49 protein-coding genes and 2 tRNA genes (1 of these 51 running past the window's edge) are annotated in these 57,671 nt (G+C 69.7%); 21 read left to right on the top strand and 30 right to left on the bottom strand.

The window, feature by feature from the left end; all coding sequences use genetic code 11:
* On the bottom strand, window positions 1–174 hold the 5' portion of the coding sequence (locus tag SGA01_RS25480; protein WP_141298784.1) for a carboxymuconolactone decarboxylase family protein. Its footprint begins 282 nt before the window's first position; 174 of the gene's 456 nt are visible here — the first part of the coding sequence; the start codon lies at window positions 172–174; its stop codon lies beyond the left edge, outside the window.
* Window positions 175–424: 250 nt separating this feature from the next.
* On the opposite strand from SGA01_RS25480, the gene SGA01_RS25475 reads away from it, so the two are divergent.
* Window positions 425–2,947, top strand: a complete 2,523-nt coding sequence (locus SGA01_RS25475) for an XRE family transcriptional regulator (RefSeq protein WP_141298782.1) — start codon at window positions 425–427, stop codon at window positions 2,945–2,947.
* 81 nt (window positions 2,948–3,028) lie between these two features.
* On the opposite strand, the gene SGA01_RS25470 is transcribed toward SGA01_RS25475, so the two are convergent.
* Window positions 3,029–3,101, bottom strand: a tRNA-Ala gene (locus SGA01_RS25470).
* A gap of 129 nt (window positions 3,102–3,230) precedes the next feature.
* Here SGA01_RS25470 and SGA01_RS25465 point away from each other — a divergent pair.
* Window positions 3,231–3,779, top strand: a complete 549-nt coding sequence (locus SGA01_RS25465; protein ID WP_141298780.1) for a helix-turn-helix domain-containing protein — start codon at window positions 3,231–3,233, stop codon at window positions 3,777–3,779.
* Between the two features lie 63 nt (window positions 3,780–3,842).
* Entirely contained in the window at window positions 3,843–5,198 is a 1,356-nt protein-coding gene (locus SGA01_RS25460) for a serine/threonine-protein kinase (protein WP_141298861.1), read from the top strand.
* 88 nt (window positions 5,199–5,286) lie between these two features.
* On the opposite strand, the gene SGA01_RS25455 is transcribed toward SGA01_RS25460, so the two are convergent.
* From SGA01_RS25455 to dnaA, 11 genes are all read right to left on the bottom strand, one after another.
* Window positions 5,287–6,588 carry a hypothetical protein gene (locus SGA01_RS25455; protein WP_174867481.1) on the bottom strand — a complete coding sequence of 434 codons (1,302 nt, stop codon included), beginning with the start codon at window positions 6,586–6,588 and terminating at the stop codon, window positions 5,287–5,289.
* A 104-nt stretch (window positions 6,589–6,692) separates the two neighbouring features.
* Window positions 6,693–6,827, bottom strand: a complete 135-nt coding sequence (locus SGA01_RS25450; protein WP_003958712.1) for a DLW-39 family protein — start codon at window positions 6,825–6,827, stop codon at window positions 6,693–6,695.
* 169 nt (window positions 6,828–6,996) lie between these two features.
* A tRNA-Ile gene (locus SGA01_RS25445) sits at window positions 6,997–7,070 on the bottom strand.
* Window positions 7,071–7,168: 98 nt separating this feature from the next.
* On the bottom strand, window positions 7,169–7,753 hold the full coding sequence (locus SGA01_RS25440; protein WP_055642463.1) for a DUF3566 domain-containing protein: 585 nt from the start codon (window positions 7,751–7,753) through the stop codon (window positions 7,169–7,171).
* Window positions 7,754–7,859: 106 nt separating this feature from the next.
* A complete protein-coding gene (gene gyrA, locus SGA01_RS25435) occupies window positions 7,860–10,499 on the bottom strand; it encodes a DNA gyrase subunit A (protein ID WP_055642462.1) in 2,640 nt (879 codons plus the stop codon).
* A 41-nt stretch (window positions 10,500–10,540) separates the two neighbouring features.
* Window positions 10,541–12,571, bottom strand: a complete 2,031-nt coding sequence (gene gyrB / locus SGA01_RS25430) for a DNA topoisomerase (ATP-hydrolyzing) subunit B (RefSeq protein WP_141298778.1) — start codon at window positions 12,569–12,571, stop codon at window positions 10,541–10,543.
* A gap of 408 nt (window positions 12,572–12,979) precedes the next feature.
* On the bottom strand, window positions 12,980–13,549 hold the full coding sequence (locus SGA01_RS25425) for a DciA family protein (protein ID WP_141298775.1): 570 nt from the start codon (window positions 13,547–13,549) through the stop codon (window positions 12,980–12,982).
* Window positions 13,546–14,667 carry a DNA replication/repair protein RecF gene (gene recF / locus SGA01_RS25420; RefSeq protein ID WP_055642459.1) on the bottom strand — a complete coding sequence of 374 codons (1,122 nt, stop codon included), beginning with the start codon at window positions 14,665–14,667 and terminating at the stop codon, window positions 13,546–13,548. Before recF ends, SGA01_RS25425 begins: the two co-directional genes overlap by 4 nt.
* Window positions 14,668–14,726: 59 nt before the next feature.
* Window positions 14,727–15,605 carry a phosphogluconate dehydrogenase (NAD(+)-dependent, decarboxylating) gene (gene gnd, locus SGA01_RS25415; protein ID WP_141298773.1) on the bottom strand — a complete coding sequence of 293 codons (879 nt, stop codon included), beginning with the start codon at window positions 15,603–15,605 and terminating at the stop codon, window positions 14,727–14,729.
* A gap of 144 nt (window positions 15,606–15,749) precedes the next feature.
* A complete protein-coding gene (gene dnaN, locus SGA01_RS25410; protein WP_015034855.1) occupies window positions 15,750–16,880 on the bottom strand; it encodes a DNA polymerase III subunit beta in 1,131 nt (376 codons plus the stop codon).
* Between the two features lie 910 nt (window positions 16,881–17,790).
* On the bottom strand, window positions 17,791–19,548 hold the full coding sequence (dnaA, locus tag SGA01_RS25400; protein ID WP_079037506.1) for a chromosomal replication initiator protein DnaA: 1,758 nt from the start codon (window positions 19,546–19,548) through the stop codon (window positions 17,791–17,793).
* A 341-nt stretch (window positions 19,549–19,889) separates the two neighbouring features.
* Here dnaA and rpmH point away from each other — a divergent pair, with 341 nt between their 5' ends.
* The 9 genes from rpmH to SGA01_RS25355 all read left to right on the top strand — a co-directional run bounded on the left by rpmH (window position 19,890) and on the right by SGA01_RS25355 (window position 26,622).
* Window positions 19,890–20,027 carry a 50S ribosomal protein L34 gene (gene rpmH, locus SGA01_RS25395; RefSeq protein ID WP_003967884.1) on the top strand — a complete coding sequence of 46 codons (138 nt, stop codon included), beginning with the start codon at window positions 19,890–19,892 and terminating at the stop codon, window positions 20,025–20,027.
* A 21-nt stretch (window positions 20,028–20,048) separates the two neighbouring features.
* Window positions 20,049–20,420: a ribonuclease P protein component gene (gene rnpA / locus SGA01_RS25390; RefSeq protein ID WP_079037505.1), complete on the top strand. Its 372-nt coding sequence runs from the start codon at window positions 20,049–20,051 to the stop codon at window positions 20,418–20,420.
* A complete protein-coding gene (yidD, locus tag SGA01_RS25385; RefSeq protein ID WP_057950483.1) occupies window positions 20,417–20,743 on the top strand; it encodes a membrane protein insertion efficiency factor YidD in 327 nt (108 codons plus the stop codon). The genes rnpA and yidD overlap by 4 nt, the downstream gene beginning before the upstream one ends.
* 3 nt (window positions 20,744–20,746) lie before the next feature.
* A complete protein-coding gene (gene yidC, locus SGA01_RS25380; RefSeq protein ID WP_141298771.1) occupies window positions 20,747–22,078 on the top strand; it encodes a membrane protein insertase YidC in 1,332 nt (443 codons plus the stop codon).
* 14 nt (window positions 22,079–22,092) lie between these two features.
* Window positions 22,093–22,602, top strand: coding sequence for a Jag family protein (locus SGA01_RS25375; RefSeq protein WP_141298769.1), 510 nt, complete (start codon window positions 22,093–22,095; stop codon window positions 22,600–22,602).
* A 117-nt stretch (window positions 22,603–22,719) separates the two neighbouring features.
* Window positions 22,720–23,436 carry a 16S rRNA (guanine(527)-N(7))-methyltransferase RsmG gene (gene rsmG / locus SGA01_RS25370; protein ID WP_055642453.1) on the top strand — a complete coding sequence of 239 codons (717 nt, stop codon included), beginning with the start codon at window positions 22,720–22,722 and terminating at the stop codon, window positions 23,434–23,436.
* 236 nt (window positions 23,437–23,672) lie between these two features.
* The gene (locus SGA01_RS25365; protein WP_079037504.1) at window positions 23,673–24,749 is read left to right on the top strand and encodes a ParA family protein; all 1,077 of its coding nucleotides are present in this window, start codon (window positions 23,673–23,675) and stop codon (window positions 24,747–24,749) included.
* Window positions 24,746–25,843, top strand: a complete 1,098-nt coding sequence (locus SGA01_RS25360; RefSeq protein ID WP_141298767.1) for a ParB/RepB/Spo0J family partition protein — start codon at window positions 24,746–24,748, stop codon at window positions 25,841–25,843. The genes SGA01_RS25365 and SGA01_RS25360 overlap by 4 nt, the downstream gene beginning before the upstream one ends.
* Before the next feature lie 161 nt (window positions 25,844–26,004).
* Entirely contained in the window at window positions 26,005–26,622 is a 618-nt protein-coding gene (locus tag SGA01_RS25355; RefSeq protein WP_141298765.1) for a GNAT family N-acetyltransferase, read from the top strand.
* An 82-nt stretch (window positions 26,623–26,704) separates the two neighbouring features.
* On the opposite strand, the gene trxA is transcribed toward SGA01_RS25355, so the two are convergent.
* The 7 genes from trxA to SGA01_RS25320 form a co-directional block, all read right to left on the bottom strand.
* Entirely contained in the window at window positions 26,705–27,037 is a 333-nt protein-coding gene (gene trxA / locus SGA01_RS25350) for a thioredoxin (RefSeq protein ID WP_141298763.1), read from the bottom strand.
* Window positions 27,038–27,085: 48 nt separating this feature from the next.
* Window positions 27,086–28,051 carry a thioredoxin-disulfide reductase gene (gene trxB, locus SGA01_RS25345; RefSeq protein WP_055642448.1) on the bottom strand — a complete coding sequence of 322 codons (966 nt, stop codon included), beginning with the start codon at window positions 28,049–28,051 and terminating at the stop codon, window positions 27,086–27,088.
* Between the two features lie 139 nt (window positions 28,052–28,190).
* Window positions 28,191–29,129, bottom strand: a complete 939-nt coding sequence (locus tag SGA01_RS25340) for an RsmA family anti-sigma factor (RefSeq protein WP_141298761.1) — start codon at window positions 29,127–29,129, stop codon at window positions 28,191–28,193.
* On the bottom strand, window positions 29,126–29,830 hold the full coding sequence (gene sigM, locus SGA01_RS25335; RefSeq protein ID WP_174867479.1) for an RNA polymerase sigma factor SigM: 705 nt from the start codon (window positions 29,828–29,830) through the stop codon (window positions 29,126–29,128). Before sigM ends, SGA01_RS25340 begins: the two co-directional genes overlap by 4 nt.
* Before the next feature lie 25 nt (window positions 29,831–29,855).
* Window positions 29,856–31,547 (bottom strand): protein kinase family protein, encoded by a 1,692-nt coding sequence (locus tag SGA01_RS25330; protein WP_141298759.1) that lies wholly within the window; start codon window positions 31,545–31,547, stop codon window positions 29,856–29,858.
* Window positions 31,548–31,663: 116 nt separating this feature from the next.
* A complete protein-coding gene (murJ, locus tag SGA01_RS25325) occupies window positions 31,664–33,895 on the bottom strand; it encodes a murein biosynthesis integral membrane protein MurJ (protein WP_141298757.1) in 2,232 nt (743 codons plus the stop codon).
* A gap of 45 nt (window positions 33,896–33,940) precedes the next feature.
* Window positions 33,941–36,280 (bottom strand): DUF6049 family protein, encoded by a 2,340-nt coding sequence (locus tag SGA01_RS25320; protein WP_174867477.1) that lies wholly within the window; start codon window positions 36,278–36,280, stop codon window positions 33,941–33,943.
* Between the two features lie 190 nt (window positions 36,281–36,470).
* On the opposite strand from SGA01_RS25320, the gene SGA01_RS25315 reads away from it, so the two are divergent.
* On the top strand, window positions 36,471–37,913 hold the full coding sequence (locus SGA01_RS25315; RefSeq protein WP_055642444.1) for a CCA tRNA nucleotidyltransferase: 1,443 nt from the start codon (window positions 36,471–36,473) through the stop codon (window positions 37,911–37,913).
* A gap of 119 nt (window positions 37,914–38,032) precedes the next feature.
* Here the strand turns inward: SGA01_RS25315 and SGA01_RS25310 are convergent, their stop codons facing one another.
* The 3 genes from SGA01_RS25310 to SGA01_RS25300 form a co-directional block, all read right to left on the bottom strand.
* Window positions 38,033–39,292, bottom strand: a complete 1,260-nt coding sequence (locus tag SGA01_RS25310; RefSeq protein ID WP_141298755.1) for an MFS transporter — start codon at window positions 39,290–39,292, stop codon at window positions 38,033–38,035.
* An 80-nt stretch (window positions 39,293–39,372) separates the two neighbouring features.
* Window positions 39,373–40,455, bottom strand: a complete 1,083-nt coding sequence (locus SGA01_RS25305; RefSeq protein ID WP_141298753.1) for an inositol-3-phosphate synthase — start codon at window positions 40,453–40,455, stop codon at window positions 39,373–39,375.
* Window positions 40,456–40,505: 50 nt separating this feature from the next.
* Window positions 40,506–41,186, bottom strand: coding sequence for a PadR family transcriptional regulator (locus tag SGA01_RS25300; protein ID WP_024760413.1), 681 nt, complete (start codon window positions 41,184–41,186; stop codon window positions 40,506–40,508).
* Between the two features lie 370 nt (window positions 41,187–41,556).
* Here SGA01_RS25300 and SGA01_RS25295 point away from each other — a divergent pair, with 370 nt between their 5' ends.
* Together SGA01_RS25295 and SGA01_RS25290 are read left to right on the top strand one after the other, a co-directional pair.
* The gene (locus SGA01_RS25295; RefSeq protein ID WP_141298751.1) at window positions 41,557–44,364 is read left to right on the top strand and encodes a transglycosylase domain-containing protein; all 2,808 of its coding nucleotides are present in this window, start codon (window positions 41,557–41,559) and stop codon (window positions 44,362–44,364) included.
* A 121-nt stretch (window positions 44,365–44,485) separates the two neighbouring features.
* Window positions 44,486–46,012 (top strand): glycosyltransferase family 87 protein, encoded by a 1,527-nt coding sequence (locus SGA01_RS25290; protein WP_141298749.1) that lies wholly within the window; start codon window positions 44,486–44,488, stop codon window positions 46,010–46,012.
* Between the two features lie 15 nt (window positions 46,013–46,027).
* Here SGA01_RS25290 and SGA01_RS25285 read toward each other — a convergent pair whose 3' ends face one another.
* From SGA01_RS25285 to SGA01_RS25275, 3 genes are all read right to left on the bottom strand, one after another.
* Window positions 46,028–47,059 carry an alanine racemase gene (locus SGA01_RS25285; protein ID WP_141298747.1) on the bottom strand — a complete coding sequence of 344 codons (1,032 nt, stop codon included), beginning with the start codon at window positions 47,057–47,059 and terminating at the stop codon, window positions 46,028–46,030.
* Between the two features lie 82 nt (window positions 47,060–47,141).
* A complete protein-coding gene (locus SGA01_RS25280) occupies window positions 47,142–48,260 on the bottom strand; it encodes a lipid II:glycine glycyltransferase FemX (protein ID WP_055642437.1) in 1,119 nt (372 codons plus the stop codon).
* 142 nt (window positions 48,261–48,402) lie between these two features.
* A complete protein-coding gene (locus tag SGA01_RS25275) occupies window positions 48,403–48,720 on the bottom strand; it encodes a hypothetical protein (RefSeq protein WP_141298746.1) in 318 nt (105 codons plus the stop codon).
* Between the two features lie 283 nt (window positions 48,721–49,003).
* Between SGA01_RS25275 and rpsF the strand changes: the two genes are divergently transcribed.
* The 4 genes from rpsF (at window position 49,004) to rplI (ending at window position 50,718) form a co-directional block, all read left to right on the top strand.
* Window positions 49,004–49,294, top strand: coding sequence for a 30S ribosomal protein S6 (gene rpsF, locus SGA01_RS25270; RefSeq protein WP_005482942.1), 291 nt, complete (start codon window positions 49,004–49,006; stop codon window positions 49,292–49,294).
* A gap of 73 nt (window positions 49,295–49,367) precedes the next feature.
* Entirely contained in the window at window positions 49,368–49,958 is a 591-nt protein-coding gene (locus SGA01_RS25265; RefSeq protein ID WP_055642435.1) for a single-stranded DNA-binding protein, read from the top strand.
* A gap of 58 nt (window positions 49,959–50,016) precedes the next feature.
* Complete coding sequence (gene rpsR, locus SGA01_RS25260; RefSeq protein WP_005315025.1) at window positions 50,017–50,253, top strand: 30S ribosomal protein S18; 237 nt, start codon at window positions 50,017–50,019, stop codon at window positions 50,251–50,253.
* A gap of 18 nt (window positions 50,254–50,271) precedes the next feature.
* Window positions 50,272–50,718: a 50S ribosomal protein L9 gene (rplI, locus tag SGA01_RS25255; RefSeq protein WP_141298744.1), complete on the top strand. Its 447-nt coding sequence runs from the start codon at window positions 50,272–50,274 to the stop codon at window positions 50,716–50,718.
* A gap of 85 nt (window positions 50,719–50,803) precedes the next feature.
* On the opposite strand, the gene SGA01_RS25250 is transcribed toward rplI, so the two are convergent.
* Window positions 50,804–52,141: an MATE family efflux transporter gene (locus tag SGA01_RS25250; RefSeq protein ID WP_141298742.1), complete on the bottom strand. Its 1,338-nt coding sequence runs from the start codon at window positions 52,139–52,141 to the stop codon at window positions 50,804–50,806.
* Window positions 52,142–52,564: 423 nt separating this feature from the next.
* Here SGA01_RS25250 and dnaB point away from each other — a divergent pair, with 423 nt between their 5' ends.
* Window positions 52,565–54,046 (top strand): replicative DNA helicase, encoded by a 1,482-nt coding sequence (gene dnaB, locus SGA01_RS25240; protein WP_079037502.1) that lies wholly within the window; start codon window positions 52,565–52,567, stop codon window positions 54,044–54,046.
* An 8-nt stretch (window positions 54,047–54,054) separates the two neighbouring features.
* Here dnaB and SGA01_RS25235 read toward each other — a convergent pair whose 3' ends face one another.
* Entirely contained in the window at window positions 54,055–54,975 is a 921-nt protein-coding gene (locus SGA01_RS25235) for an NAD-dependent epimerase/dehydratase family protein (RefSeq protein WP_141298740.1), read from the bottom strand.
* 86 nt (window positions 54,976–55,061) lie between these two features.
* On the opposite strand from SGA01_RS25235, the gene SGA01_RS25230 reads away from it, so the two are divergent.
* Window positions 55,062–56,444: a serine hydrolase domain-containing protein gene (locus SGA01_RS25230; protein ID WP_141298738.1), complete on the top strand. Its 1,383-nt coding sequence runs from the start codon at window positions 55,062–55,064 to the stop codon at window positions 56,442–56,444.
* Window positions 56,445–56,542: 98 nt separating this feature from the next.
* Here SGA01_RS25230 and SGA01_RS25225 read toward each other — a convergent pair whose 3' ends face one another.
* Together SGA01_RS25225 and SGA01_RS25220 are read right to left on the bottom strand one after the other, a co-directional pair.
* Window positions 56,543–56,995 (bottom strand): GNAT family N-acetyltransferase, encoded by a 453-nt coding sequence (locus tag SGA01_RS25225; protein ID WP_141298736.1) that lies wholly within the window; start codon window positions 56,993–56,995, stop codon window positions 56,543–56,545.
* A 76-nt stretch (window positions 56,996–57,071) separates the two neighbouring features.
* A complete protein-coding gene (locus tag SGA01_RS25220) occupies window positions 57,072–57,530 on the bottom strand; it encodes a MarR family winged helix-turn-helix transcriptional regulator (protein WP_141298734.1) in 459 nt (152 codons plus the stop codon).
* Window positions 57,531–57,671: the final 141 nt, after the last annotated feature.

Raw genomic sequence — 57,671 nt, 5'->3', positions numbered from 1 at the left:
CCTGGCGCCGCCGTCGACACAGGCGGCGCAGCCGTTGATCTGGCTGACCCGCAGGTGGACTAGCTCCAGCGTCTGTCCGTCCACGCCACCGGAGCGCACGGCGGCGAGGAGCTCCTGGACGGGCCGCATCGCGGCGGGCAGCACGGCGACGGGGTTCTGCATACGGGACCGCATCTCGCTCCGCACCTCTTCACCTCTTCCGGGTCGGTGCCCCGTTCCCTCGGGGCGTGACTCCATGACAGCCCGTTCCGCTCGCCGCGGCCATCGCGGTGGGACACCGTGGGACAGGTGAAGCAGCCTTGACCTGCGGCGAGTTGGCTCGGAAGACTTCGCCCCGAACGGGACGGCGACACAGCACCACCGCAACACGGGACGAGCGCAGCAACACGGCACCACCGCAGCAGGACGCGAAGACGGGGGACCCATGGACGTACGACCGGCCGACTCGCAGGGCAGAGGCACGGGAGGAGCCGCAGGGGCACCCCGGGAAGGATCCGACCTGCAGGAGGAGCTGGCCGCCCGGCTGCGCCTGCTCCACGAGCTGTCCGGGCTCGGCGTCCGGGCCCTCGCCCGGGACACCGGCCTCAGCTCCTCGTCGCTCTCGCGCTACCTCAACGGCGTGACCGTGCCGCCCTGGCCCGCGGTGGTCGCCCTGTGCCGCCTGGTGAAGCGGGACCCCCGCCCCCTGCGGCCCCTGTGGGAGCGGACCTCGAACCCGCTGCCCGCGCCTCCGAAGAGCAGCCGGCAGATCCGGCCGCTGCCCCGCAACGACCTCCCCCGCGACGTGCCCGACTTCACCGGCCGCGAGGAGCGGCTCGCCGCCGTGTTCGCCGCCGTCGAGAGCCACCGGGCGGTGTCCGTCGACGGAATGGCGGGCGTGGGCAAGTCCTGTCTCGCGGTGCACGCGGCGCACCGGCTCGCCGCCGACTTCCCGGACGCCCAGCTCTACGTGGACCTGCACGGCTTCACCGAGGGCCGGCCGCCGCTCGACCCCGACTCGGCACTGCGGATGCTGCTCGCCGCGCTCGACGTCCCGTCCGAGAAGGTCCCGCGCGAGGGCGTCGAGGAGCTGGCCGCCTGCTGGCGGTCGGAGCTGGCGCGCCGCCGGGTCGTCGTGGTCCTCGACAACGCCGCCGACGCCGAGCAGGTCCGCCCGCTGCTGCCCGGCGCCGGTCCCTCCGTCGCCCTGATCACGAGCCGCAACCGCCTCCTCGGCCTGGACGAGGTGCCGCCGGTCTCGCTCGACGTGCTGAGCCCGGAGGAGAGCGCGGAGCTGCTCGCCCGGGCCAGCGGCGACCCGGGCGGGCCCGACAGCAGGCTCGCGCGCGATCCGGAGTCCGCCGCCGAGGTGCTGCGGCTCTGCGGCCGGCTGCCGCTGGCCCTGCGGCTGGCCGCGGCCCGGCTGCGGCACCGGCCGGGCTGGACCGTGGGGATCCTCGTCGAGCGGATGGCCGAGGGGGCGAGCGAGGGCGAGAGCGAGGTCGACGCCGAGTTCGGTGCGGCGTTCGCCATGTCGGTACGGCAGCTCGACCGCGCCCGGGCCCGGCTGTTCCGGCAGCTCGGCCTGCTGCCGGGGGAGTCCTTCGACGCGTACGTGGTGGCGGCGCTCGCGGACCTTCCGCTGCGCGAGGCGCGGGCGTCCCTGGAGGACCTGCTGGACGCTCACCTCGTCCAGGAGCCGACGCCGGGCCGCTACCGGCTGCACGACCTGGTGCACCAGCACGCGCGCCGGGCCGTGGCGGAGCAGGACGCGGCGCCCGAGCGGGAGCGCGCCCTCCACCGCGTACTCGACTACTACGTCCACGCGACGGCGGCGGCCGACGCCGCGATGCCGTATCTGGCGCCCGGCCGCCCGGCCTCCGCCGGCGTGGCCCCGGCCGCGCTGCCACGGTTCGCGGACAAGAACGCGGCCTTCACCTGGCTCGTGACGGAGTACGGGAACCTCCTGGCCGCCTTCGAGACGGCCGCCGCCGTCGGCGCCGACACGCACGTGTGCGAGCTGCCGCGCTTCCTCCGGGCGTACTTCGCCCGCCGCTGCGGCACGTCCCACCTCAACTACCTCTTCGAGCGGTCGCTGGCCGCCGCCGAGCGCCTGGGGGATCCGCTGCAGCTGGCCGAGGCGCACAGCGACCTGGGCTTCGCGCGGTACAACGCGGGCCGGATGGCGGAGGCCACCGCCTCGTACGAGGCGGCGGGACGTGAGGCCGCCCGTGCGGGGGACACCCGGGCGGAGGCCGAACTGGCCCTGCGCCGCGGCTATCTGAGCTGGGACGCGGGCCACGTCGAGGAGCCGCTCGACCTGTTCCGGCTGGCGGGGAAGCTGTACGAGCAGGCCGGCAGCCCGACGGGCGCGGCCCACGCGGCCGCGTCGGAGGCCTGGGCGATGCTCCAGCTGGGCCGGCGGGAGGAGGCGGCGCGACGGGCCCGGGATGTGCTGGGCATCCCCCACACCGAGCCCACGTGGCCGCCCGCGCTGACCGCCCGGATCACCCTCGGCATGGCCGTCGCGCCCGAGCGGCCCGAGGAGGCGGTGGAGCACCTGGGGCGGGCGCTGGCGGTGGCCCGTGACGACGGGCACCTCCACAACCAGGCGTGGTGCCTGAACTGCCGGGGGGTCGCGCTACGGCAGATGGGCCGGTACGAGGAGGCCCTGGCCAGTCACCGGGAGGCGTTCGCGCTGCTCGACGAGGTCTTCGAGGAGCACTGGAAGATCCACTTCCTGGACGGTTACGCCGAGACCTGTCGGCTCGCGGGCCTCCCGGACGAGGCCCTGCGGCTGCACCGGCAGGCCCTGGAGCTGGCTCCGAGGCTGGGCAACCGGCACGCGGAGGCGCTGGCCCACGAAGGGATCGCGGTCGTGCTCGACGAGACGGACCCGGCCGGCGCCGCCGAGCACCGGACGGCGGCCGAGGCGGTCCTGCGGGAGCTCTCCCCCGAGGCGTACTGACCCTCCCAGGGCCTCTCCGTGAAACGGCACGAAAAAGCACCCCCTGGATCGCGTTTCCGCAGATCAAGGGGGTGCATCACGTGGAGCCTAGGGGAGTCGAACCCCTGACATCTGCCATGCAAAGACAGCGCTCTACCAACTGAGCTAAGGCCCCGGAACGAGAACAGCGTACCGGGTCTCCCCCCATGTCCGGCAAAAGGATAGGGACTCCCGGTCAACGACCACTCTCCGTAAGATGCTGATCGAGGTTCGCAGTGGCGAACCTAAGGGATGGGGAGAAGTAATGGACGCAGCGCAGCAGGAAGCCACGGCAAGAGCCAGAGAGCTTCAGCGCAGTTGGTACGGGGAGCCGTTGGGGGCGCTCTTCCGTCGGCTGATCGACGATCTCGGGCTCAATCAGGCCAGGCTCGCGGCCGTGCTCGGGCTCTCCGCGCCCATGCTGTCCCAGTTGATGAGCGGCCAGCGGGCCAAGATCGGCAACCCGGCCGTCGTCCAGCGCGTCCAGGCCCTCCAGGAGCTCGCCGTCCAGGTCGCCGACGGCAGCGTCAGCGCCGCCGAGGCCACCGACCGGATGGACGAGGTCAAGAAGTCCCAGGGCGGCTCCGTCCTCACCAGCACGGCCCAGCCCACCACCGGCTCCGGCGCGCCGACCGTGCGCCGCGTGGTCCGCGAGATCCAGTCCCTGCTGCGGTCCGTGGCGGCCGCGGGCGACATCATCGACGCGGCGGACTCCCTCGCCCCGGCGCACCCGGAACTGGCAGAGTTCCTCCGGGTGTACGGCGCGGGGCGCACCGCGGACGCGGTCGCGCACTACGAGTCGCACCAGAACTGACGCGGGACCGGCGCTCGGCCGGTACCGCGGGGACACGACACGACGGGGAGCGTGCGCAGCGCGATGGGTGAGGTCTTCGCTGGTCGGTACGAGCTGATCGACCCGATCGGACGGGGCGGGGCGGGCGCGGTGTGGCGTGCCTGGGACCACCGGCGCCGCCGCTACGTGGCGGCCAAGGTGCTCCAGCAGAGCGACGCCCACACGCTGCTCCGCTTCGTCCGTGAGCAGGCGATGCGGATCGACCATCCGCACGTCCTCGCCCCGGCCAGCTGGGCCGCCGACGACGACAAGGTCCTCTTCACCATGGACCTGGTCGCCGGCGGCTCGCTGGCGCACGTCGTCGGGGACTACGGCCCGCTGCCGCCCCGCTTCGTGTGCACCCTGCTCGACCAGCTGCTCTCGGGTCTGGCCACGGTGCACGCGGAGGGGGTCGTGCACCGGGACATCAAGCCCGCCAACATCCTTCTGGACGTCACCGGAACCGGGCGGCCGCACCTGCGGCTGTCCGATTTCGGCATCTCCATGCGCAAGGGCGAGCCCCGGCTCACCGAGACCAACTACGTGATCGGCACGCCCGGTTACTTCGCTCCCGAGCAACTCCTCGGCGCGGAGCCCGACTTCACGGCCGACCTGTTCGCCGTCGGCCTGGTCGCGCTCTATCTGCTCCAGGGACGCAGCCCGGACTCCCAGGCCCTCGTCACGCACTTCCTCACGTACGGCACACCGAGCGCCCCCGAAGGCATTCCGGAGCCGCTGTGGCAGGTGCTCGCCGGGCTGCTCCAGCCCGATCCGCAGGCCCGCTTCCGGTCGGCCACGGGCGCGCGCAAGGCCCTCGACGCCGCCGCCGAGATGCTGCCCGAGCCGCGTCCCGACGAGCCGCCTGTCGAGATCTTCGACCAGATCGGCCCCCTGCCGTCCGGCTTCGGCCCCCAGGGCCCGACAGGCCCCGCCGGCCCCGGTGGACCGGCCGCCCCCGGCGCCGTCCCCGGCCCGCTCGGCGCGCCCACCGTCACCGACGCCGCACCGACGCCCGCCACGCCCGTACCGCCCCAACAGCACCCGGCACAGCCCCCGTACCAGCCCCAGCACCAGCAGCCCGTGCCTGCGGCGGCCCACGGCCCGGTGCCGAACCCCTCCGAGACGGGCAGCTTCCACCTGCCCCCGCCGGTCACGCACCCGACCCCCTCCTTCGACCAGGCCCCCACGGCCGCGGGGCCGTACGGACAGGCCCCTACTCATCCATACACCGCTCGACCCGTTCAGGTTCCCGATCAGCACACGGCACCGGTGTACGCCCCCGGGACCGCGCCCCTGACCCCCGTACGCCGACCGGGACCGCCCCCGAAGGTGACGGTCCCGGTCCTGCTGCTCGCCCTGATCTGCCTCGCGGTCGGCTTCTGGGCCCTCGCCCAGACCTGAGCCCGAGGGGCCCGCTGAGCCCGAGGGGCCCGCTGACCCCAAGGGCCCACCTGACCCCAAGGGGCCCAGGCGCGACACCGAATCGCCCCTAAGCCGCCCGCCGCCGCGCCATGAGCGTCCACGCGCCGAGCCCGAGCAGCAGCGCGGTCCCGGTGCCGATCCCGGCCACCGCGAGGAGCCGCATGGAGTCGTTCCCCTCCGCCGCCCGCGCGCCGCTCGCGCCGTTCGCCGCCGCCTCCTTGTCGCCGGCGGTCACCGCGAACGGCCCGGGGTCGCCGTCGTACCCGGGCCCGGGCTTCGCGTTCCCCGTGACGTTCACCCGCAGCGTCAGCGGCACCGGCTTGTCCTCGAACTCCTTGGCGATCTCGGGGCTGAGCGTGGCCGACAGGTAGTACCAGCCGGCGAACCGCATGCCGTTCGCCGCGTCGTTGTACGAGGTGCGGTTCTCGTGCGCCACCGGCCGCTGCGGGTCGAGCGCGAGCGTCGTCTGCTTCCCGTCGTAGCTCCCGGTGCTCTCGTCGACGTGACCGAGCGCCGGATTGTCGAGGGAGAGGACCAGCGCGTTGCCGACGTACTCGTCCCCTGCGGTGCTGCTGCCGAGCTCGGCGGTGGCGAAGAGCTGCTGCCCCCAGTCGACGGGCACCCGGTAGAAGAGCGTCTGTCCGGGCCGGATGTCGGACCGCCACTCGCCCTGCGTCAGCGAGACGGCGTCGTGGAAGCCGGCGCCGCCCTGCCGCTTCTGCGGGCCGCCCGCCGGCGGCGGGGGCGTGGCGGAGGACCAGGCCTCGGGAAGCTCGGTCGGACCGGCCTTCTTCAGGGCCGGCTCGGACAGGTGCCGGATCTCCAGCTCCCAGTCGTCCGAGGCCGAGGTCGGCTTCGAGGTGCGCTCGACGAGCACGTAGAAGGCACCCGCCTTCTGACAGGTGGAGCTCTCCTTGTCGACGATGCGGCGGGCGTACCCGGCGAGCGGGCGCGCGTACTCGGCCGAGGAGAACGACACCTGCTGGTAGCCGCAGTCGGTGCCGGAGCCGTCCTGCATGCTCACCTTGAAACCGTCGCCGTACTCGACCTTGCCCCCGGGCTTCGGCACGGCGACGACGGAGACGTAGCTGTTGAGCTTGTCGTCGAGGTCGACGCGGTAGTAGACCTTGCCGTCCTTCTTCAGCGTGTCCCGGTAGGTCTGCCCGACCTTCAGCTGCGCCGCGTCCGAGCTCGAAGCGGCGCCCTTGACGCGCGGGGCCGTACCGTCGAAGGCGTACGGCGGGAGGGCGCCCCCGTCGGCAGCCCGTGCCTGGCCCGGCAGCGCCGCCACCGCGCCCACAGTGGCGACCGCCACGATCAGAGCCGCTGCCCCCCGGCCCATGCGTCCGATGCCGGCCTGCGTCTTCACGCGCTTCTCCCCTTTACTCAAGCAAGCAATTTGTTCGCTCAGGCAAAGCAAAGCCCCGGCCCGCTCACGCGCGGCCGGGGCTTCACCCACAGACGAATTTCGTCTCAGACACCCGAACCTGCGGGCACGGAGTCGGTCGCCTCCGTCCACAGATCCTGCTCGGCGCGATCCGCCTGGATCTGGCGGTACACGAGGAGCCCGCCGATGGCGGCCAGTGCGACCAGGAGAAGCTTCTTCACCGCGCGACCTCGTCTTTCGTTGACGTAGGAGACTTCTGACGCCCACTCTACACATCGACCGATACCGATCGGTGACCTGTACGAGTTTCAAACCCCCGACGCGCCCCCGTCTTGCCCGGACAAACGAAATCGACCCGGACGGAGGAACCGTCCGGGTCGATCTTCACTGTGGGGCTAACAGGATTTGAACCTGTGGCCTCATCCTTATCAGGGATGCGCTCTAACCAACTGAGCTATAGCCCCGCCGCGCTTTGCGGTGTGTGTCCCGCGCGCTGACTCCTGAAGATTAGCGCACGTGGGGGCCAGTCCCAAAATCGGTTCCGGCCCGGCCCCCGTTCGCCCTACTCGTCCTCGGCGAGCGTGAGCTCCACGCCGCCGACGAAGCCGGCCGACAGGTTGTAGATGAACGCGCCCAGCGTCGCCAGAGCGGTCATCAGGACCACGTCGATGACGGCGATCACCGAGGTGAACATCAGCACCCGCGGCAGCGACAGGAACGACTGCAGGTCGAAGCCGTTGGACTCGTTCGAGCCCGTGGCCTCGCTGATCGTGCCGCCGACCGTCGAGAAGACGCCCATGGCGTCCATGACCATCCACAGCACCGCCGCCGCGACGACCGTGCAGATGCCCAGCGCGATGGAGAGCAGGAAGCTCACCTTCATCACCGACCACGGGTCGGCCTTGGCCACCCGCAGCCGCGCCTTGCGCGTACGGGGCGTGGTGCGTGCCCCCGTACGCGGCCGGCGCACGGCTCCGGCGCCCGTCTGGCCGCCCAGCGTCCCGCCCGCCTGGGCGCCCGGCGCCGGAGCGCCGTACGCCTGCGGCGGGTGGTACGGGCCGCCCGGCTGCTGCGCACCCGCGCGCTCGCCGGGCAGCGGCCCGCTGTAGGTCTCGTACGAGGGCTGCTGCCCCCGGGTATCCGTCACCGCAACCCCCTGGGAGTCCGTGGCGGAGCCACGGGCGCCGTTCGCTCCAGCACCAGCAGAAGCTCCGGCGGCCGCCGATCCGGCGCCCGTGGCTCCACTCACGCTCTTACTCCTCGTGCTCCCCGGCCGAGGGCTCCGTGCCCTCGACTGCCTCGGCCTCGACCACTGCGGTCTCGACCACCGCGGCCTCGGTCGCCTCGATGGCGCCCTCGGCATCGTCCACGCCGTCCACGTCGTCGACGTCGTCGTCGTCGCTGCCGGCCTCGGCGTTCCGTGCGATGCCGACGACGGCATCGCGCTTGCCCAGGTTGATCAGCTGGACGCCCATGGTGTCACGGCCGGTCTCCCTGACTTCGTTGACTCGCGTACGAATCACACCGCCGGACAGCGTGATGGCGAGGATCTCGTCGGTCCCCTCGACCACCAGCGCGCCCACGAGCGAGCCGCGGTCCTCCACGATCTTGGCGGCCTTGATGCCGAGGCCGCCACGGCCCTGGACGCGGTACTCGTCGACGGGGGTGCGCTTCGCGTACCCGCCGTCGGTCGCGGTGAAGACGAACGTACCGGGCCGGACGACATTCATCGAGAGCAGTTCGTCGTCCGCTCGGAAACTCATGCCCTTGACGCCCGAGGTGGCACGTCCCATCGGGCGGAGAGCGTCGTCCGTGGCCGTGAAGCGGATCGACTGCGCCTTCTTGCTGACGAGGAGCAGATCGTCCTCGGACGAGACCAGCTCGGCCCCGATCAGCTCGTCGTCGCTGCCGTCCTCGCGCTCGCGCAGGTTGATGGCGATGACACCGCCCGAGCGGGGCGAGTCGTAGTCCTTCAGCGCGGTCTTCTTCACCAGGCCGGCCTTGGTGGCGAGCACCAGGTAGGGCGCGGCGTCGTAGTCGCGGATCGCCAGGATCTGCGCGATCTGCTCGTCCGGCTGGAAGGCGAGCAGGTTGGCCACGTGCTGGCCGCGCGCGTCCCGGCCGGCGTCCGGCAGCTCGTACGCCTTGGCCCGGTAGACCCGGCCCTTGTTGGTGAAGAAGAGCAGCCAGTGGTGGGTGGTGGAGACGAAGAAGTGGTCGACGATGTCGTCCTGCTTCAGCTTCGTCCCGCGCACGCCCTTGCCGCCGCGCTTCTGCGAGCGGTAGTCCTCGGTCTTCGTCCGCTTCACGTAGCCGCCGCGGGAGATCGTGACGACGATGTCCTCCTCGGCGATCAGGTCCTCGATGGACATGTCACCGTCGAAGGGCACGAGCTTGGACCGGCGGTCGTCGCCGAACCGCTCGACGAGCGCCGCGAGTTCCTCGCTGACGATCGACCGCTGGCGCTCCGGCGAGGCCAGGATCGCGTTGTACTCGTTGATCTTGGCCTGGAGTTCGTCGTGCTCGGCGACGATCTTCTGGCGCTCCAGGGCGGCGAGCCGGCGGAGCTGCATCTCCAGGATCGCGTTGGCCTGGATCTCGTCGATCTGGAGCAGGTCCATCAGGCCCGCGCGCGCGACCTCGACCGTGTCGCTGCGGCGGATCAGCGCGATGACCTCGTCGATCGCGTCGAGCGCCTTGAGCAGACCGCGCAGGATGTGGGCGCGCTCCTCGGCCTTCCGCAGCCGGAACTTCGTCCGGCGGACGATGACCTCGATCTGGTGCGTCACCCAGTGGCGGATGAACGCGTCGAGCGAGAGGGTGCGGGGCACGCCGTCGACGAGCGCCAGCATGTTCGCGCCGAAGTTCGTCTGCAGGTCGGTGTGCTTGTAGAGGTTGTTCAGCACGACCTTGGCGACGGCATCGCGCTTGAGCACGATGACGAGGCGCTGACCGGTGCGGGACGAGGTCTCGTCGCGGACGTCGGCGATGCCGCCGACCTTGCCGTCCTTCACGAGGTCGGCGATCTTCTGCGCGAGGTTGTCCGGGTTGGTCTGGTACGGAAGCTCCGTGACCACCAGGCACTGGCGGTTCTGGATCTCCTCGACCTCGACGACCGCGCGCATCGTGATCGAGCCACGGCCGGTGCGGTACGCCTCCTCGATGCCCTTGCGGCCGACGACGAGCGCGCCGGTCGGGAAGTCCGGGCCCTTGATCCGCTCGATCAGCGCGTCGAGGAGCTCCTCGTGCGTGGCCTCGGGGTGCTCCAGCGCCCACTGGGCGCCGGCCGCGACCTCGCGCAGGTTGTGCGGCGGGATGTTGGTGGCCATACCGACGGCGATACCGGCCGAGCCGTTGACCAGCAGGTTCGGGAACCGGGCCGGGAGGACCGTCGGCTCCTGGTTGCGGCCGTCGTAGTTGTCCTGGAAGTCGACGGTCTCCTCGTCGATGTCCCGGAGCATCTCCATGGCCAGCGGCATCATCTTGCACTCGGTGTACCGCATGGCGGCGGCCGGGTCGTTGCCCGGGGAACCGAAGTTGCCGTTGGAGTCGACGAGCGGCATCCGCATCGACCAGTGCTGGGCGAGACGGACGAGCGCGTCGTAGATCGAGGAGTCGCCGTGGGGGTGGTACGTACCCATGACGTCACCGACGACGCGGGCGCACTTGTAGAAGCCCTTCTCGGGCCGGTAGCCGCCGTCGTACATCGCGTACAGCACGCGCCGGTGGACGGGCTTGAGGCCGTCCCGTACGTCGGGCAGCGCGCGGGACACGATGACGGACATCGCGTAGTCGAGGTACGAGCGCTGCATCTCGGTCTCGAGCCCGACGGGCTCGATCCGCAGCACAGGCTCCTGCTCTTCGGTGGTGCCGGGAGTGATTTCGTCGGCCATTGCTGGTCGTCAGTCCTTTCGTACGGTCAGCTGAGGCCGACTCAGATGTCGAGGAAGCGAACGTCCTTGGCGTTGCGCTGGATGAACGAGCGCCGTGCCTCGACGTCTTCACCCATCAGCACCGAGAACAGGTCGTCGGCCTGCGCCGCGTCGTCCAGGGTGACCTGGCCGAGCACGCGGTGCTCGACGTCCATGGTCGTGACGCGCAGCTCCTCGGCGTTCATCTCGCCGAGGCCCTTGAAGCGCTGGATCGAGTCTTCCTTGATCCGCTTGCCGTTCTGCTTGCCGAGCGCGACGAGGGCGTCCCGCTCGCGGTCCGAGTACGCGTACTCGAAGTCGTCCCGGCCCCACTTGATCTTGTAGAGCGGCGGGCGCGAGAGGTAGACGTGACCGGCCTCGACCAGCGGGCGCATGAAGCGGAAGAGGAAGGTCAGCAGCAGGGTGTTGATGTGCTGACCGTCGACGTCGGCGTCCGCCATCAGAATGATCTTGTGATAGCGGAGCTTCTCGATGTCGAAGTCCTCGTGGACTCCGGTGCCGAAGGCCGAGATCAGGGCCTGGACCTCGGTGTTCTGCAGGATCTTGTCGATCCGGGCCTTCTCGACGTTCAGGATCTTGCCGCGGATCGGCAGGATGGCCTGGTACATCGGGTTACGGCCGGACTTGGCCGAGCCGCCGGCGGAGTCACCCTCGACGATGAAGATCTCGCACTTGGTCGGGTCGTTCGACTGGCAGTCGGACAGCTTGCCCGGCAGCGACGCCGACTCCAGCAGGCCCTTGCGGCGGGTCAGGTCGCGCGCCTTGCGGGCGGCGACGCGCGCGGTGGCGGCCTGGATCGACTTGCGGATGATGTCCGCGGCCTCGACCGGGTTGCGGTCGAGCCAGTCGTTGAGGTGCTCGTAGACCGCCTTCTGGACGAAGGTCTTCGCCTCCGTGTTGCCCAGCTTGGTCTTGGTCTGGCCCTCGAACTGCGGCTCGCTCAGCTTGACCGAGATGATCGCCGTCAGACCCTCGCGGATGTCGTCGCCCGTGAGGTTGTCGTCCTTCTCGCGGAGCAGCTTCTTGTCGCGCGCGTACTTGTTGATCAGCGAGGTCAGCGCCGCACGGAAGCCCTCCTCGTGCGTGCCGCCCTCGTGGGTGTGGATGATGTTGGCGAAGGAGTACACGCCCTCGCTGTAGCCGCTGTTCCACTGCATCGCGACCTCGAGGGACAGGGCCTTGTCCTTGTCCTCCGCCTCCAGGTCGATCACGGTGGGGTGGATCAGCTCGCCCTTGCGCGAGTTGAGGTACTTCACGAAGTCGACGATGCCGCCCTCGTAGTGGTACTTCACCGTGCGCGCGGCCGGCTCGGCGGCCGCCTCGGCGTCCGGGTCGTCGGCACCGACGGTCGCCTTCGCGGACTCGCGCTCGTCGGTGAGCGTGATCGTCAGGCCCTTGTTGAGGAAGGCCATCTCCTGGAAGCGCCGCGAGAGCGTCTCGAAGGAGTACTCGGTGGTCTCGAAGATGTCGGGGTCGGCCCAGAAGGTGACCGACGTGCCGGTCTCCGCGGTCGCCTCGTGCTGTTCGAGAGGGGCGGTCGGGGCGCCCATCTTGTAGTCCTGCGTCCAGCGGTGGCCGTCCGTCCGGATCTCGACGGAGACCTTGGTGGACAGGGCGTTCACGACCGACACACCGACACCGTGCAGACCGCCGGAGACGGCGTAACCGCCGCCGCCGAACTTGCCGCCCGCGTGGAGCACGGTCAGCACGACCTCGACGGCCGGCTTGCCCTCGGAGGCCACGATGCCCACGGGGATGCCACGGCCGTTGTCGACGACGCGCACGGCGCCGTCGGCCAGGATCGTCACGTCGATGGTGTCGGCGTGGCCGGCCAGGGCTTCGTCGACCGAGTTGTCGACGACCTCCTGCACCATGTGGTGCAGACCGCGCTCGCCGGTCGAGCCGATGTACATGCCAGGGCGCTTGCGCACGGCATCCAGGCCTTCGAGGACCTGGATGTTGCTGGCGGTGTACTGGTTGTTCTCGTTGGGGTCGCCGGAATCGGCCACGAAGCGCCCTTTCTGGCACAGCACAGGCCGTTCTCCGGGCATACGGGAGCGGCTGCGTCGTTCGACATGTTCCGCAGGGTGGCGGGATTGTCTCCCAGTCTACCGGTAGCGCCGACACTCATGGGGGTTTGCCGGTCCCTGAGTCCGCATGTGCCGCCCTGAGCGGACCCAAGACGACTCCCCATATCCGGATAGGGGCTTCAGAGGCCTCTGACGGCCACCTAGCGCTTCGGGATGTGACGGCCAGTGGGCAGGTGCTCCGCCCCCCGCGGTGGGCTGCGTTCCGCACCCGTTGTGGGCATGCGTTCCGCACTCGCCGCAGGCATGCGTTCGCCGGGGCCGGGGGTCCCTGTTCAGGGGAGGGTGGGCACACCGCGACCAGTGCGGCGCCCTTCGCCCGGACCCGCACCCCGAGGCCCCGCCCCGTCACTCTTACCCGTACGTGTCCCCGGGCCCGACGCTGCCGGGCGCCCTGAGCGGCCCGTATCCCCGCCGCGGCGCCCCCGGCCCCAGCACCTTGATGACCCGCACGGTCCCGTGCCCCAGGTCCTCGTTCAACCGAGCCACCAGCCGCGGCGCGAGCAGCCGCAGCTGCGTCGCCCACGCCGTCGAGTCGCACTGCACGGTCAGCACCCGCGCGTCCGGCTCGTCGTCGAACTTCAGCGGTACGCAGTGCTTCGCCAGGTCCTCGCCGACGATCTGCGGCCAGCGCCCCATGACCCCGCCGACCGCCGCGGGGGTCTCCCACCCGCGCTCGGTGATCAGCCGGTTGATCGCCGCACCGAGCGCCATCGGGTCGCGCCCGTCGGCGCGCGCGCCGGAGCGCAGCCCGCCCCCGCGCCGGGCCTGGTTCTTCTGCTGGGCGGCGGCGCCCCGCGCCTTCGCCTGCTCCTTGGCCGCGCGCAGCGCGACCCGCGCCAGGTCGATGCCCGAGGCCTCGGGGACCTTGGGTCCCTCCGGCTGCTCCGGCGCCCCGGCCCCGAGTGACGGCTGCTCGCTCATACCCGCTCCACCGCCCCGCCGGCCACCTCGTACCGCGTCCCCGCGAGGACCCCCGGCACGTCGTCGTCCACCGCCGCCGTCACCAGCACCTGCTCGCCGCCCGCCACCAGCTCCGCGAGCCGCTCCCGCCGGCGCGCGTCCAGCTCGGCGAAGACGTCGTCGAGGACGAGGACCGGCTCGTTGCCCTCGGAGCGCAGCAGGTCGTACGAGGCGAGCCGCAGCGCCAGCGCGTACGACCAGGACTCGCCGTGGCTCGCGTACCCCTTCGCGGGCAGGTCCCCGAGCTTGAGAAGCAGCTCGTCGCGGTGCGGTCCGACGAGGGTGACGCCTCGCTCGATCTCCTGCTTGCGGACCTCGGCGAGCGCGGCGATCAGCTGCTCGTACAGCTCCTCGCGGGTGAGCCCGGCGCCCGGCGCGGAGGGGCGGTACTCCAGCAGAATCGGTCCGCCGCCCGGCGCCAGCTGCTCGTACGCCTTGTCGGCGAGCGGCTGCAGGGTGTGGATGAGGTCGAGGCGCTGCGCGAGCAGCTCCGCCCCGGCCCGCGCGAGGTGCTGGTCCCAGACGTCGAGCGTGGACAGGTCCATGCCGCGGCCGCCGTGCCGCCGGGCCATCGCCGCCGACTTCAGGAGCGTGTTGCGCTGCTTGAGCACCCGCTCGTAGTCGGAGCGCACGCCCGCCATCCGCGGTGTGCGCGCCGTGATCAGCTCGTCGAGGAAGCGCCGCCGCTCGCCGGGATCGCCCTTCACCAGGGCAAGGTCCTCCGGAGCGAACAGCACGGTCCGTACGATCCCCAGCACGTCACGCGGTCTGACCTGCGAGGACCTGTTGATACGGGCGCGGTTGGCCCGGCCGGGATTGAGCTCGAGCTCGATCAGCTGGGAGCGCTCGCCCTGGGTGACGGCGGCCCGGATGACCGCGCGCTCGGCGCCCATCCGCACCAGCGGGGCGTCCGAGGCGACGCGATGGCTGCCGAGGGTCGCGAGATAGCCGACGGCCTCGACGAGATTCGTCTTGCCCTGGCCGTTCGCGCCCACGAACGCGGTGACGCCCGGGTCGAGCGGAACCTCGACCCGGGCGTACGAGCGGAAGTCGGCCAGCGACAGATGCGTGACGTGCATGGTGGGCGCCGACCTTCTTCCCCCGGCGGCTGTGCACCGCGGGGTGCACAGCCTGTGGATTACTTCTTCGTCTCGACCGCGTGGCCACCGAACTGGTTGCGCAGCGCGGCGATCATCTTCATCTGCGGGGAGTCGTCCTGCCGCGAGGCGAACCGCGCGAACAGCGACGCGGTGATCGCCGGCAGCGGTACGGCGTTGTCGATGGCGGCCTCGACGGTCCACCGGCCCTCGCCGGAGTCCGACGCGTAGCCGCGCAGCTGGTCCAGGTGCTCGTCCTCGTCCAGCGCGTTCACCGCGAGGTCCAGCAGCCAGGAACGGATGACCGTGCCCTCCTGCCAGGAGCGGAAGACCTCGCGCACGTCGGTGACGGAGTCGACCTTCTCCAGGAGCTCCCAGCCCTCGGCGTAGGCCTGCATCATCGCGTACTCGATGCCGTTGTGGACCATCTTCGCGAAGTGGCCGGCGCCGACCTTGCCCGCGTGGACCGAGCCGAACTCGCCCTCGGGCTTGAGCGCGTCGAAGATCGGCTGGACCTTCGCCACGTCCTCGGCGGAACCGCCGTACATCAGCGCGTAGCCGTTCTCCAGGCCCCAGACGCCACCGGAGACGCCGCAGTCGACGAAGCCGATGCCCTTGGCCGCGAGCTCCTCGGCGTGCTTCTCGTCGTCGGTCCAGCGGGAGTTCCCGCCGTCCACGACGATGTCGCCGGGGGAGAGCAGGTCGGCCAGCTCGTCGATCGTGGACTGGGTCGCGGCACCGGCCGGCACCATGACCCACACGACGCGCGGACCCTTGAGCTTGCCCACAAGCTCTTCGAGGCTGTGGACATCGGCGAGGTCCGGGTTGCGGTCGTATCCGATGACGGTGTGGCCTGCGCGGCGGATGCGCTCGCGCATGTTGCCGCCCATCTTGCCGAGACCGACGAGACCGAGCTCCATCAGAGATTCCTTAAGCGTCGTGTGCGGTTTACCCGGGTCCGAGCCTACGCCCGGACCCGTGCGCACACCTGTGGGGTCAGCCGCTCAGGCGATGCCCCGGCTGGGTCTTCCCGGGGGGCGACCCCCGGACCCCCCGACCTGGGATCAACCGGACAGACGAACCGGCATGATCAGGTACTTGTAGGCCTCGTCCGCCTCGGCGTCCAGGGCCGGCTTGCCGCTGAGCAGCGCCGGCTTGGTGGAGGTCGTGAAGGAGAGCTGGGCGACCGGGGAGTCGATCGCGCTCAGGCCGTCCAGGAGGAAGGTCGGGTTGAAGGCGATCGAGATGTCGTCGCCCTCCAGCTGCGCGTCCACACGCTCCACAGCCTGTGCGTCGTCGCTGGAGCCGGCTTCGAGGATCAGCACGCCCTGCTCGAAGCTCAGCCGGACCGGGGTGTTGCGCTCGGCGACCAGGGCCACGCGCTTGACGGCCTCGACGAAGGGCGCCGTCTCGATCACCGCGACCGAGTTGAACTCGGTGGGGAAGAGCGTGCGGTACTTCGGCAGGTCGCCCTCGAGCAGCCGGGTGGTGGTGCGGCGGCCCGCGCCCTCGAAGCCGATCAGGCCCTCGCCCTTGCCGGAGCCCGAGAGCGCCAGGGTGACCGTGTCGCCGCTCGTGAGCGCCTTCGCGGTGTCCAGGAGGGTCTTCGCGGGCACCAGGGCGACCGCGGAGGCGTCCGGGGACTCCGGCTTCCACAGGAACTCGCGGACCGCGAAGCGGTAGCGGTCGGTGGAGGCCAGGGTGACCGTGTCGCCCTCGATCTCGATGCGCACACCGGTGAGGACGGGCAGCGTGTCGTCACGGCCGGCGGCGATGGCCACCTGCGCGGCGGCGGAGGCGAAGACCTCACCGGGGACGGTGCCGGTCGCGGTGGGCATCTCCGGCAGGGCCGGGTACTCCTCCACAGGCAGGGTGTGGAGGGTGAAGCGGGAGGAGCCGCAGACCACGGTCGCCCGTACACCGTCTGTGGAAATCTCCACCGGACGGTTGGGGAGGGCGCGGCAGATGTCGGCGAGCAGTCGGCCGGAGACCAGGACGGTGCCGTCCTCCTCGACCTCGGCCTCGACGGAGACACGCGCCGAGACCTCGTAGTCGAAGCTCGAGAAGCTCAGCGCGCCGTCCTCGGCCTTCAGGAGAAGGCCTGCGAGCACGGGAGCCGGCGGACGGGCCGGGAGGCTGCGGGCCACCCAGGCCACCGCCTCGGCAAGTACGTCGCGCTCCACCCGGATCTTCACCGGAACCGCCTCCTGCTTGTTGCTGGCTCTTCGTCGACTGCGGGAACCAGTCTGACGTACGCCGCCGACACTCGGTGCTGCTCGGGGTCAAGTCGCGACGAGAGCGTGCCGGAGCTCCGGCGGCGAGTTGTGCACAGGCCCCACTTCGAAGCGGATTCCTAGCTAACTCTAAGTGGGAGTAGTAGTAGGGCCTGTGGAAACGGTGGATAACGTCGTTTTCGCAGGTCAGGCCCAGTTTTTTGTCCACCGACCCTGTGGGTGGAACCCGTGGAAAACCAGGGCTCTCTGTGGACACCGAAAAGTTCTGCACACCCGGTACACAGGCCATGGGGAGTTCTCCCCAGCGCTGTCCCCAGCTTTCCCCAGGTTCCCCACAGCCCAAACGTCTCCCTTGGTGTGACCGCTTTCACTCGGCCCGGTGAGCGGGGGTGTTTGGTTGCCGAACAGTGGACAGCAGTGTGGAGAAGCTGTGGGCAACCGGCGGCCCCCTGTGGGTAGCCGGTGGACAACTTTCGGGACCTCCTGTGGACGAAGATTTCATCCACAGCCTGTGGATGATGGTTGCCAACAAATCCACAAGGGCTTGACCTGGGGTGATGACCTGTCAACAGCTCGGCCTGTGGACACGTTCCGGATAACTCGACAGTCCCCACCCTGTGGACGGGAGATCATCCCCCAATCTGTGGAGAACCCGCCACCGGAACGGAGTAATCGAACACCCCGCGCTCGTACACAGCTGTGCACAGCGAACAGGGGCGCCCCCGGAGCGGGTTCGAGACCGCCCCGGAACGGGTGCAAGAGCGCCCCAGAGCGGGTTGGAGAGCTCCCCGGAGCGGGTTCGAGAACGCCTAAAGGGCGCCCCAGGAGTGGTCCCGGGGCGCCCTTTAGGCACTGCTGTCGTGGCGGTCCGTCAGCCGTTCTTGATGCGGTTCGTGAGCTCGGTGACCTGGTTGTAGATGGAGCGCCGCTCCGCCATCAGGGCACGGATCTTCCGGTCCGCGTGCATCACCGTCGTATGGTCGCGGCCGCCGAACTGCGCGCCGATCTTCGGCAGCGACAAGTCCGTCAGCTCACGGCACAGGTACATGGCGATCTGCCGCGCCGTCACCAGGACGCGGCTGCGCGACGATCCGCAGAGGTCCTCCACCGTCAGCCCGAAGTAGTCGGCGGTGGCCGCCATGATCGCCGGCGCGGTGATCTCCGGAGAGCTGTCCTCGCCGCCGGGGATCAGGTCCTTGAGGACGATCTCGGTGAGCCCCAGGTCCACCGGCTGCCGGTTGAGGCTCGCGAAAGCCGTCACCCGGATCAGCGCCCCCTCCAGCTCGCGGATGTTCCGCGAGATCCGGGAGGCGATGAACTCCAGCACCTCCGGCGGGGCGTTGAGCTGCTCCTGCACCGCCTTCTTGCGGAGGATCGCGATCCGCGTCTCCAGTTCCGGCGGCTGCACGTCGGTGGTGAGACCCCACTCGAAGCGGTTGCGGAGCCGGTCCTCCAGGGTCACCAGCTGCTTGGGCGGCCGGTCCGAGGAGAGCACGATCTGCTTGTTGGCGTTGTGCAGCGTGTTGAAGGTGTGGAAGAACTCCTCCTGCGTCGACTCCTTGCTCGCGAGGAACTGGATGTCGTCGACGAGCAGGATGTCCACATCGCGGTAGCGCTTGCGGAAGGCGTCGCCCTTGCCGTCGCGGATCGAGTTGATGAACTCGTTGGTGAACTCCTCGGAGCTCACGTACCGCACGCGCGTGCCGGGATAGAGGCTCCGCGCGTAGTGCCCGATCGCGTGCAGCAGGTGGGTCTTGCCGAGCCCCGACTCCCCGTAGATGAAGAGCGGGTTGTACGCCTTCGCCGGCGCCTCGGCCACGGCGACGGCTGCGGCGTGCGCGAAGCGGTTCGAGGAACCGATGACGAAGGTGTCGAAGAGGTACTTGGGGTTCAGCCGCGCGTGCTGCTCACCCGGCGCGCCGGCGCCCTGCCCCGAGGAGGAGGAACCGGGAGCGCCGTGCATCGGACCGCCGCCCGGCCGGGGGCCGGGGCGAGCGCCGGGGCCCTGCGGGTCGGGCAGCTCGGCGCGCTCGGGCCGCTGCGGCTGCTCGTAGCCCCGCGGGGGCTCGTCGTAATGCGTCTGCCGGGACTGCTCCGGACCGGTGTACGGCGCGCGCTCCTGGTAGCCGCCGAGCCGCGGCTGCTGCCAGGACAGGTCCTCCTGGGTGCGCGGCCAGGCGCCGGGGTCGGGCCGCTGCGGCTGCTGGTAGTCCGGGTAGGCCGGGCGCGCGGTGGGCAGCCCGTCGTCGGGCATCGGACGGTGACCGTAGCCTTCGTACTTCTCGTACGGCTCGGGCTGCGGCCGCTCGTCGTAGCGGGGCTGCTGCACGGGAGGCGCGGGCGGGGTCGGCTCGCCGACGGAGTCGTCGACGGTGATCGCGATCCGGATCGGGCGGCCGCACTCACGGCTCAGGGTCTCGCTGATCAGCGGGGCGAGCCGGCCTTCGAGGACGCGCTTGCCCCACTCGTTGGGCACGGCGAGAAGGGCGGTGTCCGCGACGAGGGCCAGCGGCTGGCAGCGCTCGATCCACTGCTTGTCCTTGGCCTCGATCCCCTGCTGTCCCTCGCCGAGGAGCTGCTCGAGGACGCGTGGCCACACTGCGGCAAGATCGGCAGGTACGTCAGCCACGGGGCACGCTTTCTACGGGTCCGTGAGGACAGGGCAGGACAGAACGGAAAAGACTGTGGAGTCTCACCACGGTAGTCGGGGCGGCTGACGTGGTTCAAGTTGTTGTCCACAGCCTGTGCATAATGGACCATGGCGACAGGTCGGTTTGACCGGATGGCGTAGCCGCGCGTACCGTGACCAGGTCGAGTTGTCGATGGCTGCTGCCGCCTGCCTCCGATGGGCAAAGATCACGATTCTGTGGTCGCGAAGCGGTGCTATCGGGCGTTACGAGCTACTCGTGGGCGCACGGTGACAGCCAGGCGATGTCCCGCCACCACCCGAATCATTTCTGGAGCCCCCGAGTGAGCAAGCGCACCTTCCAGCCGAACAACCGTCGTCGCGCGAAGACCCACGGCTTCCGCCTGCGCATGCGTACCCGCGCCGGCCGTGCCATCCTGGCGAACCGCCGTGGCAAGGGTCGCTCGAGCCTGTCCGCCTGATCCACTTAAACAGGTCATGACGTGCTGCCTACCGAGAATCGGCTGAGGCGGCGCGAGGACTTCGCAACCGCGGTACGCCGAGGTCGCCGGGCCGGTCGCCCGCTCCTCGTCGTCCACCTACGCAGCGGTGCAACGGACCCGCACGCGCCTGGGGAGAGCGCTCCCCCGACGCGTGCGGGTTTCGTCGTGAGCAAGGCCGTAGGCGGTGCGGTCGTACGCAACCAGGTGAAGCGTCGCCTGCGCCATCTCCTCCGAGACCGACTCATCGAGCTGCCCCCCGGTAGCCTGGTGGTCGTACGGGCGTTGCCCGGAGCCGGTGACGCCGATCACGCACAGCTGGCCCGAGACCTGGACGCCGCTTTTCAGCGGTTGCTGGGAGGGGGCGCGCGATGAAGTACCCGCTGCTGGCTCTCATCAAGCTGTACCAGTGGACGATCAGCCCTCTTCTGGGGCCTGTCTGCCGGTACTACCCGTCGTGTTCCCACTACGGATTCACGGCCATCGACCGGCATGGCGCGATCAAGGGCACGGCCCTGACCGCCTGGCGCATCCTGCGGTGCAACCCGTGGTCGCCCGGCGGTGTGGACCATGTCCCCCCGCGGAAGCGTCCTCGCTGGCACGAAATGCTGAGGAACGCGCTGCGCGGCGACAAGGGCGGGTCCACCGCCGAGCCGAGCCCGGCCGCCGAGACCTCGCCCAATGCTCAAGGAGCCTGATTAGTGGACACGATTGCCAGTCTGTTCAGCTTCATCACGACACCTGTCTCATGGGTGATCGTCCAGTTCCACAAGGTGTACGGGGCGATCTTCGGCCCTGACACGGGCTGGGCCTGGGGCCTGTCCATCGTGTCCCTCGTGGTGCTGATCCGTATCTGCCTGATCCCGCTGTTCGTCAAGCAGATCAAGTCGACCCGGAACATGCAGGCGCTCCAGCCGAAGATGAAGGCGATCCAGGAGCGCTACAAGAGCGACAAGCAGCGTCAGTCCGAAGAGATGATGAAGCTGTACAAGGAGACGGGTACCAACCCGCTCTCCTCGTGCCTTCCCATCCTGGCGCAGTCGCCGTTCTTCTTCGCTCTGTACCACGTGCTGTCCTCGATCGCCTCGGGCAAGGAGATCGGTGTCATCGACGGCCCGCTGCTCGCCAGCGCCCGTCAGGCACACATCTTCGGCGCCCCGCTGGCCTCGAAGTTCACGGACACCGCTGCCGAGGTGGCCGCTCTCGACGCTTCGCTGACCTCGGTCCGCATCGTCACCGCGGTCATGATCGTGATGATGTCGGCCTCGCAGTTCTTCACGCAGCGCCAGCTGATGATGAAGAACGTCGACCTCTCGGTGAAGACCCCGTACATGCAGCAGCAGAAGATGCTGATGTACATCTTCCCGGTGATCTTCGCCGTCATGGGTATCAACTTCCCCGTCGGTGTCCTCGTCTACTGGCTGACCACCAACGTGTGGACCATGGGCCAGCAGATGTACGTGATCAACCAGAACCCGACCCCGGGCAGCAAGGCGCAGGACGCCTACCTGGGACGTCTGCTGAAGAGCGTCACGCACCACGGTGAGGTCAAGGGCCGCCGCCGGAAGAGCGTCGTCAAGGTCATCGTCGCCAAGGGCGGCGACCGCAACGAGAACGAGCGCCGCTTCTTCACGGGTCTGTCCAAGGCCGGCTTCGCGGCCCAGGCCGACGGCACCGTGATCAAGAGCGACACGATCGTGGCCGAGACCGAGAGCGGCGCCGCCGCCAAGCGGCAGCAGCCCAAGCGCCAGACCAAGGCCCAGCGCCAGGCCGCCGCAGCACAGCAGGCCGTGACGAAGGACGCCGAGGAAGGCTCCGAGCCGGCCGCCGAGCAGGCGACCACCTCGCTGGAGAAGAAGCCGCAGGGTTCGGCGAAGGCCGACGCTGAGGTCGAGACGAAGGACGAGGCGAAGGACCAGGCGCAGGGCGACAAGCCCGCGCGTCCCCGCGCCAACTCCGGAGGCTCCCGCCAGGGCAAGTCCGGTCAGCGCAAGGGCCAGCAGCGGCCCAAGCACCCGTCGTCCAAGAAGTAAGAAGGAGACCATCCGTGACGGAAGGCATCACCTCCGCCGCCGAGGGTGGCGACACCCTGACCCGCCTGGAGCAGGAGGGTGAGATCGCGGCCGACTACCTCGAGGGTCTCCTCGACATCGCCGACCTCGACGGCGACATCGACATGGACGTCGAGGCGGACCGCGCCGCGGTCTCGATCGTCAGCGACTCCAGCAGCCGCGACCTGCAGAAGCTCGTGGGTCGCGACGGTGAGGTCCTGGAGGCTCTCCAGGAGCTGACCCGCCTGGCCGTGCACCGTGAGACCGGTGACCGCAGCCGGCTCATGCTCGACATCGCCGGTTTCCGCGCCCAGAAGCGCACCGAGCTCGCCGAGCTGGGCGCCAAGGCCGCGGACGAGGTGAAGTCCAGCGGGCAGCCGGTCAAGCTGGACCCGATGACCCCGTTCGAGCGCAAGGTCGTGCACGACGCGATCGCCGCCGCCGGTCTGCGCAGTGAGTCCGAGGGCGAGGAGCCGCAGCGCTTCGTCGTCGTACTTCCGGCCTGATCCTTCTCGTAGTGTCGGCCCCGTCTGTTCGCAGGCGGGGCCGATCTTTGTCAGCCTGATAGTCAGCCACCACAGTGCGCTCGCAGGGATTGCGTGCGGTACGGAAGGACGGTTCCCGTGACGGAGGCAGCGGAGCTCCCGGAGGCGCCGGAGCAGGCGCGCACAGTTTTCGGTGAGTACTTCCCGGAGGCCGTGCGGTACGCGGAGCTTCTCGCGGACGCGGGTGTGAAGCGCGGCCTGATCGGCCCGCGCGAGGTCCCGCGGCTGTGGGAGCGGCACATGCTGAACTGTGCCGTCCTCTCGGAGGTCGTCCCCGAGGGCGTCACGGTCTGTGATGTGGGCTCGGGCGCCGGTCTTCCCGGCATCCCGCTGGCTCTGGTCCGGCCCGACCTCAAGATCACTCTTCTGGAGCCGCTTCTGCGCCGGACGAACTTCCTCCAGGAAGTCGTCGAGCTGCTGGGCCTCGACCATGTGACCGTGGTCCGTGGTCGCGCGGAGGAGATGCTCGGCAAGATCACCCCCGTCCACGTGGTGACCGCTCGCGCGGTGGCCCCGCTGGACCGGCTGGCCGGCTGGGGCGTTCCCCTGCTCCGCCCGTACGGCGAGATGCTGGCCCTCAAGGGCGACACCGCGGAGGAGGAGCTCAACGGCGCCCGCGCCGCGCTCTCCAGGCTCGGTGTGGTGGAGACCTCGGTGCTGCACGTGGGCGAGGGGATCGTCGATCCGCTGTCCACGGTCGTCCGGGTCGAAGTCGGCGAGAGCCCTGGTGGTGTGCGGTTCGCGGCCAAGCGCGCCAAGGCCGCCCGGACCAGCAAGACCCGTCGACGCCGCTGAGCGTCGCATACGTACCATTTCGGAGTGTCGAACGGCTCCGACCGTGCAGCAGGGGCATGGTGTTTCACGTGAAACGTCACTCCCTGCTGCAGGGGATCATCAGCCGCGGTCGCGCGGCTGCCACGCCCCGGGACCGTAAGCCTCGCGTGAAGCCACTCGCGAGGGTTACGGAGTTGTCCACTGAGGTGGATTCACCCACAGAACCACCGACCTCGCTGGTTCACGACCCCGAAAGCATGGCAGGCTCTGCTCATCGCGAGCCTGAAGCCGAGGAGAGTGAATCCTTGCGGTCCGACGCCAACATCGCGGGACCGATGACCGATCCGGTCCCCGGTCCCCGAACCGAATCGGTGGGGGAGGATGTTTCACGTGAAACATTGCCCCCGATGGACGACACCCCCATTGGTCGTGCTGCCCAACTGGCAGTAGAAGCCCTGGGTCGTGCCGGTGAGGGACTTCCCCGACCGGCCCAGACGCGCGTGATGGTGGTCGCCAATCAGAAGGGCGGCGTGGGCAAGACGACCACGACCGTCAACCTTGCCGCCTCCCTGGCCCTGCACGGTGCCCGGGTCCTGGTCATCGACCTGGACCCGCAGGGCAACGCTTCCACGGCGCTCGGCATCGACCACCACGCCGAGGTCCCCTCGATCTACGACGTACTGGTGGACAGCCGGCCGCTCTCCGAGGTGGTGCAGCCGGTCCTGGATGTCGAGGGCCTCTTCTGCGCCCCCGCCACCATCGATCTCGCCGGTGCGGAGATCGAGCTGGTGTCGCTGGTGGCCCGTGAGAGCCGCCTGCAGCGGGCGATCCAGGCCTACGAGCAGCCGCTCGACTACATCCTGATCGACTGCCCGCCCTCACTAGGCCTCCTCACGGTGAACGCCATGGTGGCGGGCGCCGAAGTCCTGATCCCGATCCAGTGCGAGTACTACGCGCTGGAAGGGCTCGGTCAGCTTCTGCGGAACGTCGAGCTGGTCCGGGGACACCTGAACCCCGGGCTCCATGTCTCGACCATCCTGCTCACCATGTACGACGGCCGGACGAGGCTCGCCTCCCAGGTCGCCGAAGAGGTGCGCACGCACTTCGCCGAGGAGGTGCTGCGGACCAGCATTCCGAGGTCCGTCCGTATCTCGGAGGCGCCGAGTTACGGCCAGACGGTTCTCACCTACGACCCGGGCTCCAGCGGCGCCCTGTCGTATCTGGAGGCCGCCCGTGAGATCGCCCTGCGGGGTGCTGCCATGCACTACGACCCGCAGCACGCCCATGCAGGGCACCAGAACAACCAGCGCAGCATGTCGGAGGGGATCCAGTGAGCAAGCGACCTAGGGGATTGGGACGTGGGCTCGGTGCGCTGATCCCCGCCGCCCCGCAGGAACAGAAGGTTCCGGCGGTCGGCATCGGGGTGGGCGCGTCCTCCTCCGGCGCGGTCCCCGGGCTGCCCTCGGAGCGGGGCGTGGCCGCCGCGAAGCTCGCGACGCTCCCGCACAGCAGCCCGTCCCCCGACTCGGACGTGTCGTGGGGCGAGGCCGCGGAGGTGGCTCTCCCGGAGGTCCAGGGTGGGGCCTACTTCACCGAGCTTCCGATCGAGGCCATCGTTCCCAACCGGCATCAGCCGCGTGAGGTCTTCGACGAGGACGCCCTGGCGGAGCTCGTCATCTCCATCAAGGAGGTGGGCCTGCTCCAGCCGGTCGTCGTGCGCAAGCTCGGTGACGAGCGCTACGAGCTCGTCATGGGCGAGCGGCGTCTGCGGGCATCGACGACCGCCGGTCTGGAGCGGATCCCGGCGATCGTCCGGGACACCGACGACGAGAAGATGCTCCTGGACGCCCTCCTGGAGAACCTCCACCGGGCCCAGCTGAACGCGATCGAAGAGGCCCACGCCTACGAGCAGCTGCTCAAGGACTTCGGCTGCACCCATGACCAGCTCGCGGAGCGGATCGGGCGTTCCCGACCGCAGATCTCCAACACGCTGCGTCTGCTGCGGCTCTCTCCGCCGGTGCAGCGGAGGGTCGCCGCCGGCGTGCTCTCCGCCGGCCACGCGCGGGCCCTGCTCGGTGTGGAGGACGCGGAGGCCCAGGACCAGCTGGCGTACCGGATCGTGGCCGAGGGCCTTTCCGTGCGTACGGTCGAGGAGATCGTGAGCCTCATGGGCTCCGAGGAGCCCGCCGCGGTCAAGCCGAAGGGCCCCCGGGCCGGGGGACGTGTCTCGCCCGCGCTGACCGATCTCGCCTCCCGGCTCTCGGACCGCTTCGAGACCCGGGTGAAGGTCGACCTGGGGCAGAAGAAGGGCAAGATCGTCGTCGAGTTCGCGTCGATGGACGATCTGGACCGGATCCTCTCGACCCTCGCCCCCGGCGAGGGGAAGGTCATGGACCAGAAGAACGCCCAGCAGGGCGAGCAGGGCTGACGTTCCCGCTGCGTGTGAGGCCGCCCAGGGCGGGTCGGATTCCGGTCATCACCGGAGTCCGGCCCGCCCTTTGCCTTGGAGCGGTGTCCCCTTGATCGACCGGTCGATACGATTCTGAGAGGCGTATCCGTGCTCGAGGGCGAGGGAAGCGAGGGGAAGCCGTGGGGCGTCGGCTCGTACCGCTCACGCTGGACAACCTTCCGGATCTGCCCCGGCGATGTCGCTCCTGTGTCTTCTGGGAGCTCGACCCGGTGAGTGGGGAGGCCGCCGTGAAGGCGGGGCGTCCGGAGACGGAGAAGGAGGCCTGGATCTCCGCCGTTCTCCTGGAGTGGGGTTCCTGCGGGCGGGTGGTCTACGTGGACGAGGTGCCGGTCGGCTACGTCCTCTACGCTCCCCCGGCCTACGTGCCGCGGTCGACGGCTTTCCCGACCAGTCCGGTGGCGGCTGACTCCGTCCAGCTGATGACGGCCTGGATCATGCCGGGATACCAGGGCCAGGGGTTGGGCCGGATGGTCGTGCAGACCGTGGCCAAGGACGTGATGCGGCGGGGCTTCAAGGCCATCGAGGCGTTCGGTGACGCCCGGTGGAAGGAGCCGGCCTGCGTGCTGCCGGCCGACCACCTTCTTGCCGTCGGCTTCAAGACCGTCCGGCCGCACCATGCGTTCCCCCGGCTGAGGCTGGAACTCCGGACGACGCTCTCCTGGAAGGAGGACGTCGAGATGGCTCTGGATCGGCTTCTCGGCGCCGTACAGAAGGAGCCCGCGCTGCGACCGCTCTGACTGACCTCGGGACACGAGAAAGGCCCGCCCCAGGAGGGGCGGGCCTTTCGTGTTTCACGTTTCACGTGAAACAGAGAGCGTGTCAGCCGTTCGCCGGCGCGACGAAGTCTGCCAGGTCGCGCAGGATCGCGGCCTTCGGCTTGGCACCGACGATCGTCTTCACGACCTCGCCGCCCTGGTAGACGTTCAGCGTCGGGATGGACATGACGCCGTACTTGGCAGCCGTGGCCGGGTTCTGGTCGATGTTGAGCTTCACGATCTCGATCTCGCCGTGCTCGGCGGCGATGGCCTCCAGCGACGGGGCGATCTGGCGGCACGGGCCGCACCACTCGGCCCAGAAGTCCACCAGGACAGGCTTGTCGCTCTTGAGGACGTCCTCTTCGAAGGAAGCGTCGGTCACAGTCTTCAGGGCCACGGCGGCCTCCTTGTTTTTCGCGGGGTGTGGAGTCAGGAAGAGCGAGGGTCAGACCGCGGGGGTCTCGGCCAGCTTCTCGCTGTCGGCGAGGGCGGCCAGGAAGCGCTCGGCGTCGAGCGCGGCGGAGCAACCGGTACCGGCGGCCGTGATGGCCTGACGGTAGGTGTGGTCGACGACGTCGCCCGCACCGAAGACACCCGTGAGGTTCGTACGGGTCGACGGCGCGGCCACCTTCAGGTAACCCTCGTCGTCCAGCTCCAGCTGGCCCTTGAAGAGCTCGGTCCGCGGGTCGTGGCCCACGGCGATGAAGAGGCCGGTGACGGCCAGCTCGCGGGTCGCGCCGGTCTTGGTGTCGCGCAGGGTGAGGCCGCTGAGCTTCTGCTCGCCGTGGATCGCGGTGACCTCGCTGTCCCAGGCGAACGAGATCTTCGGGTCGGCGAAGGCACGCTCCTGCATGGCCTTGGAGGCACGCAGGGTGTCGCGGCGGTGGACGATCGTGACGGACTTGGCGAAGCGCGAGAGGAAGGTGGCCTCCTCGATCGCGGTGTCGCCACCGCCGACGACGGCGATGTCCTGGTCCTTGAAGAAGAACCCGTCGCAGGTGGCGCACCAGGAGACACCGCGGCCCGAGAGCGCGTCCTCGTTGGGGAGGCCGAGCTTGCGGTGCTGGGAGCCCGTGGTGACGATGACGGCCTTGGCGCGGTGCACGGTGCCGGCGGTGTCGGTGACGGTCTTGATGTCACCGGTCAGGTCCACGGCGATGATGTCGTCGGGGACGAGCTCGGCGCCGAAGCGCTCGGCCTGGGCCCGCATGTTGTCCATCAGGTCCGGGCCCATGATGCCGTCGCGGAAGCCGGGGAAGTTCTCGACCTCGGTCGTGTTCATCAGGGCGCCACCGGCGGTGACGGCACCCTCGAAGACCAGAGGGTTCAGCGACGCTCGGGCCGTGTAGAGCGCAGCGGTGTAACCCGCGGGCCCCGAGCCGATGATGATCACATTACGGACGTCGCTCACGGGTTTCTTCCTCGTCTCTGCAGACTGCCACTGCCTACGGGGGCGGTTGTCTCGGTCACTCTCACCCCACCCAACGGATCCTACGGGGGATGCATTCCCGAGATTGCCGCGCGGCACGTGGCCGAGTCACCCCATGAGATCAGGACCGCGGGTACGTCTCGCTGAGCAGGAGGTCGGCTGCGGGGCTTCCGGTGCTCGTGGGCCGGTCGGCGCAGGAGGCGTCGAGGACGAAGGCCTGCACGCGGGTGCTGTCCGCGGGGTCTGCGAGGACCAGCAGATAGGCGGGTGTGCCCTCGTACTCGCCCCGCTCCTGAGCGAGCACGGCGTCACTGCGGCCCGTGCCGGCCAGGACGCAGCCGGGGACGGCAGCACTGTCCCTGTTGCGCTGGGGGCTCTCCGCGGTGCTCTCCGCGGACATCGATTCGGGGCCGATTCCCTGGGGGGTCTTGGCCGTGCCGGGTGCCTCGCCCAGGAGCGCGTGGACGCGTTCCTCGACCGGCGTCCCGGAGAAGGAGCTCATGGCCACCGCGCCGGCGTCCGCCTTCTTGGCTCCGTCCGCGATGTGGGCGGTCTGGCCACCGCCCTGGCTGAGGAGGAGGGTCGTACCGAGGACGGCGGCGGCGAAGGCGGTGCCGATCGTCGAGACCAGGGCGATCCGGCGGCGACGGGGCTTTCCGGGGCGGCCGGGCCCGGTGGCCGCGCTCGGCCGGCCTGCGGGGCGCTCCGCGGCAGGGGAAGGAGCGCCGGAGGCGAGCGGCTCGGTGCGAGGGCGCGATGTTTCACGTGAAACAGGGGTGCCGCTCTCGGGCGCGGTGGCCTGGAGGAGGGCTTCGGCGGCGAGTGCGGCATCGATCCGGCCGGCGATCTCGGCGGGCATGCGGGGCGGTCCGGGCAGCGTGCCCAGGAGGCCCCGGATCTCCTCCAGAGAGGTCCTGACATCCGCGCAGAGGGGACAGCCGTCCAGGTGGCGGCGTACGGCCGCGGAGCGGCTCGGTGACAGGAGCCCCTCGGTCAGATCGGAGATCTCCGAGACGTCCGGGTGCTGTGTCGTGTCGGCCTTGCCGGTCGTGGAAGTCACGCGCGCCCACCTCCGCCCTTCACAGCAGCTGGATCTGTCGGTCCGGTATTCGTCGGCCCCGGCACCGGTGGGACGGATGTCCCCGGCGTCCGGTTCCTTCCCCCTTCGGTGGCCTCGTTACCCACTGTGTCGGCGCGCAGATGAGTGACCATCGGCAGCAGTCGTGACCGCCCCCGCGCGCAGCGGCTTTTCACGGTTCCGGTGGGAACGCCGAGGATACGTGCCGCCTCCGCGACCGGGTATCCCTGCATGTCGACGAGGACGAGTGCGGCGCGCTGGTCCTCGGGGATCAGCGCGAGAGCCGCGAGGACCTGCCGGTGGAGGTCCTGGCGCTCGGCTGGGGCCTCGGCCGACTCGTGGGGGTCCAGGAGCTGCTCGAACCGGTCGGTGTCGTCGACGGGCGAGGTTCTGCGGGAGGCGGCCTTGCGGGCACGGTCGAGACAGGCGTTCACCGTGATGCGGTGGAGCCAGGTCGTGACGGCCGACTGGCCCCGGAAGGTATGGGCGGCCCGGAAGGCGGACAGCAGGGCGTCCTGGAGGGCGTCGGCGGCCTCCTCGCGGTCTCCCAGCGTGCGCAGGGCCACCGCCCACAGACGGTCGCGATGACGCCGCACAAGCTCACTGAAGGCGTCCGGGTCCCCGGCGACATGGCGCGCCAAGAGCTCCTGGTCGCCTGTGGACTCGTCTATCGGAGCGTCCAACGGTGAGCCCCTCCCCGTGCTGTGGTCAGCCCAAGACCTTGATCTCGGCCAGCTTGCCGCGGTAGCCCCCGTCGTTGGCGGGGAGTTCCGTCAGCCAGACCAGAACGTATCGGGTCGTGACCGGCTCGGTGGGCTTCAGTGTCACGTTGCTGCCCGTGCCGGACGCCTGCCTCGTGAACCCGTCGAGCGTGGACGGTGCCGAAGAGGCATCGGAGGGCGCGGTACGGAGCTCCACCTCGGTGCTGCCCAGGAACGACAGGTCGACCGAGCTGACCTTCTGTGCCGTGCCCAGATCGAGGACCATACCCACGCCCGACTTCAGGTTGGCGAAGCCGACACCGCGGTAGTTCACGGTGTGCCAGTAGGTGTTGGGGTCGCCGTCGTAGGCGAGCTGTATGGCCTGGGGGTTCTCCGTGCCGTTGCCCTGCGGGGGCGGGTCGAAGTCCTGGGCCGACACGATGGAGACCGGCTTGGGCGGCTCGGGCTTCTCGTCGACCGTGGGGGACGTGACCGGCGTCTTGGTGGTCGACTCCGGGGCGAGGAGCCGGTCGGCGATCTGCCAGCTGCCCAGGCCCAGGGCGGCGATCAGAAGGGCCGAGACGGCCCACTTCAGCGCGGTGCCGGTACGGCTCTGGAGCGGGGCCGGCGGCGCGATGACCGGCTGGGTGGCGGCGACGGGACGTGCCTGCGGGCGGCCGTACGTGCCCTGCTGGTACGTCGTGCGCTGATAGTCGGGCGGGCTGGGGAACGTCGGCTCCGGCGGCTTGACGCGGGGCATCGCCGCGACGGCCTTGGCCAGCTCGTCCGGGGTGGTGCAGGGCCGGTCCTGGCGGGAGGCGGTGGCTCCGTCGTTGGCGAGGGCGCGCATGGCGATCTCGGAGAGGCCGCGGTGGACCCCGGCACGGACCTGGTCGGGCGAGAGGAGCCCCACGCCCTTGGGGAGGCCGGAGAGCCCGTAGGCGTCGCTGTCGTACGGCCAGCGCTGGGTGAGCGCGGCGTAGAGCAGGGCGCCGATGGCCTCGGTGTCGGTGCGCTGCGGGCGCTCGGCGGTGATGCCGCGCAGGGCGGCGTTCACGGCGAGGCCGCGGATCCGGTACTGGCCGGTGGAGCTGCGCAGGACGGCGCTCGGGGTGAGCCGGAGGTGCGCGAGGCCTTCGCGATGGGCGGCGGCCATGGCCTGCGAGACCTGGCTGACGAGCTGGTAGGCGTCGTGCGCCTCCATCGGGCCGGTCGCGAGCAGCGCGGTCAGCTCGGTGGAGTCGGGCAGCCACTCGTGCACGACGTACACGAGGTCGTTCTCCTCGACGGCGTCGAGGACTTGGACGAACCGGGGGTCGCCGAGCAGCGCCGCGGAACGGGCCGCTGCCAGGACGGAGCGGGCCCGGGGGTGGTCGGCCGGCAGGAGATGGACCCCTACGGCACGGCGCAGTTTCTCGTCGACGGCACGCCAACTGCTGAAGCCGTCCAGACGAGTGACGCACTCCTCCAGCCGGTACCGTCTGGCCAGCTTGTGACCGCTGTGCAGTTCGGGTGCCGTGATGGAAGGCTGTTCGCCGCTCTGTCGTTCGACCGCCTTGCTCCCCGTGGCCTCGGCGGTCTTCTCCGCCATCTTCTGCGTTGTCGCCACCCCGTCGGTCGCGGCCTTGTCCGCCTTGGCGGTCAGCGGCTCGTCACCGCTGTCGGCCACGTCGACGGCAGCCGTGCTACGTTCCGCCACCGTCGTCCTGCCTCCCCATCCGTTGCGCCACTTCCAACAGCCATGCCAATTGTGCCCACAGTCCGACGCTATGCACGACACGCGGTCCCCGCCGATGGTTGTGCGGGGACGTCGATTCAGCGTCCCAGGCGTCCCCGCACCATGCCGACCAGGGTGTTCAGCTCCGTGATCCGCATGCGCTTGGCCGCGACGAAGAAGACACCCAGGAGGACTGCTCCGCCGATGAGCAGGGCGACGAGGGAGCCCAGGGCACCCTCGCCCAGGAGCTTCAGCAGGCCGAAGCCGACGGCGCCGGCCACGATCGCCGCGGGCACGGAGGCCATGCAGAGTCGCGCGTAGGTCCGCATCACCTGGGTGCCGTCCAGGTCGCCGCCGAGGCGCTTGCGCAGGCGGCGCCATGCGATGCCGACGCCGACGGCGTAGGCGAGTCCGTAGGAGGCGGCCATGCCGACGACGGCCCACTGCGCGGGCAGGAGGACGTAACAGAGGGCGGAGGCAGCCGCGTTCACGGCGGCGACGATGACCGTGTTGTAGAAGGGCGTCCGGGTGTCCTCGTAGGCGTAGAAGCCGCGGAGCACGACGTACTGGACGGAGTAGGGGATCAGGCCGAGTCCGAAGGCCATCAGGATGAAGCCCATGCCCTGGGCGGCCTCGACGCCGCTGGAGGCGTAGAGCAGGGTGCACATCGGGACGCCGAGGGCCAGGAAGGCGAAGGAGACCGGGACGATCGCGACGGCCGAGTTGCGCAGGCCCTGCGAGATGTCGTCGCGGACGGCGCCCGGGTCGTCGTCGTGGGCGGCGCGGGAGATCCGCGGCAGCAGCGCGGCCATGACGGAGACGGTGATGATGGCCTGCGGCATGCCCCAGATCAGCTGGGCGTTGGAGTAGGCGAGGAAGCCGGCGCCGTTCTTCCCCGACTCCTGACCGGCGGCCGTGGCCAGCTGGGTGACGACCAGGACGCCCGCCTGGTTGGCGAGGACGAAGAGGACGGTCCACTTCGCGAGCTTCACCGTCTTGCCGAGCCCGTGACCCTTCCAGTCGAAGCGGGGCCGGAAGCGGAAGCCCGTCTCGCGGAGGTACGGGATCATCGCCAGCGCCTGCACGACGAGCCCGAGGAGCGTGCCGATGCCGAGCAGGCGGATGCCCTCGTCGGGAATGGTCTGGACGCCCATGTGGGATTCGGCGGAGGTGCCGTAGACCCAGATGAACAGGCCGAACGTGACGATCATGACGATGTTGTTGAGGACCGGCGTCCACATCATCGCGCCGAACTTGCCGCGCGCGTTGAGGATCTGGCCCATCACCACGTGCACACCCATGAAGAAGATCGTGGGCAGGCAGTAGCGCGCGAAGGTCACGGCCACGCTGTTGGCCGCGGCGTCGTCGGCGATCGTGTTCGACATCAGCCGGACCAGCACCGGTGCGGCGAGGACCGCCGCCACGACGATCAGACCGAGTGCCACCATCACCAGGGTGAGCAGACGGTTGGCGTAGGCCTCGCCGCCGTCCTCGTCGTTCTTCATGGAGCGGACGAGCTGGGGGACGAAGACCGAGTTGAGGCCGCCGCCGACGGTGAGGATGTAGATCATCGTCGGCAGGGTGTAGGCGATGGTGAAGGTGTCACCGAGCAGTGCGGCGCCGAGCGCACCGGTGATCACCAGGCTGCGGACGAAGCCGGTGAGCCGGGAGACCAGGGTGCCGGCCGCCATCACGGCGCTCGACTTGAGCAGCCCGGAGGCGCGGCCGGACTTCTTTGGCGCGGGGGCGGGAACGGGCATGGGGTCCGGCTCCGAGGCGGGCGGGGGCACCTGGCCGGGCGTCTGCTGGTCCCGGTAGAGGTGCGCGAACGCGTCCGGCTCGGGCTGCTCCTCGCCGGCGCGGGTCACCAGGTCGTCGACTCCGGTGAACTGCACCGTGCGGGCGTCGTCGCCGTACGGCAGGTGACGCGAGGGGCCGTCGGGCTCGGGCGCCGGGGTCTGCGCCCACACGCGGGGGTCCGGGGCGTGCTGGGGCGTGGCGGGCTGCTGGTAGAGCGGCTGGGGCTCCTGGTAGGTGCCGGGCGGGGGCGGCGGGTGCGCGGCGCGGTCGTAGAGCGCCTCGGTCACCGGGTCCTGCGCGGAGAGGTCCTGGGCCCGGTACGGGTCGTGGGTGAAGGCGTCCTGGACGTACGGGTCCTGGGCGTACGGGTTCTGCGCGTAGGGGTCCTGCCCGTGCGGGTCGGGGACGCCCTGCTGAGCGGAGGGGGGCACCGGTGGATACCCGGAACCGGGGGGTGCCGCGGGCGTCCCACCGGACGGCGCGGTGCCGCCCGCGCCCTGGCCGCGGTCACCGTCGTACGGCGCGTTCATGGTTACCCCACCTCATCGTCCCCGGCCGACCGGCCACGACATCGCTCAACGGTCCACTTTCTCACCCGGGCCCGACGGGTCGCCGCTTTCGGACCCGGTGTCCGGTGTCGGGTCACTCGGCTGCTCGGGTTCGTCGTCCTCGACGTCCTCGCCGTTCCCGGTGTCCTCGGGATCGGTCTCCGTGCCCGGCTCGGATTCCTCGGTCTCGGCCTTCCTGGCCGCGACCCGCTTGCGCTGGCTGTACATCCGCACGCCGGCGAGGACGAGGAGCAGCACACCGCCGGCGATCACGAGCATCACCGTGGCGGTGATCTCGGAGACCTTGACGTTGAAGGTCATCGGCTGCCCGTACGGGGTGCCGTCCGCGGTGTAGAGCTGGGCCGTCATCGGGACCTGGCCGTTGACGTTGGCCGACGCCTCGAACTTCACCGACTGGCTGTGCCCGGCGTTGATCTTCACGGGGAGCTCGGCGTATCGCCTGCCGTTCAGCTCCAGCCGGTTTCCGTTGCCCGAGGTGAGGCGCAGTACCAGGTCGTCCACGCCCTGCAGGAGCTTGTTCTGGACGGTCACGGGGATCGTCGCACTGCGGCCGGACAGCGTGAGGTCCGACTTGTCGACCAGCTGGATGCCCTCGGTGAGGTCCTGCAGGTACTGCTGGACGTCGTTCCGGTAGACGGCGGCCGCCCTGGCCTGACCGCGCCAGGAGGTGGACATCTCGCGGTTGATCGCGTTGCCGAACGGGGTCACGACACGGTCCGGGAGCGTCAGGACGATCTTGAAGTCGTCCAGTTCGTCGCGGGTGGTCTTCATGTCGCGGAAGGTCTGGACGGGCAGTTCCCGGTCGCGCAGCTTCTTCGGGTACCGGGAGCCGCTGGGCACCGTGGTGGACGCGTCCGGGTCGGGCTTGGCCACGGCCGCCGCCTGGAGGTCGATCGGATGGCTCCAGCGCTGGGCCGCCAGGCCGCGCAGGGCGGTCGCCATCGCCTGCGCCTGGGAGACGCTCGGCACCCGCTGCGGGGCGACCACGACGCTGCGCTGCTGCTCCGGCTGTTCCAGGGTGATCGCGAGTGACTGCGCGAGGAACTCCTGGACCGCGAGGGTCGAGTTCTCCGTGCGGACCATGTCGCCCTCGAAGGCGGTGGAGAGAAGCTTGTCGCTCACGACGGCCGTCGTGCTGCCGTTGCCGAGGGGGCGGGCCGCCGTCGGCGTGTAGGAGAGGTCGTCGCGGACGCTGTCGCTGCGGGCGATCACCTTGTTGGCGCCGGCCGAGGTGGCGACGGCCACGATCGAGGGGTCGACGGCCCCTTCCACCGGCCAGGTGAAGTCGGTGGACGGCTGGACGTGGAGGACGGTCTCGACGGTCGTCTCCGCGAGCGAGGTCGCCGACTGGAGGTGGCCGAGGGAGCCCGGGACGTCCTTGCCGCGGTGGGCCAGGGAAGCGAGGTCGGGGTCGGCGAACGGCAGGGCGACGATCTTGCGGCCCTGGACCGCCTTCTCCAGCGCGTTCAGCCACTGCTCGGCCACGGCCTTGTTCTTGCCCGGGACGTGGGCGGTGCCGTCCTTGACGCGGTAGCCGTTGGCCATGGCGTCGACGGTGGCCAGCAGGTCCGGGTCGATCACCCAGGTCACCGGCAGGTCCTTGCCCAGCGAGACCATCTGCTCCAGACGGCCGCCCGGACGTAGCTCGGCGGCCAGGGCGTCGTCCTCGAAGACCGGGGTCTGCTGATCGTCCGTGGCCGTCTCCGCCGAGACGTGGGCCGAGGAGATCAGCGGCCAGAGGTAGGTGAGCTGGGTCTTCTTCTCGGTGGCTTCCGGCTGGTAGGGCAGGAACGTCCGCTCGATGCCGAGGACCCGGTCGTAGCGCTGGCTCGAGGTCTGGCCGGTGAGCGAGACGCCGAGCTGGTAGACGCCCGACTCGTCGAGCCCGAGCTCGGAGACCGGGACCGTGAGGGAGAAGTCAGCGCTGAGCCCGGCACCGAGGCGGGCGATCTTGACGGTGGGAGCCTCGGCGAGCGGAGCGGGGTCGCTGTCGCCGCGGTAGCCGGTGCGGTCCGACACCTGGTCGATCTCGCTGCGGCTCGTCATCATCGGGCCGACCCGTAGATTCACGGTCGCATCGGTGATGGTCTTCTTGCCCCGGTTGGTGACCGTCCCCGAGACGGTGACGGTGTCACCTTCCACAGGTGCGGTCGGAGACAGCGTGTCGAGAGACACGTCGACGGTCTTGGAGACGGCGGCCTCCTCGGCGGCGTCCGCCGGTGTGGCGGTCGGGGCCTGGAGCAGCCCGGCGAGCAGCGGCGCGCCGACGGCGACCGTGATGGTGCGCCGCAGCCATCGGCGGGCAGGGGAGGGACCGGTTCCCTGAATGTCTGCCGCCTCGCCCACGCGTTCGCCCATCCTCGTCGTTGTCTGTGGTGCCAGTGGTTTCGATGGTTCCCGGTTGCTGTGTCCAGGCATGGTAACGAGGCACGCCGGGGGCAAGTGCCGGGGACTGCTCCAGCTGATGGGGCCGTGTGTCCGGCCCGGGGGAAAACGGGGACGCCGCGGTGGACCGGGGCACGTACCCTTTTCTGTTGTGCCGAACGCCAACGAAGACACCCCGACCGCACTGAGCCAGGTGCAACGCCGCGCGGTCAGCGAACTGCTGCGTGTGTCCCCTGTCGCCGACGACCTTGCCCGCCGCTTCCAGGAGGCCGGGTTCAGCCTCGCGCTGGTCGGTGGCTCGGTACGGGATGCCCTGCTCGGCCGGCTCGGCAACGACCTGGACTTCACCACCGACGCCCGCCCCGAGGACGTTCTGAAGATCGTTCGTCCGTGGGCCGACTCCGTCTGGGAGGTCGGGATCGCCTTCGGGACGGTCGGCTCGCAGAAGGACGGCTACCAGATCGAGGTCACGACGTACCGCTCCGAGGCGTACGACCGGACCTCCCGGAAGCCCGAGGTCTCCTACGGCGACTCCATCGACCAGGACCTCGTCCGGCGTGACTTCACCGTCAACGCCATGGCCGTGGCCCTCCCCGAGAAGGAGTTCATCGATCCGTACGGCGGCCTGGAGGACCTGGCCGCCCGGGTCCTGCGTACGCCGGGAACGCCCGAGGAGTCCTTCTCCGACGACCCTCTGCGCATGATGCGGGCCGCGCGGTTCGCCGCCCAGCTGGACTTCGAGGTGGCACCCGAGGTCGTCACGGCGATGCGCGAGATGTCCGGCCGGATCGAGATCGTCTCCGCCGAGCGGGTCCGGGAAGAGCTCAACAAGCTGCTGGTCTCGGCGCACCCCCGGAAGGGCCTCGGCCTGCTCGTGGACACGGGTCTCGCCGACCACGTCATCCCCGAGCTGCCCGCCCTGCGCCTGGAGAGCGACGAGCACCACCGCCACAAGGACGTCTACGAGCACTCGCTGACCGTCCTCGACCAGGCGATCGACCTGGAGGAGGACGGCCCTGACCTGGTGCTGCGCCTGGCCGCCCTGCTCCACGACATCGGCAAGCCGCGCACCCGTCGCTTCGAGAAGGACGGCCGGGTCTCGTTCCACCACCACGAGGTGGTGGGCGCGAAGATGACCAAGAAGCGCATGACCGCGCTGAAGTACTCCAACGAAATGATCAAGGACGTCTCGCGGCTGGTCGAGCTGCACCTCCGCTTCCACGGATACGGGGACGGCGAGTGGACCGACTCGGCGGTGCGGCGCTATGTCCGCGACGCGGGACCGCTGCTCTCGCGGCTGCACAAGCTGACCCGTTCGGACTGCACCACGCGCAACAAGCGCAAGGCGACGGCGCTCTCCCGCACCTATGACGGCCTGGAGGAGCGCATCGCCCAGCTCCAGGAGCAGGAGGAGCTGGACGCGATCCGTCCTGACCTGGACGGCAACCAGATCCAGGAGATCCTCGGGATCGGGCCCGGTCCGGCCATCGGTCAGGCGTACAAGTTCCTGCTGGAGCTCCGGCTGGAGAACGGGCCGATGGAGCACGACCAGGCGATCGCGGCACTCAAGGAGTGGTGGGCCGCGCGCGGCTGAGGGGAGCCGGGCCGATCGGAGTGATGTTTCACGTGAAACACCCGCGTTTCACGTGAAACATCCGCGCGAACGAGACCGCGGCGACGAGGCGGTGGAGGGGTGATGTTTCACGTGAAACATCACCCCTCCGTGCGTTTCCTGTGCAGTACCAGCGCGATCGCCGCGTAGAGCACCGCCACCAGGACGACCAGCAACGGTGAGCGGCCGTCCGGTGGCAGCATCAGCGCGGCGATGCCCGCCGCAGCCACGAAGGCGACGTTGAACAGCACGTCGTAGAGGGAGAACACCCGACCTCGGTAGGCGTCGTCCACGTTCGTCTGCACCACCGTGTCCGTCGCGATCTTGGCTCCCTGGGTGATGAGCCCGAGGACGAAGGCGGCGACGAGGAAAGGTACGGGGTCGAAGAACAGGCCGAGCATCGGCTCCAGGACGGCGGCCATCCCGGCGCACAGGGTCATCCAGCCGAAGGGCCCCAGCCGTCCGACCGCCCAAGGGGAGAGGACGGCCGCCGCGAAGAACCCGGCCCCCGAGGCGGCGACGGCGATCCCCAGGAGGCCGAGACCCTCGGACTCCGTGGTGCTCCAGGCATAGCGGCTGAGCATGAGCACGGTGACGAGCAGGGCGCCGTAGCAGAAGCGCATCAGGGCCACCGCGGTCAGCGCCCTGGCGGCGGGCCGTCGCTCGGCCAGGTGTCGTACTCCCTCGACCAGTCCTCGGGCCGTGGATGCCAGGGCCGAGGCGATTCGCTGAGGGGCGAGCTCCTGATCGGGGCCGAGAAGCCCTCGGGGGATGCGCAGGGAGGCGAGGGCCGACAGGAGGTAGAGAGCGGCGCCGAAGGCCACCGCCGCCGCGTCGGACTCGTCGGTGAGCAACCGGATACCGAAGGCCAGACCGCCCCCGAGTGTCGCGGCGAGGGTGCCGGCCGTCGGGGAGAGCGAGTTCGCCACGACCAGCCGTTCCTCGTCGACGACCCGGGGGAGCGCGGCCGAGAGCCCGGCGAGTACGAAGCGGTTGACCGCCGTGACGGAGAGCGCGGAGGCGTAGAAGAGCCAGTCAGGGACGGAGGCGACGATGAGCACGGCGGTTCCGCAGGCGAGCAGGGCCCGCAGGAGGTTGCCGTACAGAAAGACCTGTCGGCGCTGCCAGCGGTCGAGGAAGACACCGGCGAAGGGCCCGACGAGCGAGTACGGGAGCAGGAGCACGGCCATGGCGGAGGCGATGGCGGTGGCTGAGGTCTGCTTCTCGGGGGAGAAGACGACGTACGTGGCCAGGGCCACCTGGTAGACACCGTCGGCGCCCTGGGAGAGCAGCCGGACGGCGAGCAGGCGGCGGAAGTTCGTCAGGCGCAGGAGTACGCGCAGATCACGTACGACGGACATGGCAGCAAGACTCACATACGAAGAGGGCCCCCGGGCAGCACCGCGGGGACCCTCTTCGACAAGCGTGTGGCGCTTAGCGCTTAGCGCTCGACCTCGCCCTTGATGAACTTCTCGACGTTGGCCAGGGCCTCGTCGTCGAAGTACTGGACCGGCGGGCTCTTCATGAAGTAGCTCGACGCGGAGAGGATGGGGCCGCCGATGCCGCGGTCCTTGGCGATCTTCGCGGCGCGCAGGGCGTCGATGATGACACCCGCGGAGTTCGGGGAGTCCCAGACCTCGAGCTTGTACTCCAGGTTCAGCGGAACGTCACCGAAGGCGCGGCCCTCGAGGCGCACGTACGCCCACTTGCGGTCGTCCAGCCAGGCCACGTAGTCCGACGGGCCGATGTGGACGTTCTTCTCGCCCAGCTCGCGGTCCGGGATCTGCGAGGTGACGGCCTGCGTCTTGGAGATCTTCTTGGACTCGAGGCGGTCGCGCTCGAGCATGTTCTTGAAGTCCATGTTGCCGCCGACGTTGAGCTGCATGGTGCGCTCAAGACGGACACCGCGGTCCTCGAACAGCTTCGCCATCACGCGGTGCGTGATGGTCGCGCCGACCTGCGACTTGATGTCGTCGCCGACGATCGGGACGCCCGCCTCGGTGAACTTGTCCGCCCACTCCTTGGTGCCGGCGATGAAGACCGGGAGAGCGTTGACGAACGCGACCTTGGCGTCGATGGCGCACTGCGCGTAGAACTTCGCAGCGTCCTCGGAGCCCACGGGCAGGTAGCAGACGAGAACGTCGACCTGGCGGTCCTTGAGGATCTGGACGACGTCGACCGGCTCCTCGGCGGACTCCTCGATGGTCATGCGGTAGTACTTACCGAGACCGTCGAACGTGTGACCACGCTGGACCGTGACGCCCGCGTTCGGGACGTCGCAGATCTTGATGGTGTTGTTCTCGCTGGCGCCGATGGCGTCCGAGAGGTCGAGGCCGACCTTCTTCGCGTCGACGTCGAACGCGGCGACGAACTCGACGTCACCGACGTGGTAGTCGCCGAACTGGACGTGCATCAGGCCGGGCACCTTGGCCGCCGGGTCGGCGTCCTTGTAGTACTCGACGCCCTGGACCAGCGAGGCGGCGCAGTTGCCCACGCCGACGATGGCTACGCGAACCGAACCCATTTCCGGTTGCTCCCTGTTGTGATCGTGGAAGCCCTGCTGTGCGCAGGGTTTCACTTGGCGGTGTCGTCGGACGGATCCGGCCGGGTACTGCCCCCGTGCCGGGGCAGGCCGCCCGTTTCTCCAGAATCGTTGTCGTGCAGAGCGGGGGCGTCGGGGCCGGATCGCTGATCCCGCCCCGCCCGCTCGCTCTCGATGAGCTCGTTCAGCCAGCGCACTTCGCGCTCCACGGACTCCATACCGTGGCGCTGCAGCTCAAGCGTGTAGTCGTCGAGTCGTTCGCGGGTCCGGGCCAGGGAGGCGCGCATCTTCTCCAGGCGCTCCTCCAGCCGGCTGCGGCGGCCTTCGAGCACCCGCATCCGTACTTCGCGCTCGGTCTGACCGAAGAAGGCGAAGCGGGCCGCGAAGTGCTCGTCCTCCCAGGCGTCGGGGCCGGTGTGGGTGAGGAGCTCCTCGAAGTGCTCCTTACCTTCCGGTGTCAACCGGTAGACGATCTTGGCCCGGCGTCCTGCGAGTGAAGCGGCGAGGGCCTCCTCGGGGGCGCTGCCCGGCTCCTCGATCAACCAGCCGTTGGCGACCAGCGTCTTGAGGCAGGGATACAGCGTCCCGTAGCTGAAGGCCCGGAAGACCCCCAGCGAGGTGTTGAGGCGCTTCCGCAGCTCGTACCCGTGCATCGGGGCCTCGCGGAGCAGGCCGAGAACGGCGAACTCGAGGATGCCTGAGCGCCTGCTCATCCGTCGCCTCCTCCGCTTCTCGGGACCCTTATGCCGTGCTGATGTATCGACTCGATACATCAGCACGATAGAACGGCCTCACTGTCTCGACAAGTGGGACCGCCGTGACCGGCGTCACATCGTCAATTCACAGCGATCGACTTGCCTGATTTGGGGTGAACTCCGGCCCTACGTGGGTTTTGGCCGTGCGTAGTCTGTGCGGCATGCAGACCACCGGGAACCAAGCGATGCCGTGGGGCGTCAGTGCTGCGGGTGACCGGCTGCGTTACGGAGGGGCCTCCGATGGGGTTCCGCCCGTGCGCATTTCGGGGGGACCGGAACTCAACTGCCGCTTCCAGGCGTACGCGCCTGCCCGAGGAGTAGTCGTTCGATGAGCGAGCATCGTCGCAAAATGTCGCCGCAGGAGCCGCCGACAGGTGGCCGCGCGGCGACACGGCGCGCTGCCCAGCAGCCGGTGGGCCGCAGGTCGGCCCCGGCCCAGGATGTCGTTACGAGGGCCCCTGTGGCCTCGTACGGACCGCCTTCTTCCCATGGGGAGGAGCCGCCTGCCTACGGCGGTCGCGCGGAGGCCCGTCGGGCCGCGCAGCGTGGCGGCCGTCGAAGGGGTGCCGAGGCCGGCCCCGGAGGCCCTGGTGGCCCTGGCGGTCCCGGTGGAGGACGCCGCGGTGGTGGCGGTGGCGGCGGTCGCGGCAGCGGTCCGGGGCGGGGCTCCGGCGGTCGTCCGCCGGGCAAGAAGCGCATCATCGACTATCCGCGGCACGACAAGTACGGCTGGCGTCGCTGGATGCCCTCGTGGAAGCTCGTGACGGGCACCTTCCTGGTGTTCGTCGGCGTGCTCATGGGCGGTGCGGTCTTCGCGTACTCCCAGGTCACCATCCCCGAGACGGACGAGACCGCGGTCTCGCAGAACAACATCTACTACTGGGCCGACGGCTCGCGCATGGTCGCGACCGGCAGTGGTACGAACCGTCAGATCGTCGGGATCGAGCAGATCCCGAGGGTCATGCAGGAGGCCGTGGTCTCGGCCGAGAACAAGACCTTCTGGGACGACTCGGGCATCGACCCGATGGGCATGGGCCGCGCCGTGTGGAACATGGCCAAGGGCGGCGAGACCCAGGGCGGCTCGACCATCACCCAGCAGTACGTGAAGAACAACCGGCTCAACGACCAGTCGCAGACCCTCACCCGGAAGGTGAAGGAACTCTTCATCTCCATGAAGGTCGGCAACGACGTGGGCAAGCCCGAGATTATGGCCGGTTACCTGAACACCTCGTACTACGGGCGTGGTGCCTACGGCATCCAGGCAGCCTCCCGCGCGTACTTCAACAAGGACGCCAAGCACCTCAACGCCAGTGAGTCGGCGCTGCTCACGGCGGTGCTCAAGGGCGCGACGTACTACGACCCGGCCGGCTACCCCGAGATCGACCCCGAGGCCACGCCCGACAAGAACCTCGACCGGGCCACCAAGCGGTGGAGCTGGATCCTGGACGAGATGGTCAAGGACGGCAAGATCACGGCCGAGGAGCGTGCCAAGTACACGGCGTTCCCCAAGGTCCAGAAGCGCAAGCAGGACGCGCAGCTGAGCGGTCAGATCGGCTACCTCGTCAGCACGGCCAAGGCGAACTACATCAACAACAACACCGACGGCATCGGCGCCAAGGAGCTGGAGCGCGGCGGCTACGAGATCTACACCACCTTCGAGAAGAAGAAGGTGAACGACCTCGAGGCCGCGGTCAAGAAGGTCTACGACGAGAACATCGACCCGAAGAAGCGGCCGAAGACGGACACCAACGTCCAGTTCGGCGGTGCCTCCGTGAACGCGCAGACGGGCGCGCTGGTCGCGATCTACGGCGGCGCCGACGCCACCAAGCACTTCACCAACAACGCCGACACGACCGGTGCCCAGGTCGGATCGACCTTCAAGCCCTTCGTGCTCGCCGCCGCGATGCAGTACGGCGTCCGGGACAAGGAACTCGGTCCCGTCCAGGACGAGTCCTCCCGCACGATCGTGGACCCGGACAAGAGCCGCTACTCCGGCAAGAACAAGCTGAAGATCCGGCAGTACGACGGCGAGATCTGGGAGAACGAGAAGGGCGAGGAGTGGTTCCAGACCAATGACGGCGACGCGAGCTACGGGTCCATGACCCTTCGCCGCGCCATGATCAAGTCGGCCAACTCCCCGTACGTGCAGCTCGGCATGGACATCGGCATCGACAAGGTCCGCGCCGCCGCCGTCAGCGCCGGTCTGCGCGAGGACTCGCTCGTCAAGGGCGAGGTGCCCTCCTTCTCCCTCGGTATCTCCAGCCCGAGCGCGATCCGGATGGCCGGCGCCTACGCGACCTTCGCCGACAACGGCCAGCAGAAGGACCCGTTCTCGGTGACCAAGGTGGTCAAGGGCGGAAAGACCGTCTACAAGCACGAGGCCAAGACCGTGCAGGCCTTCTCGACGGCCATCGCCAGCAACGTCACCGACGTCCTCCGGTCTGTCGTGGAGGACCCGGAGGGCACCGGCCGCAAGGCCGCGATCCCGGGCCGCGCGGTGGCCGGCAAGACCGGTACGACCGACGGCAACAAGTCGGCCTGGTTCGTGGGCTACACCCCGCAGCTGTCGACCGCCATCGACATGTACCGCTTCGACGACGACGAGACGAAGAAGAACCGCGAGTTCGAGGAGATGTACGGCACGGGTGACCGGGACACCATCCACGGTTCGTCGTTCCCCTCGCAGATCTGGAACGACTACATGACGGATGCCGTCGCGGACATGCCGGACGTGAAGTTCCCCGAGCCCGAGGACCTGGAGAACGCCGAGCCGGTCTTCGGCGGTGGCGCCACCAGCCCGACGCCTTCGCCGACGGCCACCCCGACGCCCACCGAGACCACGGCGACGCCGACGACCGAGGCGCCGACGACGACTCCCCCGGCCACCCCGACGACGACTCCCCCGACGAGGCCGACGAGGTCGCCGAAGCCGGGCAAGACGACCTGCAACGTCTGGGACCTGGACTGCAACGACCCGGGTGGCGATCCGGGCGGCAACACGGGTGAGCCGACGACCACGCCGCCGACCACGACGGAGGCGCCGACGCCGACCGACTCGGCGACGACGGAGGACCCGGGCAACGGGACTGGCAAGCCCGGCGGCGGCAACGGAGACGACGGGGCCTGGACTCCCTGATCCCGGCCGCGCCCTTCCCGGGGCACACGGCGAGGGCCGTCGCGTCCGTCCGTACCTTCCGTACGGACCGGACACGGCGGCCCTCGCCGTTTCGCCGGGGACGTACGGCAGGATGTCCCCCATGCCGAGCCTCCAGAAGACGCGCGAGCCGCAGGACCGGCCGCAGGGCCCGCGGACCGTCATCCCCACCCACCGGGACGAGGTGGCCGCCGCGGGCAGCGAGCTGATCGGCGGTCCCTTCGGCCGCCGTGCCCTGACCGGCCGCGGTCAGTTCACACCGGTGCGGGTGATCGCCCTCGTGGCCATCGGGATGTTCGCCCTCGGCATGGTGCAGAAACTGCCCTGCTACAACTGGGCCTGGTTCCGGGGCACCACCTCGCAGTACACCCACGCCTGTTACTCGGACATCCCGCACCTCTTCTCCGGGCGCGGGTTCGCCGACGGCCTGGTGCCCTACTTCGACCGGCTGAGCGGCGACATACCGTTTCTGGAGTACCCCGTCCTGACGGGCCTCTTCATGGAGGTCGCGGCCTGGCTGACGCCCGGCAGCGGCACCATGGACCACCGCGAGCAGACGTTCTGGATGGTCAACGCGGGCATGCTGATGGTCTGCGCGGCCGTCCTCGCGGTCTGTGTGACGCGGACGCACCGGAGCCGCCCCTGGGACGGCCTCCTGGTCGCCCTGGCGCCCTCCATCGCGCTCACCGCCACGATCAACTGGGACATACTGGCCGTCGCCCTGACCTCCGCCGCGGTCCTCCTGTGGTCGCGCGGCCGGCCGCTCGGCTTCGGCATCCTGCTCGGCCTCGCCACGGCCGCGAAGTTCTACCCGATACTGCTCCTCGTCCCGCTGCTGCTGCTCTGCTGGCGCGCGGGGAAGTGGCGGGAGTACGGGACGGCCGTGCTCGGTGCGGCCGGTGCGTGGCTGGTCGTGAACCTGCCCGTGATGCTGATGGCGCCCGAGGGGTGGAAGCAGTTCTACCTCTTCAGCCGTGACCGGAACGTCGACTTCGGTTCGGTCTGGCTGCTGGTCAGCCAGCGCACGGGCACCTCGATCACGCCGGACAAGGCCAACATGTACGCCCTGATGCTCATGGTGGTCGCGGTGGTCGCCCTCGGCTTCCTGGCGTTCAGCGCTCCCCGCAGGCCCCGCTTCGCCCAGCTGGCCTTCCTGGTCGTCGCCGCGTTCGTCCTGACCAACAAGGTCTACTCGCCGCAGTACGTGCTCTGGCTCGTCCCGCTCGCGGCCCTCGCCAGGCCGCGCTGGCGCGACTTCCTGATCTGGCAGGCGTGCGAGGTCATGTACTTCCTGGGCATCTGGATGTACCTGGCCTTCATGAACAGCGGCAGCAAGCAGGGACTGCCGGTCGACGGCTACCAGTTCGCGATCGTCCTGCACCTGCTCGGCACGCTGTACCTGTGCGTGATGGTCGTACGCGACATCCTCCTGCCCGAGAAGGACCCGGTCCGGCAGGACGGCTCGGACGACCCTTCGGGGGGCGTCCTGGACGGCGCGGAGGACGTCTTCGTCACGGGCAGGGCGGCGCATCCGGCCCGGCACGCCGCGCCGGCGGCGGAGGGGCCGCGGGTGGAATGGGGCACCCCCGGGGATCCGGAACCGGTGACGGAACGGGACTCCCGGGGGTGAACGTGCTCGACCGGCTCAGCGCTCCACGAGCCGGTCGAACTGCGTCGTGGTGTGGCGCAGATGCGCCACCAGCTCGTCGCCCACACGGGGCTCCTGGGCGTCGGAGGGCACGAACAGGATCGACACCTGCATGTGCGGCGGCTCCGCGAACCAGCGCTGCTTGCCCGCCCAGACGAAGGGCGACAGGTTCCGGTTGACCGTGGCCAGACCGGCCCGTGCGACGCCCTTGGCGCGCGGCATGACGCCGTGCATCGCCTTGGGGGCCTCCAGGCCCACGCCGTGCGAGGTGCCGCCGGCGACGACGACCAGCCAGCCGTCCGAGGCGGCCTTCTGCTGGCGGTAGCCGAACCGGTCCCCCTTGGCGACCCGGGTGACGTCGAGGACGGCGCCCCGGTACTCGGTGGCCTCGTGGTCGCCCAGCCAGAGCCGGGTGCCGATCCGCGCGCGGAAGCGGGTCTGCGGGAACTGCTGCTGGAGCCGGGCCTGTTCCTCGGCCCGCAGGTGGCTCACGAACATGGTGTGCAGCGGCAGGCGGGCGGCCCGCAGCCGGTCCATCCAGGCGATGACCTCCTCGACCGCGTCGGTGCCGTCCGGGCGGTCCAGCGGGAGGTGGAGGGCGAAGCCCTCCAGCCGTACGTCCTCGATGGCGGCGTGGAGCTGCTGGAGCTCCTCCTCGTGGACGCCGTGCCGCTTCATCGAGCTCATGCACTCGATGACGACCCGGGCGCCCACCAGGGCGTGGACGCCGTCCACGGAGGACACGGAGCGGATGACCCGGTCGGGCAGCGGAACCGGTTCCTCACCCCGGCGGAAGGGGGTGAGGACCAGCAGGTCGCCGCTGAACCAGTCCTTGATCCGCGCGGCTTCGTAGGTCGTGCCGACCGCGAGCATGTCGGCGCCGAACCGGGCGGCCTCGTCGGCGAGGCGCTCGTGCCCGAAGCCGTAGCCGTTGCCCTTGCAGACCGGGATCAGACCGGGGAACTGGTCGATGACCGTCTTCTGGTGCGCGCGCCAGCGAGCGGTGTCGACGTAGAGGGAGAGCGCCATGGCCGGCCCGGAACCTTTCTGGTGGCAGCGGTGTATCAAAGATATGTACGAGACTACGGAACCGTCGCCGAAGCGACGCGACTCAGCGGCGGGACATGTAGATGTCGAGCGCCTTGTGCAGCAGCTTGTTCAGCGGGAAGTCCCACTCGCCGACGTACTCGACGGCCTCGCCGCCCGTGCCCACCTTGAACTGGATGAGCCCGAAGAGGTGGTCGGTCTCGTCGAGCGAGTCGGAGATGCCCCGCAGGTCGTAGACGGTCGCGCCCATCGCGTAGGCGTCGCGCAGCATCCGCCACTGCATCGCGTTCGAGGGCCGGACCTCGCGGCCGATGTTGTCGGAGGCGCCGTAGGAGTACCAGACGTGGCCACCGACGACGAGCATGGTCGCGGCGGACAGGTTCACGCCGTTGTGCCGCGCGAAGTAGAGCCGCATGCGGTTGGGGTCCTCGTTGTTGAGGACGGTCCACATGCGCTGGAAGTACGAGAGCGGGCGCGGCCGGAAGTGGTCGCGGACGGCCGTGATCTCGTAGAGGCGCTGCCACTCGGCCAGGTCCTCGTAGCCGCCCTGGACGACCTCGACGCCGGCCTTCTCGGCCTTCTTGATGTTGCGGCGCCACAGCTGGTTGAAGCCCTTGAGGACGTCGTCGAGCGAGCGGTTCGCGAGCGGGACCTGGAAGACGTAGCGGGGCTGGACGTCGCCGAAGCCGGCGCCGCCGTCCTCGGCCTGCTGCCAGCCCATCTTCCGCAGCCGGTCGGCGACCTCGAAGGCGCGCGGCTCGATGTGGGTGGCCTCGACGTCCTTGAGGCGCTTCACGTCCGGGTCCTGGATGCCGGACTTGATGGCGGCGGCGTCCCAGCGGCGGATGACGACCGGCGGGCCCATCTTCACCGAGAACGCGCCCTGCTGCTTGAGGTGCGCCAGCATCGGCTGCAGCCAGTCGTCGAGGTTCGGCGCGTGCCAGTTGATGACCGGGCCCTCGGGCAGATAGGCCAGGTAGCGCTTGATCTTCGGGAGCTGGCGGTAGAGCACCAGGCCGACGCCGACGAGCTCGCCGTTCTTGTCGAACCAACCGAGGTTCTCCGAGCGCCACTCGGTCTTCACATCAGCCCACGCCGGGACCTGGCAGTGGCTCGCCGCGGGCTGGCTCTGGATGAATCCCAGATGCTGCTCACGGCTGATGGTCCTCAGGGTCAGGCTCATGCGGGGCGCTCCTCGGCAGGTGTGTCCCCATCGGTCAGGGGCTCCGGCTCTCGCGCCGAAGCCTACTGTGACCGGGGAGCGCCCCGGATGGGCGTGTGCGCCCTGACGTGCCCCTGGGCTCGCCCTGACGCGCCGCCGCGACTCAGTAGCTGATGACGCCGCCGAAGAGACCGCCGTGGGCCATGCCGAGGTAGAAGCCGAACGCCGAGGCGCCGAGTCCGACGATCAGCAGGAAGCGTTCGCGGGTCGTCACGGAGATGAACTGTCCGTAGGCACCGGTCAGGATGCCGATCAGGCCCGACCAGGAGCTCAGCAGGTGCAGGTTGTCGAACTGCGCGGTGACGAAGGCGAGGACACCCAGGACCAGTGTCACGCCGACCAGGGTGTCCTGGAGGGGGTGGGGCTTGCCGTCGGTCGCGAAGAGGGAGTGGCCGGGGTCGGGTCGCATTGCCTGTGCCATGGGGCACCTCCTGGCGTTGCTGAGCGAGGGCGGCGCATCGAGGCGTCGCCGACATCCGTTGTGTACAGATTGCGTCCCCTCACCGGGGAATTTCAACCGCAGGCCGATGTGCGGGTACTCTGTACAGCTGCGCCGGTGTCTGCCCAGATCCCTCCGGGATCCCCGACGGCCCCCTCGTTCACCGAGGGGATTGTCAGTGGCGGCGGATACCGTTGCTTACGCATCACGACCCTCCTGCCACGGAACGACCGTGGCCGCTGAGTCCAAAGGAGGTGGGTTCCACATGCGTCACTACGAGGTGATGGTCATCCTCGACCCCGATCTGGAGGAGCGCGCTGTCGCCCCCCTGATCGAGAACTTCCTCTCCGTCGTCCGTGAGGGCAACGGAAAGGTCGAGAAGGTCGACACCTGGGGCCGTCGTCGTCTCTCGTACGAGATCAAGAAGAAGCCCGAGGGCATCTACTCGGTCATCGACCTGCAGGCCGAGCCTGCGGTCGTCAAGGAGCTCGACCGCCAGATGAACCTGAACGAGTCGGTCCTCCGGACCAAGGTCCTCCGCCCCGAGACCCACTGAGCTTCTAGCTCAGAGGTCATCGGGTTCGAGTAGCTACAAGCAGCCAGAAGCAATCCCGCCGAGAGGTTCCCCCATGGCAGGCGAGACCGTCATCACGGTCGTCGGCAATCTTGTCGACGACCCCGAGCTGCGCTTCACCCCGTCCGGTGCGGCGGTCGCGAAGTTCCGTATCGCGTCCACCCCCCGCACCTTCGACCGTCAGACCAACGAGTGGAAGGACGGCGAAAGCCTCTTCCTCACCTGCTCGGTCTGGCGTCAGGCGGCGGAGAACGTCGCCGAGTCGCTTCAGCGAGGCATGCGCGTCGTCGTGCAGGGCCGGCTGAAGCAGCGGTCCTATGAGGACCGTGAGGGCGTCAAGCGCACGGTCTACGAGCTGGATGTCGAGGAAGTCGGCCCCAGCCTCAAGAACGCCACGGCCAAGGTCACCAAGACCACTGGTCGCGGTGGTCAGGGCGGCTACGGCGGCGGTGGCCAGCAGCAGGGTGGCGGCAGCTGGGGTGGAAACTCCGGCGGCGGCGCCCCGCAGGGTGGTGGCGGTGCTCCCGCCGACGACCCGTGGGCGACCGGTGCTCCTTCCGGCGGTTCCGGTGCCCAGCAGGGCGGCGGAGGCGGCGGCTGGGGTGGGAACTCCGGCGGCGGCTACTCGGACGAGCCTCCCTTCTAGGGCACACGCCCTCGAAGCAGCTCGTATCCCCACTTCTTGATCACACAGGAGAAACACCATGGCGAAGCCGCCTGTGCGCAAGCCTAAGAAGAAGGTCTGCGCGTTCTGCAAGGACAAGACCGCGTACGTGGACTACAAGGACACGAACATGCTGCGGAAGTTCATTTCCGACCGCGGCAAGATCCGTGCCCGCCGCGTCACCGGCAACTGCACGCAGCACCAGCGTGACGTCGCCACGGCCGTCAAGAACAGCCGTGAGATGGCGCTGCTGCCCTACACGTCCACCGCGCGATAAGGAAAGGGTGACCGAAAAATGAAGATCATCCTGACCCACGAGGTTTCTGGCCTCGGCACCGCCGGCGACGTCGTCGACGTCAAGGACGGCTACGCTCGCAACTACCTGGTCCCGCGTGGTTTCGCGATCCGCTGGACCAAGGGTGGCGAGAAGGACGTGGCGCAGATCCGCCGCGCCCGCAAGATCCACGAGATCGCGACCATCGAGCAGGCCAACGAGATCAAGGCCCAGCTCGAGGGCACGAAGGTGCGCCTGGCCGTTCGCTCCGGCGACGCCGGCCGTCTCTTCGGCTCCGTGACCCCGGCCGACATCGCCTCGGCGATCAAGTCCGCGGGTGGCCCCGACGTCGACAAGCGTCGCGTCGAGCTCGGTTCGCCGATCAAGACCCTGGGCTCGCACCAGGTGTCCGTGCGTCTGCACGCCGACGTTGCCGCGAAGCTCGGCGTCGAGATCGTCGCCGCGTAACGCTGCCACTGGCGCTCTGCGCTCAGCAGTGAGGAAGGGCCGCACCCCTCGGGGTGCGGCCCTTCCGCTGTTTCACGTGAAACGCTCAGCGGGTGGCGCCTGTGACGATCCAGCGGCCGGAGCGTGAGCGCAGCCAGAGCGTCACCATCCGGACGGTCATCATCAGGGTCATCGCCCACCAGAGGGCGGTCAGCCCGCCACCGAGCACCGGAACGAGCAGGGCGACCGGGGCGAAGACCGCGAGGGTCAGCAGCATGGCCCAGGCCAGATAGGGCCCGTCGCCCGCGCCCATGAGGACTCCGTCGAGGACGAAGACGACACCGGAGATCGGCTGGGACAGCGCGACCACCAGCAGGGCGGGGAGCAGGGTGTCCTGGACGGTGGTGTCGCTGGTGAAGAGCGGGACGAACAGGGGGCGGGCGACGATCAGAAGCGCGCCGAGCACCACTCCGGAGGCCACGCCCCACTGGACCATGCGGCGGCAGACCTGACGTGCGCCCTCGGCGTCGTTCGCGCCGAGATAGCGGCCGATGATGGCCTGGCCCGCGATGGCGATCGCATCGAGGGCGAAGGCCATCAGGCTCCACAGGGACAGGATGATCTGGTGGGCGGCGACCTCGGCGTCACCCATCCGGGCCGCGACGGCGGTGGCGATCATCAGGACGGCACGGAGCGACAGCGTACGGACCAGGAGAGGGGCGCCGGCCTGGGCGGAGGCGCGGATGCCGGCCGGGTCCGGGCGGAGAGAGGCGCCGTGACGCCGGGCCCCCCGTACGACCACGACGAGGTAGGCGACGGCCATGCCGCACTGGGCGATGACCGTGCCCCAGGCCGAGCCGGCGATCCCCAGACCCGCGCCGTAGACCAGTCCGACGTTGAGCGCCCCGTTCACGGCGAAGCCCCCGATGGCCACGTAGAGCGGTGTGCGGGTGTCCTGGAGGCCGCGCAGGACGCCGGTGGCGGCCAGGACGACGAGCATGGCGGGGATGCCGAGGCTGGAGATCCGGAGATAGGTCACGGCGTAGGGCGCGGCCGTGTCGGAGGCGCCGAAGGCATCGATGAGCCAGGGCGCCGTGGGCAGGGTCAAGGCGACGACGGCGGCGCCGAGCAGGAGGGCGAGCCAGATGCCGTCCATGCCCTGTCGGATGGCGGCCGGGAGGTCGCCCGCGCCGACGCGTCGTGCGACGGCCGCCGTGGTCGCATAGGCGAGGAAGACGAAGACGCTGACGGCGGTGGACAGCAGGGCGGCGGCGATCGCGAGACCCGCGAGCTGGGGGGTGCCGAGGTGGCCGACGATGGCGCTGTCGACCATGAGGAAGAGCGGCTCGGCGACGAGGGCACCGAAGGCCGGCAGGGCGAGGGAGACGATCTCGCGGTCGTGCTGTCGGCGGACGGCCTTGGAGGTCGCGGGGGCCTGGATCATGCGGTCAATCTAATCTTCCACAGGTAAGAGATGCAATGCCTAGTAGACCATTACTTCGCGATGGCGCGGGGCTTCGGGTGTGGGCCGTTTGTTCTGATCTTGGTCCGGGTGGAGAACTTTTTCTCCCCCACAGGCCGTGGATGGAAAAACTGCAGGTCAGATGGGTGAGTGTGGGGGTGCTATGAGTTTGTCCACATGGCTGTCCCCCGCTCCGTGCACAGGATCCGGGGAGTTCTCCACAGCATCTGGCCGTTCACCCACAGGCCCTGTGGATAACCAGATTGGCTGACGCTCCTCGCGGGCCTACCGTGGTCCGGCGCCCGACGCGCCAGCAGCGGTCGCAAAGCCACTCGTTGATCAAGGCCGTGGCGTAAGAAAGAGTGGCACGGCGAGGTCCGCGGAGCGGACGGAGGAGGTGGCTTGGTGAGCGTTCCCGAGCCCATGGACGACCCCTGGGCCGACAGCGGACCGAGCGACCGGCTGCCCACTCGTACCCGAGGAGAAGGCCGCGGCCGGGGCCGCGGGCGCGACGACCAGCACGAGCGCGGCAACGACGGCCCGTGGGACGGCGGACTCTCCGGTTTCGAGCGAGTCCCCCCGCAGGATCTCGACGCCGAGCAGTCCGTCCTCGGCGGCATGCTGCTCTCCAAGGACGCCATCGCGGACGTCGTGGAGATCATCAAGGGCAACGACTTCTACAAGCCCGCCCACGAGACCGTCTACTCCGCGATCCTCGACCTGTACGCCAAGGGCGAGCCGGCCGACCCCATCACCGTCGGCGCCGAACTCACCAAGCGCGGTGAGATCACCCGCGTCGGCGGCGCCTCCTATCTCCACACCCTGGTCCAGTCGGTCCCGACCGCGGCCAACGCCTCGTACTACGCCGAGATCGTCCACGAGCGCGCCGTCCTGCGCCGCCTCGTGGAGGCCGGCACCAAGATCACGCAGATGGGCTACGCGGCCGACGGGGACGTCGACGAGATCGTGAACTCGGCGCAGGCCGAGATCTACGCGGTCACCGAGCAGCGCACCACCGAGGACTACCTGCCGCTCGGCGACATCATGGAGGGGGCCCTCGACGAGATCGAGGCGATCGGCTCCCGCAGCGGTGAGATGACGGGTGTGCCGACCGGCTTCACCGACCTCGACTCGCTCACCAACGGACTGCACCCCGGCCAGATGATCATCATCGCGGCCCGTCCCGCCATGGGTAAGTCGACCCTCGCCCTGGACTTCGCCCGGGCTGCCTCCATCAAGCACAACCTGCCCAGCGTCATCTTCTCCCTCGAAATGGGCCGCAACGAGATCGCCATGCGCCTGCTCTCGGCGGAGGCCCGGGTCGCGCTCCACCACATGCGCTCCGGCACGATGACCGACGAGGACTGGACGCGGCTCGCTCGCCGCATGCCCGACGTCTCCCAGGCGCCCCTGTACATCGACGACTCCCCGAACCTGTCGATGATGGAGATCCGGGCCAAGTGCCGTCGGCTCAAGCAGCGCAACGGCCTCAAGCTCGTGATCATCGACTACCTCCAGCTGATGCAGTCGGGCGGCTCCAAGCGGCAGGAGAGCCGTCAGCAAGAGGTCTCCGACATGTCGCGAAACCTCAAGCTCCTCGCCAAGGAGCTGGAGCTGCCCGTGATCGCGCTCTCCCAGCTGAACCGTGGTCCCGAGCAGCGCACCGACAAGAAGCCGATGGTCTCCGACCTGCGTGAGTCCGGCTCGATCGAGCAGGACGCCGACATGGTGATCCTGCTGCACCGCGAGGACGCCTACGAGAAGGAGTCCCCGCGGGCCGGCGAGGCGGACATCATCGTGGGCAAGCACCGAAACGGTCCGACGGCCACGATCACCGTCGCCTTCCAGGGCCACTACTCGCGCTTCGTGGACATGGCCCAGACCTGACCCCCGCCTCAGACGGCCGCTCGGTGGGCGGAGGCGAGGGCCCGTACGCCCGCCAGGCTGTCGTCGTGGGTGGGCGACCAGCCGAGTTCCCGTTCGGCCTTGCTCGCGTCCAGGCGCAGCTGGGAGGTCATGGCCGTGTGGGCCAGGGGCGCCGGCCTGAGCAGCCAGAGGGGGACTCGCAGGGGCTTGGGGGCGCCGAAGGCCGCGGCGACCTCCTGGAGGTGTCGGCCGAAGGAGAGCGGGGTGCGGTCGGCGATGTTGTAGGCCTGGCCCGGGGTGCCGCCCTCGGTGGCGAGGACGACGGCCCGTGCCGCGTCGTCGATGTCGACCCAGGAGAAGGCGAGTCCGCGGTCGGCGACCACGGGCAGGGAGCGCTTGCGCAGGAGGGGGACCACGTCGTTGTCGGTGACCTCGGCGCCGTAGAAGAAGCCGAAGCGCAGGCTGATCGCTTCGAGGCCTTCCGCGGTGAAGGCCAGCTGCTCCTTGGCCCGCATGGCGCCGACGTGACGCTCCAGCCAGGTGTTGGTGCCGCGCGGACCGAAGGGGGTGTTCTCCTCGGTGATGAGGCCGGTGCCGTGGTCGCCGTACCCGTAGCCGAACATCATCGACTCGACCACGAACCGGCGGGCGCCGGTCGCCCGGGCGGCGTCGAGCAGGTTCTCGGTGCCACGGGTCCGCAGGGCGTTGGTCGGCACCATGCTCTGGTGGCGTGCCATCGTCTCGCCCTTGAGCGCGGTCGCCGCGTGGACGACGACGTCGAAGGCGAGCCCGTCCACGGCCCTGAGGACCGCGTCGGCGTCCAGGAGGTCGGCGCGCAACGTGTTCGTGGCACCCCGCCCGAGCCCCGCGACCTCGTGTCCGGCAGCGGTCAGCTGCCGGGTGGCGCTCCGGCCGAGTGCGCCGCTTGCTCCTGCCAGCAGAACCTTCATGTCCGTGCTCCCTTCCGAGGCCATCCGGTGATGTCCATGGGACGGATCGGGAAGCTTCGGATGTGACATCACGTTGGATGGGATCTATGACGACATCCTTCGAAGCCTTGTTGCCCGGTACCGAGCGCGCTCTTCTGCATCGCGTGGCGGTCGCCCAGTCCGAGGGGCGTGCGCCCTCGTTCGTCGGGGCGGTGGTCCGTGACGGGGCGCTGGTGTGGAGCGGTTCGCGCAGCTGCGTGGACGGGCACGCGCCGGACGCCGACACGCAGTTCAGGATCGGCTCCCTCACCAAGGTGTTCACCGCCGTGCTGGTGATGCGGCTGAGGGACGAGGGGCTGCTCGACCTCGACGATCCGCTGGAACGCCACCTCAAGGGAACGGGTGTCGGCGAGGTGACCATCGCTCAGCTCCTCGGCCACAGCGGTGGTCTCGCTGCCGAGACGCCCGGCCAGTGGTGGGAGCGGTCCTCCGCCGCGCTGCGGCCGGAGCTCTCCGACGTCCTGGGGGAGCGGCCTTCCCTCCGGACCCCGGGGCGGGGCTTCCACTACTCCAACCCCGGCTACACGCTGCTCGGTTCACTCGTCGAGGAGGTGCGGGGAGTCCCCTGGGCGGAGGCGCTGCGGAGCGAGATCCTGGAGCCGTTGGGGATGGACCGTACGACGCTCGACCCGGTCGCCCCGCACGCGGGCGGCTGGGCGGTGCATCCCTGGGCCGATGTGATGCTTCCCGAACCGTCCGAGGACCTGGGGCTGATGGCGCCGGCCGGCCAGCTGTGGTCGACGGCTGCGGACCTCGGCCGCTTCGCCGTGTTGCTCGCGGCGGGCGACGAGCGGGTCCTCGCGGCGGCCTCCGTGGAGGAGATGCGGGCTCCCGCCTCCCCCGCCGGCGAGGGCGACTGGGAGGGGAGCTACGGGCTCGGTCTCCAGCTGCTGCGCAGGGACGGCCGGACCCTGATCGGCCACACCGGCTCGCTGCCGGGCTTCGTCGCCTGCCTCTGGGTGAGCGTCGAGGACGGACTGGCGGGGATCGCCCTCGCCAATGCCACCTCCGGGCCGCTGACGGCGGCGGTGGCGGCCGATCTCGTACGGATCGTGGCGGACGCCGAGCCGAGGTTCCCGGAGCCCTGGCGCCCCCTTCCGGAGGCCGAGGTCGACGAGGAGCTGCTCTCCCTGACGGGGCCCTGGTACTGGGGCACGTACTCCTACGGGCTCCGGCTCGGGCCCGAGCGTTCCGTGGTGCTGGAGCCGCTGAGGGGAGCCGGGCGGCGGGCGAGGTTCCGTGCGCTGCCCGAAGGCGGCTGGGTCGGGCTCAACGGCTACTACGCGGGGGAGACGCTCCGCGCGGTGCGGCGCCCCGACGGCAGCGTGAGTCATCTCGACCTGGGGTCCTTCGTCTTCACCCGGGAGCCGTACGAGCCGGGGGACGCGGTGCCGGGCGGCGTGGACGAGGCGGGCTGGCGCGGCCTCTGAGCCGTCCTGCGGTGAGCGCCTCCGCGTGCCCCACCTCGTGTTTCACGTGAAACAGCGCGCCGGGCCGTCGCCTGGCGCGCTGTCCGTCCACGGGAGCCTCAGAGGTTCTTCTTGAAGCCCACGTGAGAGGCCTCGAAGCCGAGCCGCTCGTAGAAGCGGTGGGCGTCGGTGCGTGTGGCGTCGGAGGTCAGCTGAACCAGTCCGCAGTCCTGACGGCCGGACTCCTCGACAGCCCATTCGACGAGCTGGGTTCCGAGTCCGCTGCCGCGCTCGTCGGCGTGGATGCGGACGCCTTCGATGATCGAGCGAGTGGTGCCCTTGCGGGAGAGCCCGGGGACCAGCGTCAGCTGAAGCGTCCCGACGACCTTCTCCCCGCGGACCGCCACGACGAGGTGCTGGTGGGGATCGTTGGCGAGGCGCTCAAAGGCGGCGAGGTACGGGGAGAGGTCGTCGGGGGACTCGCGCTGCGCACCCAGCGGGTCGTCGGCGAGCATCGCGACGATGGCCGGGAGGTCGGCGGCGACGGCGGGGCGTATCTCAAGATCGCTCATGCTCGCAGCGTACGCACGCTCCCCCTCTGCCGCCGCTCCTCTTCCGGCTGGGATCTTCCGGCTCGGATCGTCCGGCTCAGACGGTGACGCCCACGCCCTCGACGACCTGGACCAGCGGGGCCAGCTCGGGGTTCTGCGCGGCTTCGTCGAGGGCCTCGCGCAGAGCGCCGTCGTTGGTGGGGCGGGCCTCTTCGAGGAGCTTCTGGCCGGCCTCGGTCACATCGGTATAGATGCCCCGCCGGTCGGTGGCGCAGAGGTAGCGGGTGAGCAGGCCGCGGTCCTCGAGCCGGGTGACGAGCCGGGTGGTGGCGCTCTGGCTCAGCACGACGGCGTCGGCGACCTGCTTCATCTGGAGGTGGCCGCCGGGGCCGCTGTGCTGGCGGCTGAGGACGTCGAGAAGGGAGTACTCGCGGACGCTCAGACCGTGTCCGGACTCCAGGGCGCGCTCGATGTGCGACTCGATCCTGCCGTGCAGCAGGGAGAGGGCGCACCAGCGCTGGGCGAGCGCGGTCAGTGCGGGGTCCGTCGCGGTCATGGTCTCTCCTCGGTCTCCTCGGCGCCGGAGCGGCTCATGAACCAGGGTAGACGAAGCAGCGCAATAATGCGCGTCTGCAAGTAAATCTTCCCGGGGTCACCGGTGCGGCCGGGGCCACCGGCGGGCCGGCGTCAGCCGGCC

This window comes from Streptomyces gardneri (assembly GCF_006539185.1).
Classification (GTDB): Bacteria; Actinomycetota; Actinomycetes; order Streptomycetales; family Streptomycetaceae; genus Streptomyces; species Streptomyces gardneri.
Note: the sequence above shows the minus strand (reverse complement) of the source record. Positions and strands in the feature narration are given on the sequence as shown.

Bases quoted from the DNA above. Each gene is read 5' to 3' on its own strand.
- gnd (WP_141298773.1), bottom strand. From the start codon at position 15,605: ATGGAGCTCGGTCTCGTCGGTCTCGGCAAGATGGGCGGCAACATGCGC.
- SGA01_RS25300 (WP_024760413.1), bottom strand. From the start codon at position 41,186: ATGAGCAGGCGCTCAGGCATCCTCGAGTTCGCCGTTCTCGGCCTGCTC.
- SGA01_RS25265 (WP_055642435.1), top strand. From the start codon at position 49,368: ATGGCAGGCGAGACCGTCATCACGGTCGTCGGCAATCTTGTCGACGAC.
- murJ (WP_141298757.1), bottom strand. From the start codon at position 33,895: ATGAACGCGCCGTACGACGGTGACCGCGGCCAGGGCGCGGGCGGCACC.
- SGA01_RS25310 (WP_141298755.1), bottom strand. From the start codon at position 39,292: ATGTCCGTCGTACGTGATCTGCGCGTACTCCTGCGCCTGACGAACTTC.
- SGA01_RS25465 (WP_141298780.1), top strand. From the start codon at position 3,231: ATGGACGCAGCGCAGCAGGAAGCCACGGCAAGAGCCAGAGAGCTTCAG.
- SGA01_RS25460 (WP_141298861.1), top strand. From the start codon at position 3,843: ATGGGTGAGGTCTTCGCTGGTCGGTACGAGCTGATCGACCCGATCGGA.
- SGA01_RS25220 (WP_141298734.1), bottom strand. From the start codon at position 57,530: ATGACCGCGACGGACCCCGCACTGACCGCGCTCGCCCAGCGCTGGTGC.
- gyrA (WP_055642462.1), bottom strand. From the start codon at position 10,499: ATGGCCGACGAAATCACTCCCGGCACCACCGAAGAGCAGGAGCCTGTG.
- SGA01_RS25275 (WP_141298746.1), bottom strand. From the start codon at position 48,720: ATGGCACAGGCAATGCGACCCGACCCCGGCCACTCCCTCTTCGCGACC.
- rplI (WP_141298744.1), top strand. From the start codon at position 50,272: ATGAAGATCATCCTGACCCACGAGGTTTCTGGCCTCGGCACCGCCGGC.
- yidD (WP_057950483.1), top strand. From the start codon at position 20,417: ATGAAGTACCCGCTGCTGGCTCTCATCAAGCTGTACCAGTGGACGATC.
- SGA01_RS25425 (WP_141298775.1), bottom strand. From the start codon at position 13,549: ATGAGCGAGCAGCCGTCACTCGGGGCCGGGGCGCCGGAGCAGCCGGAG.
- rpsR (WP_005315025.1), top strand. From the start codon at position 50,017: ATGGCGAAGCCGCCTGTGCGCAAGCCTAAGAAGAAGGTCTGCGCGTTC.
- SGA01_RS25305 (WP_141298753.1), bottom strand. From the start codon at position 40,455: ATGGGTTCGGTTCGCGTAGCCATCGTCGGCGTGGGCAACTGCGCCGCC.
- rpsF (WP_005482942.1), top strand. From the start codon at position 49,004: ATGCGTCACTACGAGGTGATGGTCATCCTCGACCCCGATCTGGAGGAG.
- SGA01_RS25235 (WP_141298740.1), bottom strand. From the start codon at position 54,975: ATGAAGGTTCTGCTGGCAGGAGCAAGCGGCGCACTCGGCCGGAGCGCC.
- SGA01_RS25225 (WP_141298736.1), bottom strand. From the start codon at position 56,995: ATGAGCGATCTTGAGATACGCCCCGCCGTCGCCGCCGACCTCCCGGCC.
- SGA01_RS25250 (WP_141298742.1), bottom strand. From the start codon at position 52,141: ATGATCCAGGCCCCCGCGACCTCCAAGGCCGTCCGCCGACAGCACGAC.
- SGA01_RS25475 (WP_141298782.1), top strand. From the start codon at position 425: ATGGACGTACGACCGGCCGACTCGCAGGGCAGAGGCACGGGAGGAGCC.
- SGA01_RS25290 (WP_141298749.1), top strand. From the start codon at position 44,486: ATGCCGAGCCTCCAGAAGACGCGCGAGCCGCAGGACCGGCCGCAGGGC.
- SGA01_RS25230 (WP_141298738.1), top strand. From the start codon at position 55,062: ATGACGACATCCTTCGAAGCCTTGTTGCCCGGTACCGAGCGCGCTCTT.
- SGA01_RS25295 (WP_141298751.1), top strand. From the start codon at position 41,557: ATGAGCGAGCATCGTCGCAAAATGTCGCCGCAGGAGCCGCCGACAGGT.
- recF (WP_055642459.1), bottom strand. From the start codon at position 14,667: ATGCACGTCACGCATCTGTCGCTGGCCGACTTCCGCTCGTACGCCCGG.
- SGA01_RS25365 (WP_079037504.1), top strand. From the start codon at position 23,673: ATGGCAGGCTCTGCTCATCGCGAGCCTGAAGCCGAGGAGAGTGAATCC.
- SGA01_RS25285 (WP_141298747.1), bottom strand. From the start codon at position 47,059: ATGGCGCTCTCCCTCTACGTCGACACCGCTCGCTGGCGCGCGCACCAG.
- SGA01_RS25280 (WP_055642437.1), bottom strand. From the start codon at position 48,260: ATGAGCCTGACCCTGAGGACCATCAGCCGTGAGCAGCATCTGGGATTC.